The 57,671-nt window shown below is 42.6% G+C and carries 57 protein-coding genes, 3 tRNA genes and 3 pseudogenes (2 of these 63 only partly in view); 35 read left to right on the forward strand and 28 right to left on the reverse strand.

The genetic code is table 11. The features are described 5' to 3' along the window. Positions 1-537, forward strand: partial view of a glycosyltransferase gene (locus IC007_RS06225; protein WP_232049035.1) — the 3' portion only. 519 nt of this gene lie to the left of the window's left edge; the window shows 537 of its 1,056 coding nt (coding positions 520-1,056); the start codon falls outside the window, past its left edge; it ends in the stop codon at positions 535-537. Positions 538-687: 150 nt separating this feature from the next. Here the strand turns inward: IC007_RS06225 and IC007_RS06230 are convergent, their stop codons facing one another. The 6 genes from IC007_RS06230 to IC007_RS06255 form a co-directional block, all read right to left on the reverse strand. Beyond that, positions 688-2,631 (reverse strand): class II glutamine amidotransferase, encoded by a 1,944-nt coding sequence (locus IC007_RS06230; protein ID WP_054845719.1) that lies wholly within the window; start codon positions 2,629-2,631, stop codon positions 688-690. Then, positions 2,631-4,766, reverse strand: a complete 2,136-nt coding sequence (locus IC007_RS06235; protein ID WP_149528507.1) for an FMN-binding glutamate synthase family protein — start codon at positions 4,764-4,766, stop codon at positions 2,631-2,633. The genes IC007_RS06230 and IC007_RS06235 overlap by 1 nt, the downstream gene beginning before the upstream one ends. Before the next feature lie 339 nt (positions 4,767-5,105). Then, the gene (locus IC007_RS06240; RefSeq protein ID WP_149528508.1) at positions 5,106-5,786 is read right to left on the reverse strand and encodes a hypothetical protein; all 681 of its coding nucleotides are present in this window, start codon (positions 5,784-5,786) and stop codon (positions 5,106-5,108) included. A 44-nt stretch (positions 5,787-5,830) separates the two neighbouring features. Continuing rightward, positions 5,831-5,906 (reverse strand) — tRNA-Gly (locus IC007_RS06245). Positions 5,907-5,944: 38 nt separating this feature from the next. After that, positions 5,945-7,384, reverse strand: a complete 1,440-nt coding sequence (locus IC007_RS06250) for a carboxypeptidase-like regulatory domain-containing protein (protein ID WP_149528509.1) — start codon at positions 7,382-7,384, stop codon at positions 5,945-5,947. Positions 7,385-7,435: 51 nt separating this feature from the next. Further along, positions 7,436-11,050: a hypothetical protein gene (locus IC007_RS06255; protein WP_054845722.1), complete on the reverse strand. Its 3,615-nt coding sequence runs from the start codon at positions 11,048-11,050 to the stop codon at positions 7,436-7,438. A gap of 180 nt (positions 11,051-11,230) precedes the next feature. Here IC007_RS06255 and IC007_RS13330 point away from each other — a divergent pair, with 180 nt between their 5' ends. Together IC007_RS13330 and IC007_RS06265 are read left to right on the forward strand one after the other, a co-directional pair. Further along, on the forward strand, positions 11,231-12,697 hold the full coding sequence (locus IC007_RS13330; RefSeq protein WP_156303748.1) for a hypothetical protein: 1,467 nt from the start codon (positions 11,231-11,233) through the stop codon (positions 12,695-12,697). 403 nt (positions 12,698-13,100) lie between these two features. Further along, positions 13,101-13,280 (forward strand): putative integrase, encoded by a 180-nt coding sequence (locus IC007_RS06265; protein WP_370685233.1) that lies wholly within the window; start codon positions 13,101-13,103, stop codon positions 13,278-13,280. An 86-nt stretch (positions 13,281-13,366) separates the two neighbouring features. Here the strand turns inward: IC007_RS06265 and IC007_RS06270 are convergent, their stop codons facing one another. Continuing rightward, a complete protein-coding gene (locus IC007_RS06270) occupies positions 13,367-13,588 on the reverse strand; it encodes an ORF80 family leucine zipper DNA-binding protein (protein ID WP_054846865.1) in 222 nt (73 codons plus the stop codon). 387 nt (positions 13,589-13,975) lie between these two features. Here IC007_RS06270 and IC007_RS06275 point away from each other — a divergent pair, with 387 nt between their 5' ends. After that, the gene (locus tag IC007_RS06275; protein WP_054846866.1) at positions 13,976-14,203 is read left to right on the forward strand and encodes a hypothetical protein; all 228 of its coding nucleotides are present in this window, start codon (positions 13,976-13,978) and stop codon (positions 14,201-14,203) included. 299 nt (positions 14,204-14,502) lie between these two features. Here the strand turns inward: IC007_RS06275 and IC007_RS06280 are convergent. After that, a pseudogene (locus IC007_RS06280) lies at positions 14,503-14,853 on the reverse strand (DUF1286 domain-containing protein); the annotation flags it as partial. Positions 14,854-14,893: 40 nt separating this feature from the next. Between IC007_RS06280 and IC007_RS06285 the strand changes: the two are divergent. Together IC007_RS06285 and IC007_RS06290 are read left to right on the forward strand one after the other, a co-directional pair. Further along, on the forward strand, positions 14,894-15,490 hold the full coding sequence (locus IC007_RS06285) for a transposase (protein WP_232049036.1): 597 nt from the start codon (positions 14,894-14,896) through the stop codon (positions 15,488-15,490). 566 nt (positions 15,491-16,056) lie between these two features. Further along, on the forward strand, positions 16,057-17,151 hold the full coding sequence (locus IC007_RS06290) for an MFS transporter (protein ID WP_054846868.1): 1,095 nt from the start codon (positions 16,057-16,059) through the stop codon (positions 17,149-17,151). 31 nt (positions 17,152-17,182) lie between these two features. Here IC007_RS06290 and IC007_RS06295 read toward each other — a convergent pair whose 3' ends face one another. Further along, a complete protein-coding gene (locus IC007_RS06295; protein WP_149528510.1) occupies positions 17,183-18,601 on the reverse strand; it encodes an MFS transporter in 1,419 nt (472 codons plus the stop codon). A gap of 306 nt (positions 18,602-18,907) precedes the next feature. Here IC007_RS06295 and IC007_RS06300 point away from each other — a divergent pair, with 306 nt between their 5' ends. Both IC007_RS06300 and IC007_RS06305 read left to right on the forward strand, forming a co-directional pair. Beyond that, complete coding sequence (locus IC007_RS06300; protein ID WP_054846871.1) at positions 18,908-19,609, forward strand: HAD hydrolase family protein; 702 nt, start codon at positions 18,908-18,910, stop codon at positions 19,607-19,609. Positions 19,610-20,377: 768 nt separating this feature from the next. Further along, positions 20,378-23,149 carry a type IV secretion system DNA-binding domain-containing protein gene (locus IC007_RS06305; protein ID WP_232049037.1) on the forward strand — a complete coding sequence of 924 codons (2,772 nt, stop codon included), beginning with the start codon at positions 20,378-20,380 and terminating at the stop codon, positions 23,147-23,149. Here IC007_RS06305 and IC007_RS06310 read toward each other — a convergent pair. From IC007_RS06310 to IC007_RS06325, 4 genes are all read right to left on the reverse strand, one after another. Continuing rightward, positions 23,139-23,654: a hypothetical protein gene (locus IC007_RS06310; protein WP_054846816.1), complete on the reverse strand. Its 516-nt coding sequence runs from the start codon at positions 23,652-23,654 to the stop codon at positions 23,139-23,141. The two genes, IC007_RS06305 and IC007_RS06310, sit on opposite strands and share 11 nt — an antisense overlap. Before the next feature lie 2,212 nt (positions 23,655-25,866). After that, entirely contained in the window at positions 25,867-26,394 is a 528-nt protein-coding gene (locus IC007_RS06315) for a hypothetical protein (RefSeq protein WP_054846815.1), read from the reverse strand. 4 nt (positions 26,395-26,398) lie between these two features. After that, complete coding sequence (locus IC007_RS06320; protein WP_149528511.1) at positions 26,399-27,034, reverse strand: hypothetical protein; 636 nt, start codon at positions 27,032-27,034, stop codon at positions 26,399-26,401. A 115-nt stretch (positions 27,035-27,149) separates the two neighbouring features. Next, a complete protein-coding gene (locus IC007_RS06325; protein ID WP_149528512.1) occupies positions 27,150-27,425 on the reverse strand; it encodes a PadR family transcriptional regulator in 276 nt (91 codons plus the stop codon). A gap of 91 nt (positions 27,426-27,516) precedes the next feature. Here IC007_RS06325 and IC007_RS06330 point away from each other — a divergent pair, with 91 nt between their 5' ends. Further along, complete coding sequence (locus IC007_RS06330; protein WP_054846814.1) at positions 27,517-27,822, forward strand: helix-turn-helix domain-containing protein; 306 nt, start codon at positions 27,517-27,519, stop codon at positions 27,820-27,822. On the opposite strand, the gene IC007_RS13460 is transcribed toward IC007_RS06330, so the two are convergent. Continuing rightward, a complete protein-coding gene (locus IC007_RS13460; RefSeq protein ID WP_167747982.1) occupies positions 27,819-27,989 on the reverse strand; it encodes a hypothetical protein in 171 nt (56 codons plus the stop codon). The genes IC007_RS06330 and IC007_RS13460 overlap by 4 nt on opposite strands. A 148-nt stretch (positions 27,990-28,137) precedes the next feature. Between IC007_RS13460 and IC007_RS06335 the strand changes: the two genes are divergently transcribed. The 10 genes from IC007_RS06335 to IC007_RS06375 are packed head-to-tail and all read left to right on the forward strand — an operon-like array spanning position 28,138 to position 30,840. Beyond that, the gene (locus tag IC007_RS06335; protein ID WP_054846813.1) at positions 28,138-28,467 is read left to right on the forward strand and encodes a hypothetical protein; all 330 of its coding nucleotides are present in this window, start codon (positions 28,138-28,140) and stop codon (positions 28,465-28,467) included. Next, a complete protein-coding gene (locus tag IC007_RS06340) occupies positions 28,464-28,652 on the forward strand; it encodes a hypothetical protein (RefSeq protein ID WP_149528513.1) in 189 nt (62 codons plus the stop codon). The genes IC007_RS06335 and IC007_RS06340 overlap by 4 nt, the downstream gene beginning before the upstream one ends. Further along, positions 28,649-28,906, forward strand: a complete 258-nt coding sequence (locus IC007_RS06345) for a hypothetical protein (RefSeq protein WP_149528514.1) — start codon at positions 28,649-28,651, stop codon at positions 28,904-28,906. The genes IC007_RS06340 and IC007_RS06345 overlap by 4 nt, the downstream gene beginning before the upstream one ends. Then, a complete protein-coding gene (locus tag IC007_RS06350) occupies positions 28,894-29,376 on the forward strand; it encodes a hypothetical protein (RefSeq protein WP_173569939.1) in 483 nt (160 codons plus the stop codon). The genes IC007_RS06345 and IC007_RS06350 overlap by 13 nt, the downstream gene beginning before the upstream one ends. Then, positions 29,373-29,594 (forward strand): hypothetical protein, encoded by a 222-nt coding sequence (locus tag IC007_RS06355; RefSeq protein WP_054846811.1) that lies wholly within the window; start codon positions 29,373-29,375, stop codon positions 29,592-29,594. The genes IC007_RS06350 and IC007_RS06355 overlap by 4 nt, the downstream gene beginning before the upstream one ends. Beyond that, positions 29,594-29,932, forward strand: coding sequence for a hypothetical protein (locus IC007_RS06360; RefSeq protein ID WP_054846810.1), 339 nt, complete (start codon positions 29,594-29,596; stop codon positions 29,930-29,932). Before IC007_RS06355 ends, IC007_RS06360 begins: the two co-directional genes overlap by 1 nt. Further along, entirely contained in the window at positions 29,929-30,135 is a 207-nt protein-coding gene (ccr1, locus tag IC007_RS06365) for an aCcr1 family cell cycle regulator (RefSeq protein WP_054846809.1), read from the forward strand. The genes IC007_RS06360 and ccr1 overlap by 4 nt, the downstream gene beginning before the upstream one ends. Next, entirely contained in the window at positions 30,132-30,269 is a 138-nt protein-coding gene (locus tag IC007_RS13465; RefSeq protein ID WP_167747983.1) for a hypothetical protein, read from the forward strand. The genes ccr1 and IC007_RS13465 overlap by 4 nt, the downstream gene beginning before the upstream one ends. Then, positions 30,259-30,552 carry a cell division protein ZapB gene (locus IC007_RS06370; RefSeq protein WP_054846808.1) on the forward strand — a complete coding sequence of 98 codons (294 nt, stop codon included), beginning with the start codon at positions 30,259-30,261 and terminating at the stop codon, positions 30,550-30,552. The genes IC007_RS13465 and IC007_RS06370 overlap by 11 nt, the downstream gene beginning before the upstream one ends. A 6-nt stretch (positions 30,553-30,558) precedes the next feature. Continuing rightward, positions 30,559-30,840: a hypothetical protein gene (locus tag IC007_RS06375; RefSeq protein WP_054846807.1), complete on the forward strand. Its 282-nt coding sequence runs from the start codon at positions 30,559-30,561 to the stop codon at positions 30,838-30,840. Here IC007_RS06375 and IC007_RS06380 read toward each other — a convergent pair. Then, the gene (locus IC007_RS06380) at positions 30,820-32,085 is read right to left on the reverse strand and encodes a tyrosine-type recombinase/integrase (RefSeq protein ID WP_054846806.1); all 1,266 of its coding nucleotides are present in this window, start codon (positions 32,083-32,085) and stop codon (positions 30,820-30,822) included. The two genes, IC007_RS06375 and IC007_RS06380, sit on opposite strands and share 21 nt — an antisense overlap. Before the next feature lie 205 nt (positions 32,086-32,290). Here IC007_RS06380 and IC007_RS06385 point away from each other — a divergent pair, with 205 nt between their 5' ends. Together IC007_RS06385 and IC007_RS06390 are read left to right on the forward strand one after the other, a co-directional pair. Beyond that, positions 32,291-32,494 carry a hypothetical protein gene (locus IC007_RS06385; RefSeq protein WP_149528515.1) on the forward strand — a complete coding sequence of 68 codons (204 nt, stop codon included), beginning with the start codon at positions 32,291-32,293 and terminating at the stop codon, positions 32,492-32,494. A gap of 271 nt (positions 32,495-32,765) precedes the next feature. Then, positions 32,766-32,873 (forward strand): annotated as a pseudogene (locus IC007_RS06390) (putative integrase); the annotation flags it as partial. A gap of 90 nt (positions 32,874-32,963) precedes the next feature. On the opposite strand, the gene IC007_RS06395 reads toward IC007_RS06390, so the two are convergent. Together IC007_RS06395 and IC007_RS06400 are read right to left on the reverse strand one after the other, a co-directional pair. Further along, positions 32,964-33,037 (reverse strand) — tRNA-Ala (locus IC007_RS06395). Positions 33,038-33,090: 53 nt separating this feature from the next. Further along, on the reverse strand, positions 33,091-33,792 hold the full coding sequence (locus IC007_RS06400) for a hypothetical protein (RefSeq protein ID WP_167747984.1): 702 nt from the start codon (positions 33,790-33,792) through the stop codon (positions 33,091-33,093). A 57-nt stretch (positions 33,793-33,849) separates the two neighbouring features. On the opposite strand from IC007_RS06400, the gene IC007_RS06405 reads away from it, so the two are divergent. Further along, positions 33,850-34,584, forward strand: coding sequence for a maleate cis-trans isomerase family protein (locus IC007_RS06405; protein ID WP_054845163.1), 735 nt, complete (start codon positions 33,850-33,852; stop codon positions 34,582-34,584). Between the two features lie 173 nt (positions 34,585-34,757). Here the strand turns inward: IC007_RS06405 and IC007_RS06410 are convergent, their stop codons facing one another. The 4 genes from IC007_RS06410 to IC007_RS06420 are packed head-to-tail and all read right to left on the reverse strand — an operon-like array spanning position 34,758 to position 37,514. Next, positions 34,758-36,503, reverse strand: coding sequence for a hypothetical protein (locus IC007_RS06410; RefSeq protein ID WP_054845162.1), 1,746 nt, complete (start codon positions 36,501-36,503; stop codon positions 34,758-34,760). A gap of 4 nt (positions 36,504-36,507) precedes the next feature. Beyond that, positions 36,508-36,669, reverse strand: coding sequence for a hypothetical protein (locus tag IC007_RS13335; protein WP_156303723.1), 162 nt, complete (start codon positions 36,667-36,669; stop codon positions 36,508-36,510). Between the two features lie 35 nt (positions 36,670-36,704). After that, positions 36,705-37,043, reverse strand: coding sequence for a YidH family protein (locus tag IC007_RS06415; protein WP_054845160.1), 339 nt, complete (start codon positions 37,041-37,043; stop codon positions 36,705-36,707). Between the two features lie 33 nt (positions 37,044-37,076). Then, the gene (locus tag IC007_RS06420; protein ID WP_149528917.1) at positions 37,077-37,514 is read right to left on the reverse strand and encodes a GNAT family N-acetyltransferase; all 438 of its coding nucleotides are present in this window, start codon (positions 37,512-37,514) and stop codon (positions 37,077-37,079) included. 187 nt (positions 37,515-37,701) lie between these two features. Between IC007_RS06420 and IC007_RS06425 the strand changes: the two genes are divergently transcribed. Together IC007_RS06425 and pyk are read left to right on the forward strand one after the other, a co-directional pair. After that, positions 37,702-38,046, forward strand: coding sequence for a transcriptional regulator (locus IC007_RS06425; protein WP_054845159.1), 345 nt, complete (start codon positions 37,702-37,704; stop codon positions 38,044-38,046). A 214-nt stretch (positions 38,047-38,260) separates the two neighbouring features. After that, positions 38,261-39,601 carry a pyruvate kinase gene (gene pyk / locus IC007_RS06430; RefSeq protein WP_054845158.1) on the forward strand — a complete coding sequence of 447 codons (1,341 nt, stop codon included), beginning with the start codon at positions 38,261-38,263 and terminating at the stop codon, positions 39,599-39,601. On the opposite strand, the gene IC007_RS06435 is transcribed toward pyk, so the two are convergent. From IC007_RS06435 to IC007_RS06460, 6 genes are read right to left on the reverse strand one after another with little or no spacing between them, the layout of a single operon-like run. Then, a complete protein-coding gene (locus IC007_RS06435) occupies positions 39,584-40,657 on the reverse strand; it encodes an FAD-dependent oxidoreductase (protein ID WP_054845157.1) in 1,074 nt (357 codons plus the stop codon). The two genes, pyk and IC007_RS06435, sit on opposite strands and share 18 nt — an antisense overlap. After that, positions 40,654-41,280, reverse strand: coding sequence for a hypothetical protein (locus IC007_RS06440; RefSeq protein WP_232048870.1), 627 nt, complete (start codon positions 41,278-41,280; stop codon positions 40,654-40,656). Before IC007_RS06440 ends, IC007_RS06435 begins: the two co-directional genes overlap by 4 nt. Before the next feature lies 1 nt (position 41,281). Beyond that, positions 41,282-41,488, reverse strand: coding sequence for a MoaD/ThiS family protein (locus IC007_RS06445; protein ID WP_054845155.1), 207 nt, complete (start codon positions 41,486-41,488; stop codon positions 41,282-41,284). A gap of 24 nt (positions 41,489-41,512) precedes the next feature. Further along, positions 41,513-42,379: a hypothetical protein gene (locus IC007_RS06450; protein ID WP_054845154.1), complete on the reverse strand. Its 867-nt coding sequence runs from the start codon at positions 42,377-42,379 to the stop codon at positions 41,513-41,515. Positions 42,380-42,381: 2 nt separating this feature from the next. Continuing rightward, the gene (locus tag IC007_RS06455; RefSeq protein WP_149528516.1) at positions 42,382-44,088 is read right to left on the reverse strand and encodes a glycogen/starch synthase; all 1,707 of its coding nucleotides are present in this window, start codon (positions 44,086-44,088) and stop codon (positions 42,382-42,384) included. After that, positions 44,081-45,418, reverse strand: a complete 1,338-nt coding sequence (locus IC007_RS06460; protein WP_054845153.1) for a glycoside hydrolase family 57 protein — start codon at positions 45,416-45,418, stop codon at positions 44,081-44,083. Before IC007_RS06460 ends, IC007_RS06455 begins: the two co-directional genes overlap by 8 nt. A 35-nt stretch (positions 45,419-45,453) precedes the next feature. On the opposite strand from IC007_RS06460, the gene IC007_RS06465 reads away from it, so the two are divergent. From IC007_RS06465 to IC007_RS06495, 7 genes and pseudogenes are all read left to right on the forward strand, one after another. Next, entirely contained in the window at positions 45,454-46,713 is a 1,260-nt protein-coding gene (locus IC007_RS06465; protein WP_054845152.1) for a nucleotidyltransferase family protein, read from the forward strand. A 4-nt stretch (positions 46,714-46,717) separates the two neighbouring features. Then, positions 46,718-48,571 (forward strand): glycoside hydrolase family 15 protein, encoded by a 1,854-nt coding sequence (locus IC007_RS06470; protein ID WP_054845151.1) that lies wholly within the window; start codon positions 46,718-46,720, stop codon positions 48,569-48,571. Positions 48,572-48,580: 9 nt separating this feature from the next. After that, positions 48,581-50,419, forward strand: coding sequence for an amylo-alpha-1,6-glucosidase (locus tag IC007_RS06475; RefSeq protein ID WP_149528517.1), 1,839 nt, complete (start codon positions 48,581-48,583; stop codon positions 50,417-50,419). 339 nt (positions 50,420-50,758) lie between these two features. Continuing rightward, positions 50,759-52,165, forward strand: coding sequence for a sugar porter family MFS transporter (locus IC007_RS06480; RefSeq protein ID WP_054845150.1), 1,407 nt, complete (start codon positions 50,759-50,761; stop codon positions 52,163-52,165). A gap of 333 nt (positions 52,166-52,498) precedes the next feature. Continuing rightward, positions 52,499-52,571, forward strand: a tRNA-Asp gene (locus tag IC007_RS06485). Between the two features lie 195 nt (positions 52,572-52,766). Further along, positions 52,767-53,136: pseudogene (locus IC007_RS14190) on the forward strand (PaREP1 family protein). A gap of 89 nt (positions 53,137-53,225) precedes the next feature. Beyond that, positions 53,226-53,567 (forward strand): hypothetical protein, encoded by a 342-nt coding sequence (locus IC007_RS06495; RefSeq protein ID WP_054845149.1) that lies wholly within the window; start codon positions 53,226-53,228, stop codon positions 53,565-53,567. Here the strand turns inward: IC007_RS06495 and IC007_RS06500 are convergent. Next, positions 53,564-54,796 carry an amidohydrolase family protein gene (locus IC007_RS06500; protein WP_149528919.1) on the reverse strand — a complete coding sequence of 411 codons (1,233 nt, stop codon included), beginning with the start codon at positions 54,794-54,796 and terminating at the stop codon, positions 53,564-53,566. The two genes, IC007_RS06495 and IC007_RS06500, sit on opposite strands and share 4 nt — an antisense overlap. 56 nt (positions 54,797-54,852) lie before the next feature. On the opposite strand from IC007_RS06500, the gene IC007_RS06505 reads away from it, so the two are divergent. The 4 genes in view from IC007_RS06505 to IC007_RS06520 are tightly spaced (each overlapping or abutting the next) and all read left to right on the forward strand, a layout consistent with a single transcriptional unit that may run on beyond the window. Continuing rightward, entirely contained in the window at positions 54,853-55,899 is a 1,047-nt protein-coding gene (locus IC007_RS06505; RefSeq protein WP_149528518.1) for an ABC transporter substrate-binding protein, read from the forward strand. Beyond that, positions 55,877-56,863, forward strand: coding sequence for a FecCD family ABC transporter permease (locus IC007_RS06510; protein WP_149528519.1), 987 nt, complete (start codon positions 55,877-55,879; stop codon positions 56,861-56,863). Before IC007_RS06505 ends, IC007_RS06510 begins: the two co-directional genes overlap by 23 nt. Then, a complete protein-coding gene (locus tag IC007_RS06515; protein WP_054845145.1) occupies positions 56,853-57,536 on the forward strand; it encodes an ABC transporter ATP-binding protein in 684 nt (227 codons plus the stop codon). The genes IC007_RS06510 and IC007_RS06515 overlap by 11 nt, the downstream gene beginning before the upstream one ends. Beyond that, positions 57,533-57,671: the 5' portion of a DUF3834 domain-containing protein gene (locus tag IC007_RS06520; RefSeq protein WP_149528520.1), read on the forward strand. 557 nt of this gene lie beyond the right edge of the window; only the first 139 of its 696 coding nucleotides appear in the window; it begins with the start codon at positions 57,533-57,535; the stop codon falls past the right edge of the window. Before IC007_RS06515 ends, IC007_RS06520 begins: the two co-directional genes overlap by 4 nt.

Raw genomic sequence — 57,671 nt, forward strand, 5'->3', positions numbered from 1 at the left:
GATGTGGAGAAGTTCGGGGAAGTTTACGCCAAAAAGGACAGGGAGGACATGTTCGTGACTATAGGCAGAATAGAAAGAGGTAAGATGCTGGAGAATGCCGTACAGCTCTCAGCTAAAACGGGAGTGAAGGGTGTAATTGTGGGATCGTTGATAGAAAGGGACTACTTGAGGAGGTTAACCAAGCTGAGGGACGAGATAGGTGCCAAAGTCGAGATATACCACGACTTACCCCAAGACCAAATGATAGAATTGATGAGCACGGCAAAGGTGTATTTCCACCCTACTCTGGGGGAACACTTCGGCATACCTGTAGTGGAGGCTATGTCTGCAGGCTTAATCCCCTTGGTCCCAGTGAACAGCGGGGCATATGAAGTAGTACCCAAGGAGTTAGGATACAACTCGGTGGAGGAAGCGTCATCTAAACTCAAGGACTTGTTGAACCTTGACATGAGGGAAAAAATGCATGAGATAGCTGCAGGGTTTTCCTCCTCAGCTTTTAAGGCTAGACTATGGGAGCACGTGTCTAAATACTTGTGAAAAGGAAGAAGATATAAAGATAGAGAGGAAAAATCAAGAAAGAAAATCAGGAATAGAGAGGAAAAGAAAGAGATGGGTAGGAGGGATAAGCACATCTCCCCTCATCACCCTCTTCTCCTTTCCCTCTCTTTCAAGTCGGGATAACCTCACCTACTTGCTGGGGTAGACCACGGTGAACTTCTCCTTTAAGTATTCCCCGTATTCCTTGACTTCGTCAGCGCAACTCGAGATTTCCTTGAACTCTCCCTCGCTGAGTTCCCTATACTCGAACGTCGGTATGCCGACTTTCTCTTCAAAGAGACGCTTAGCGTACTCCTTGGCTTTGCCCTGCATCTTCTTCATTGCCTCAAGGTACTCCATCTTAGAGAGGTCTTTCATTTCCTCCTCTGTGATCATCTTTTCCATCAGGAGGGCCTTCAAGAGGCGGACGAACTCAAACCTAGGGGGTTGGAGCCCAAGCTTCGAAGGACTCACCTTTCCCCTGAGGTATATCTTCCCACCTACCATTCCTGTCCCTACGAAGTTCCCGACCCTGGCGTCCTTAGACTTCAGGTCTAACACTACTGTCACCCCACCTGCCATGTATTCTCCCAGGTAGTCGTCAACCATACCCCCTATGATGAGGTAAGGCTTCTTGTTCTGATATTCCCTCATCTGTATCCCTACCCTGTTCCCTGCGTTTCCCTTGACCACTATCACACCTCCTTGGAAAGTCTGCCCAATTACGTCCCTAGCGTCGCCGTCCACTACCACCTTCCCTCCGTGCATTGTATCGCAACAGTCGTCTTGTACATTACCGTGGACGTGGAAAGTGTTACCTTCGTTAAGGTTAGCCATGGAGTTCCCTACAACCCCGTAGAGATGGACCTCTAATCCCTTGATCCCCTTGAAGGGGAGGGTATTGCCTATGAACCTCTGTCCGTTGACTCCCTTGATAGTCAACTTCCCCTTCCATGACAGCTCTTCAAGCCTAGAGTTAAGCTCCTCCGAAGAGAGGTTTATGGCGTCGATATCGAAGAAGTCTGTCTCGAACGTTGGAGGAGGAGAGAACGACATCACCTCATCGTCCTCCCTACCTCTAGAGATGACGCCTCTCTTGAGCGACGCTAAGAAGTACGACCCCGGCTTTAAAGTCCATATCTTAGCGTTGGGGGAAACTTCCCTGATTTCGCTCTCTTCACTAGCCACATAAAAGGCGTCGTCGTCTTCCCCGATTATCGCAGGTCTAAACTTGGAACGGTCGGCTATCCCGACCAAGTATAGGTCATCCATGGAGTCGTACCCTATCACGGCCGTGAATGGCCCGTCTAGCCTGGCGTTACGGTACAAGTAGTCCTTTACAGAAGGTAAAGCTGAGGACCGTCTAGAGGGGTTCAGGACTATCTTCACTGCCTCCTCTAACGGGATTCCTTCCTCTAACAACTCCTGGAAGAGGAACGCTATGACCTCACTGTCGGTCCCCACGAAGCTTTCCCACCCCCTGTTCTGGAGGAACTCCACGTTAGCACCAAAGGAGCTAACGTCGCCGTTGTGTACTATAGCGATATTGAAAGTCGAGAATGGATGGGACCAGTAGGGATAGAAACCTGGGGAATTAGTGGGCTGTCTAGTATGAGCTAGCCACATGTCTCCCTCCATCAACTCCACGTTGTACTTCCTAGCCACGTCCGCTGGATACCCTACGTCCTTGAAGACTGAGACAGACGTGCCCACGCTGTATATCCTTCCCTTACCTCTGCTGTCGTCCCAGAGCACTTCATTTATGTTCCTTACCGCCTTCTTCAGCCTGTTCACGTCCCCGAGGGTCATTATACTGCAGTTACAGAAGCTACCTCTCTCGTAGGACGCGTTCATGGACGTAACTTGGAGCCCGTGTTCGTTAAGCATCCTCATTATCCTCGAGGGGTCACCTTCCAGGAAGGCCTTCAGTGAGTATACGTTTCCCTCGCCCAAGTTAAACGTCGCGAACCCTGCCCCCTTATCGCTACCCCTGTGCCTGACCTTCTCTATTGCCTTCACTACAGTGGAGCCGGGGATCTTCTTCTTGCCGTCTTTCCTTATTACTCCAAACACTCCGCACCCAGAAGGTATCATCAGAGACCACCCGCGGGTTTAACCCTGAGTATTTCCCTTACCCTCCTGTTCAAGTTCACAGACCTCAACAGCTCCCTGTTTCCGGTCAGGGAAGACTGGACGCTGTAAACTCCCGACGCACCGGCAAGGAGGGCTATCTCCTTCTTCATCCCTGCTATCAAGTTGAAAGCCCTCTCCTTCAAGTCCCCTTCACTTCCCTGACCTATAGCCCTCTCGAGGAGGGAGTATGAAACTATGGTGGAGTCTGCACCTAGGAGGACCATTTTGAACACGTCCGCTGAGTCTCTGATCTTCGTTGATTTAGCCAGTATGTCGTAATAGTACCTTACGCCGTTGTCCTTCAAGCGTGTGTCGAGTTCAGATACGACTACCTCCAGATCGTCTTTCCCTTCGTCTTCGTCTATGATAAAGCCGGGAACGTCAAGTCCGATCACACTGTCTATCACGTTCAAGGAGGAGGGTACAATTAGGTAGTGTCCTTCTTTCAGGGAAGCGCTCCAACTTGCAATACCCCTCCCGTCGGCTGAGAATGATACCTCTTCGTACCCACGGGCCGTGTCCTCGGAGAAGACAGCTGAGCTCAGGGCCATTGAAGCCCAGAGGAAGGCTTCCCTATACTTCTCCGGAGCGTTGTTTACGTCGTATATGACCGGAAGCGATAGGTATACCTTCCCGTGGTCCAAGTAAAAGGACGTATCGATGTCCTCCCTGTAAGGGTCTATTGGAGGTCTAGTGACCTGAGCACCGTCAGACCTCAACCAGTCGGTTATCCTTCCCGGCTTCTCAACGTCTGGAGGCGCAGTGCTTCCCATGCTAGTTATCACGGGCTCTCCCTTGTTCATAAGCTCGTGAAGGTATACCTCTATTCTCCTGTTCCAAAGCTCCCCCTGTTTCACTGTGGCTTCCTCAACCCTCCCGTCTATTCCCAAGATCTCAAGGGTCTCCTCGCTGAGCCCATTCCCGTATAGGAGATCCCTTCTCCCTCTCAATTCCCTCACGTTCCTCAACCCCAGGTTATCCAAGATGTTCCTCAGCTCAGACCCGAACCCGTTTATGAAGTTCGTGAGAGTCTTCACTCCGAACTCTATGTCCATCTCCCTGGTACCGTCTATCTTGTTTGTGAGTGCGGTCGGACATGAACCTATGTGACACTTGTGAACCATGACACACCCCATCGCGATCAGGGCCCCAGTTCCTACACTAACTATGTCAGCACCTAGAGCTATCAACTTCGCAGCGTCGGTAGCTGAGGTCACCCTCCCGGCTGCTATCACGGTGAAGTTTTCCCTCAACCCTTCTTTCCTTAATACATTGTCCGCCGAAGCGACTGCCATCTCTATGGGTATACCCACGTTGTCCCTGATCACCTGAGGAGTTGCGCCCGTCCCAGCCCCATGTCCGTCTATGATCACGCCATCGGCGTTCATCCTCGCTATTCCAGCAACTACGTAGGGTATGTAGTTAGTCGCAGCCACCTTAACGAAGACCGGCTTTCTGGTCATCTCCTTCAAAGCTTGTATCCTCTGTCCTAAGTCCTCGATGGAGTATATGTCGTGGTGAGGGGCGGGAGAGATAGCGTCCATTCCCTCGGGTATCCTCCTGGCTAAGGAGATGGGTCTAGTGACTTTCTTACCGGGTAAGTGTCCTCCAATACCTGGTTTCGCTCCCTGTCCTATCTTTATGACCACACCCAACCCCTTACTCAGGACACTAGAGTCCACTCCGAACCTAGCTGAGGCCCACTGTACGAAGATTCTCTTGTACTTAGACACTTCCTCGTGGAGGCCTCCCTCTCCCGTCCCTGCAAGGGTCTTGGTCATGTCCGCTACTTTGGCAATTGTTATGTTCGGATTTCCGCTTAACGCTCCGTAAGACATGTCTCCCAAATACAAGGGCATAGACATATCCACGTTAGAAAAAGAGAAAGATAGGGAGGAGGTAGGAGAGTCGGTCAGCTCAGGGTTTTTACCTAATTTGAATTCCACTTTGTCTATGATCCTGTTCCCTCCCCTTTCGAAGATGGAATGGGGCTTTCCTGTCAATGCAAGTTTTCTGATGTGTTCTATCCTTTCGTTGGTCCATAACTCACTGTCAGTCTGACGTGGGATCGGAAGGTATTTATTGATTATCATCAAATGAGGTCGCAAGAAAGGTATGTCAATATTCTTATATAACTGTTAATGATAAAATTTAACGATCTTTTAGGTACTAGATTAAGTAGTTACACGTATTAACTTATCATGATAAGTGTACGTATTATCGTAGGTGAATGCTAATTTACTAAACTTTTAATCAAAATCGAGATTAGGATAATAAATATCTCATAATTTAAAGAATCTAATATAAAGATTAAAGAAGAAATGTCTATCTTTTAAAATTTTTTTAAGGTAAAGACGACGTAAAAAGTATGGGAGCCAGAGAAACCTAGAGGTAGGAGAAAGGAAAAGGAAGAGCTTTGAAGCGCCGCTCTTATCTTACTTTAGATGGACTTGAGTCATTCTTCCACAACATTCTACAGTCACTTCGTCTCCTTTCTTCACTTCCACTGGTCCCACGAAGACGCCTGAGGAGACATATCCGTTCACAACTCCTACTCTTTCAGTGAGCCATTTCAGCATCTCTATGGGTCCGCCTAACAGAAACATTGGGGAGTCTTCTCCCACTTTTTCTCCGTTTAGATACATCGAAGCCTTCAGAGGCAGTTCAACCTCATGTCCGATGAATAGGTTTCCGGCCGCAGAGTCGTCTGCCAAGAGCTGATTTGCATTCAAGTTCCAAGTATTAAACCTGGTAGACGGCAACTCTACTCCTATGAAGATTCCCTTTACGCATTCCGGTATATTCACGGGATTACAACCCTGAGCTAGAATTACGACTTCAAGCTCTGCGAAGTTCTTAGGAAAGGAGAGTAAGACTTCTCTCTCTTTAGTTATCATCTTCTTTGTGAGTATACCATACATTGGTTGGTCACCTCCGAACCTCTCTAGGTGTTCTTTCCTCACTAATGATATCTTGTACCCGCCTAGACCTTCGTCAGATACTAGTAGAGAAGAGAACCTGAGAAATATGTTCATTGCCTCTTCCTTACTTACCTCAAAAGGTTCTATTGCCTCCTTTCGCTTATATGCGTTATAAAGAAGTTCAGCTTTCTCCATGAATAAGAATTGTAGAGGGAAGAAATAAAAGCGATTAGAAAAAGTGCGGCCACCGGGATTTGAACCCGGGACCTCCGGCTTGGAAGGCCGGCGTCCTAATCCATGCTAGACTATGACCGCACTTATACGTGTGTTATAGGGTTAAAAAAAGTTTACCTTTACCTTATCTTTCTTAAGACGAGGACTACTGCTATTATTGCAACTATTAAACCGATTATTCCTGCTGCTAATGCCACGTATACTAGAGTTGAAGCTGAGCTTACTGTTGATTTGAGCGATGTTACTGAGCTGTTTACACTAGATAGTTCACTCTTAAGAGAAGATATGTTAGAGTTTAATGAGCTTATTTCTTTCTCTAGCTGCGGAATGCTGGTTGAATTTATGTTAGTTACTGTCTTATTTAGAGATATTAACGTAGAATTAAGCGAGGATATCTCAGTAGACAACTGGTCTATCTTTGACTCTAGCCCTTGTACTGTAGCGTTCAGACTGGACATTTCTTTCTCTAGGTAAGAGGTAGTATTTTCTAGACTGTTCACTTCCTTCTGAAGCTGGGTTATTGTTGCATTGTAGTTGTAGATTGCAGACGCATAGATTACATATGGTAATGATGCTGACATTCCACTATATGAAGCAGAGGCAGATATCTCCATGTTAAGAGTTGTCTGGCTTGTCGACAGAGGAGGAGTGAACGTTATGTTAACTAGTCCGTTAGAGCCTACTGTAGCAGTGTATTGCTCGATGCTTCCGTTAGGATAAGTTACCATTTCAGTTATCTTAGCTCCAGAAGCAGGAACTCCATCATCTATTGCATTATACTCTATTGTAAGTGGTACACCTTGGTATACATTAATTATTCTATCGTTAGCCGGGGCTACACTTTGTCCGTTCTGGAATATTCCCTGAACAGTAAATGAGAACCCTACATTGGGTAATACTAAGGTAACTGGGAATGTAGTGTTAGAGTTTACTGTTACAGTAGTGTTTTGCGTTACGTAACCAGTAGCACTAGCTTTCACTATATATGTAACCGGAGTTCCAAAGTAAGGTACAGTTAGATCTACAGTTCCGGTCGACGAGGTAATTCCACTGTTAACCTGCTGGTCGTTAGTTGAGTTCAATACAACTACTGAAGCTCCAGATATAGGGAGGTTGCTTTCATTCTCTACAGTTACGGATATTGTAGCTTGTTGATAATGTGGTGGAACTATGGTTATGTTGAACTCTACTGATGCGTCTCCATATGTAGGATCATTTAGGATTATCAGATACTTTCCTGGCGGATTATCTCCAGTCATTATTGATCCAGTGAATCCTCCAGTGGAGTTGGTGAACTCAGGTATGGAATTGTATAATTTGGCAACCAGTGTTCCATTTACCTCAATGAAACGATCTATCGTTACAGTGAACTGAGAGCTCTTATATGGAGAGGTGAAGCTCAGTACGACTGACTGACCGTACTGATAGATTTGGTTGTTCTGAGCCGGGCTATATATAGTATATCCATCTCCTGTTATCATAGACATAGCTGTAAATGATGAGAAAACGAAAGATATCGCAACTATTGCCATTATTAAACCAATTTTATTCATCTTCATGATTATCACGTACAAATAATTTTAAGGTTAACTTTGAAAAAAAGTTTAACTTTACACATATGTTACATTAGCGAACTCTAGGGTTGTTGGGAACTCTGACATTATTGGTCCGCCGGGGTACGAGTATGCTTGTACGTATACTGTGTACACATGTCCTGGTTCAAGGCCGGTTATTCCTCCTAAGTTAAGTGATACTGGTAGAGACACACCTGGGGCGAAGAATGGATCGTAGGTGTATCCTGTTGCAACTCCTAATACGGCAGTAGTCGAGTTTGCTGCATATCCTTCATGAACCTCTCCCTGCATGTATACGAAGAATGGATACTTTATCACTGGAGTTACATTCAGGTTTAGTACCAAGCTTCCAGATGTTATTTGCACTGACTGGTTATACATGTATGTCTCAGACGCTGCTGTAGTGTATAGAGTTGGGTTATGTGGTACGTATATTCCGTATGGGGCTATCCTCAATGGCTCCTGGTTTACTGGAAGTAAGTACGCTGTTGCGCTGAATTGATCTCCTAGACTATCTTTCACATTTACGGTTATAGTGGAGTTGACAGTCTCATTTAGTACTGTACCGTTCTGTAGAACTACCTTAGGAGCTACGAAGTCTTGTACAGGAAGTCCTAAGCTCAGTGTTATTCCGTTAGACTCTACCATTAGAGTTGGATATGGTGCACTTGTTGTTCCAGGAGTGAATTCGAAGTTCACTGGTGATCCTATGTAGTATGGAGAGGATATATTTTCTCTAGCTAGTAGTGGTAATGCGTCTCCAGTTACTTTGCTGGTGTATATCATTCCATGGGTCATGTTATATACAGTGACATTTGTCTCATCGGTAGTTGTGTTGTATGTTATTACTGCAGTGTAGTTAAGTGTTGAGTGTATCGTAACGGATGTGGCATTGAGATAGGTTATGCTGGATGGACTTGTGGCTGCTTCACTTGGGTCTGCTATCTGTATCTCTGGTTGTGTGACTACGTATAGTGGAAGTCTTCCTACTACTACTTGAGTTGGGCTTATTGCCTTAATTGTGGTTATTATGAAGTCTACAGTTCCGTTTCTTATCGGGGCTATTGCCGTTGAGTTGAGGAGTAGTTTGGTAGTGTTATGTATTGTCTGTCCAGATATGTTATCCTTGTAGTATACTGTTACGTAGCTTCCGTTAAGTTCTTGAGCTGTCACGTGAAGTACTCTCTCAAGTCCAGGTATGCTTATCGAGGTAGTGAATATTCCACTGCAGGAGGAGTCCTCAGACAACTCTAGGTTGGGTATTATAGAGCTTACGTTGTTATGAGTTAGGGTTATGTTCTCTGTGGTTCCGTTGCTTAACATTACAGCTATTCCAGTTAGGTTACCTACGAATATTCCGTTCATTGCGCCAGGATAGTATAGATACATTCCTGGGAATGTGGACACGGTAGCTATCTTAAGTATAGATCCTAGAGGGCCTGCATAGAATCCGTCTAAGAGGCTGATGTTATAGTAGTTTTGAGGTATGTATGCAGTCTTTGGAGTGTGGAGTGCGGGTAGAGATGAGGTATTGAACGTTATAGTGTAGTTCAATTCATATCCCCTAGTGTTATTGAAGTACCAGTACACGGCGAAGTCAGAGTCTACGTATGTTATTTCCATCTTTGTTGCAGATAGATCCTGAGGTGGCACATACAGAGTTAATCCGTCTACGTACTGGATTCCTGCGAATGACGTTGTCTGCTCAACTACTTGAGGAGTTGTTCCTGAGGTAAGCATTATATTCAGCTTCAGAGTGTAGAATGGAGTGGTATTAGTATATGCCTCTACTGTGTAATACTTATCACTGGTTGTGTTTAGCACTGGAACTGCATGGAGGGCAGGTTCAGGAAGCGTATATATGTTAGATAACGACTGGACTAGGTTAGCACCGTTGAATAAGTACACATGGAATCCTGTGCTTGCACCGATTGGAGGTACGTTTGTATCCCACTGTCCGTTGACTGATGGAGCGTTAACTGAGTTTGCTGTGAAACCGGTGTATAATGGGTCGTCTGGAGCCTTAACAGTTATGTTCTCTACTCCAAGGCAGTATGGAGATAAGGAGCTTACTACTGGTGAGGATGGATATGTCACGAACTGTGGAGTTAGAACTTCTGCTCTGTATGGATAGACATTGCTGAACGGAACGTTAAGCTGATCATATCCTCCTACTGTCACTACTGTATAGTTGTCCCATATTCCAAATTCTACTAGGGCTATGTATCCTACTCCAGGAACTCCTATTGCTATTGGAAGTGGATAATTACCAGTTGAGTGATATCCTACACCATCTAAACCTAATGCACTGTATCCTGTTCCAGTTATTATTCCTCTTTCTTCAGACTCAGTGGAGAATGTCATCACGTACGCTGGTTTTGCGGATGGAGAGTATGTCAGCATTGCTGATGCGTTAATTGTTACATTTACCTTGTTAATCAGGTATGGGTAATCAGGAGTTATGTTGAATGCTATATAGTCTGCAGGTGCATTAGCACTAACATGTGAGAAGTATATAGTAATGTTGAACAGGTTTTCTGTTCCACTGGCGTAGCCAGAGGACTGCAATGTAGCATTATCGTTTACAGTTAATGTAGTAGTAATGTTATTTACTGTAGGTGGAGTTGCATTGAAGTCGTCCGTTGGGTAGGAAGCGAATGTGGGACTTGGAGTTCCAGCAGATATTGAAACATTTCCTAAAATTGGGTTATAGGAATATACTGAATCTACGTTTTCATACGCAATTGCCTTAAATAATCCGGTTAGAGCTAGAGTAGATCCGTAGAAGTTGTTTATAGCTGGTCCATATATTTCTTGACCGGCTGAGTTATATACCATTACGTCCTTTGTGTTATTTACTATTCCATTGACCTTGAAGTATACTGTAATTGGGTACTGTGGAGAGTATGTTAGGTTGAGGAATAATTTTTCGCTAGTTAAGCCAGCATCATAGGCGCTTGGATCACTTACTATTATGGACCCGTTCTGTCTTCCTGCAAATTCGTCGTAGTTGCTAGTTGGGAAGAATCCGTTCTCTTGTAATCCATTTTCCAATGATACTATCATGTTATTAGGAGATCCAACACCAAAGGTGTAGTTTGAACCGGAGTAGTCAACTACTAGCACATCTCCAATTTGTATTGTTGCAGGATCAAAAATCTCTGGAAGTGCTATCTCGTTTACAGAGCTGACTTTTGCACCTGTGTCATTTAGCACGTAGTTTCCTACGTTAGGTATAGCTCCTACAAACTCCTTTACTGACTCAGTTGTTCCGGTTGACGGTGTTGCGTTTATCACAAACAGCATCGAGCTTAGGCTGGGTGAGTAGTAAGTCAAGTTTTGGTATCCAACTATGCTTGATAATGTTACTTCGCTCTCTAGATTTCCGTTAGGATAGTAGAGGTAGAATGTTAACGCACTAGGATTGAACATAGAAGTATTCATTATGAAGAGGTTAACTAAACCTCCTGGCATTTTTCCATTGTAGTAGGGAATAACGTTAGATGCCGGTAAGGTGTATATCTCGGATGGGTTGTCGCTTCCGAACTTAATTGGGTATGATAGCGCTGCTGCTGTGGTTAGAGGGAGTATTCCCACTAACACAGATCCTAAGAAAATACCTAGTATGGCTAGTCCTACTATTTTGTTCATTTGAATTCCCTGCCTTCTCAATCAAGCTAGCACTATATATACTTTAGTATATTTCTGTATACAATGGAATCGATATAAAATTGAATGAGTCTTAAGGAGACTTTTCTACAGTTCTCCATAATACAAGGTAGGAAAAGAATTAGATTAAGTCTGAGAATAATCCATTTGAAGGTTAAGATCTTGAAAGAGGTAAAGAATCCTAAAGTAATACTTCAGGACAGGAAGGTCTTGGGCACACTGCTTTTTTCATTAGTCCTAGGATTGATCCTGGCGTCTTTTTCCATCGGTGCTACATCTTCTACTTCGTCCAACCTACAGTTAGCTCCCTTGTCAATAGGAGGAGTTGACGGTTCAAACGTTGTTCCAACGTCGGGAAGTTCCGCTCAATTTAACGTATTGGTGATAAATCAGGGAAATGACGTGGGAAGCGGTGAAATTGAGGTCAATGGAATGCAGAGTGCTTCAGTTTCAGTTCCTCCACTCTCGTTCAAGGAAGTCACACTTACGCTTCCTGTGGGAGAAGACGTCGTATCACTGGACGGTCAGAGCTTTTCAGTCGATGTAGTACACGTAAGTCAAGCGATTCAAGGTACGGTTTACGTGAATGGGAGTAATGGAATCGAGTTAGTGAGCGCTAAGCCGGGGGAGTATCTTTCCTTTAACGTTACTTTGACTTACAACGTCCCCTCAGGTTTAATGGGGAACCTAACTTTCGTCCAATCCTCAGGTAACTTAGTCACAAACGCATTTGTCAACGGCGTTGAAGAGACTACTTCCTTCCCAAGTTCCTCACAGAGTTATGAGGCAAGCGAAACTCAATTCGTCGCAATACCTGATTACCTATCTCAGGGAATATACTACTTCTATGGAGCTTTCCTCTTGAATTACAATGGCACTTTAACAGGTTATGTGCCATACTTTGTTGTAGTCAACGTTAGTTATGGACTCACAGGCACGCTCGAAACCCCCTCGTTCTCATCTGCCGGACCTAACGGGTCATATGTATGTGTGCAGAACGTGAGCAATGGATACTTACTGCTCTTAAAGGATGTAGCGAACCAGCAAGATATCGTGAAGGTCATAGAAGGAACTAGCTCTGGAAATGTAAGTTACACGTTCGAGAATCAAACTTACTACTATACATACAATCTTCAACCAGACGGAGCTTCCGGAATAGTGTACGGAAACTCGAAAGGCTTAGAGTTCTATATGACTTCGTCTTTCATGGAGGTATATGTCCCTGGTAGTCAGGTTCACGGAATGTGGGTCTATGTCCAAGGACCTAACTTCCCTAACGGTATAACCTTGACTGTAGTGTCTCCTAACGTTGTACCAACTTCCTCCACAGCTACATCATCTACAACGTCCACAACATCAGCTACTACGACCTCCAGCACCTCTTCCACAACCACAACGTCATCTACAACAACTTCCTCCACAGCTACATCATCTACAACGTCCACAACATCAGCTACTACGACCTCCAGCACCTCTTCCACAACCGCAACTTCGCCTGTAACAACCCTGAAATCTCAAACTCCAACCTCTACAACTTCTTCAAGTGGGTTGAATATCACTCTATTAGTAGTAATAGTTATTGTAATTATTGTTGTAGCTATAGCGGCAGTATTCTTGCTAAGAAGGTAACCCTCCTAAAGTAATAGGAGAATAATTTTTTCCTATATGTCTATTTTTCTTTAATTAAAATTTCTATCAAGCAGTAAATGAATCAAGATTACATTATCTGGACTACTGCAAAACGATAATATTATTATGCTAGTGTATAGAAATATCCCTTAATGCACGTTAGTTGTACTGCGTGATAATAAAGTTCTCTTATAGTATAATTTAATTAGAAAAACCTTCACAGTTCAATTTATCCCAATACTGAGGAATCCTTATCACGTACTTTCATAACCACGTCTGATATGATAATTATCAAGGCTTTTAAAACGACGTGCTGATAACAAGGTAATGGGTAATAAATAAGACTTTCACATTTGGTGATATAAGAATAAGGGAAGTCAAGGGGAAGTATTACGTTTACACTATAGAGAATGACTTAAGTGGTAAGAGGAGGGACAATTACATAGCACCTTTAGACCAGGTCGTAAAGGACTATTATGATATCAGGTGCCGCGGCCGGGATTTGAACCCGGGTCAGGGGCTCGACAGGCTAGATAGTGTTTCAGTAAAACGGGGTTTAGAAACGTTTTCTGTTGCACGTTGAAGTAGAAATAGAATCATCTTGTAAAAGAAAAGTAGAATAAAATAGTAGCAGAATTCGTAAGACGTTTCAAAGCGTTTACCCCCCGGTTAACGCAAAATTTCGTCTCTGTACTTTAAACAGTATTCCCGGAACTTTTTACCACCGTATTTTTGCCACTTACGGTAAATTAATCCCCTCTTGTACAGTCTGGTCAGATAAACGAGCAGTTCTTCTTTTGGGATACCAGTCTTTTCCTCTAAACGCTCTAAAGTAGCACAGCCGTGAGATAAAATTATCAATATTTTCTCAGTATTCTGGAGTTTTTGCACAATATTTTAACGTGTAAAATCCCCTTAATAAACCTTAAGTAGGATTAACATACTTGTTAATATCCTAACAGCGCTGTAAAAAACAACTTTCTAATCCCACCCACTCAGGATTAACATATTTGTTAATGTTATTTACATTCACGCGAGAGCTTGCCCAAACAAACAAAAAATCGAGGATCCAGGCAGGATTAAAGTTATTAGTTATAAAGTACAAAGAAGTATAAGGCGGGGTCAGTTCGCAACAAGCTCATCATGGGTCAGCCCGTCGTCCCTCATCATTTGACCCCGCCATGTACCATATTGTACTTTCAGATATTTAAACCTTGTGGTACATTGTGGTACATTAAAGTTTTTATATTAAAGTACAGTAAAGTATACTGAGGTAAAATGCCTAGACCCGGTTACAAGTCAGTTTACTTCCCTGACGACGAGTTATGGAAGAAGATAGTAGATGAAGCTGAAAAGAGGAAAGTGAGCGTTTATGAAGTGTTGAAAGAGGCTTTCGAGTGTTATATGAAGGAAAAGGAAGGAAATAAAATGAGTTCGGAAGAGATAGTTAAGGAACTTCAGGAGTTGAAGAGAAGAGTTGAAGAGTTAGAAAAGAAGGTTAAATAGAATTTTTATTCAGTAAACTAGGAAGTTTATTCAATTTTTCTCACGCTATTTTTCCCTTTGGGATCCCAGATATGCGCTTATACTATTTACTTAACAATTTTTCAAAATTCAATGAGAAGAAAGCTTAATAGTTAGGAAAGTAAGAATAAGTTAGGGATGAGGGGGTCAGGTCAGAGCAACGGCGGCCTATCATAGGTCAACTCGTGTCGTGCTCATCATCCCCTCATCCCCGATTTCTATTTGTGAAAAAACACATTTAAAAACTTTTCTGTTTTTATTTTAGTACGATTACTATCTCATTAGAAATAATATTTGTAATAGTGATAATAGTAATAGTAATGATAACTATGCAGTTCCATTGCTGCAAATAGCATTAATACTCCTAATAATATCGCTAAACCGTTGGCAAGCGGGTTATCATAAGAGAAGTGAGCTAAGGCAATCCTCCTCCACCTTCCTTTTAACTTATGGTAAATTCCTCTCTCTGTAAATACGTCTAAAAGCATATGAGAAGGGCCAACTAACAACCCGTCAAGAATAACAGAAAGAACGAAAAGAACAGAAGGAAAAACTAAATAAAGAAAAACACCTATAGGGAGAGAAAGCAAAAGACCCCACAGAATAGACCTATAAACAGTATGAGTCCTAGGTATTAACGTCCTGGCAAGTGTTGTAGTTGACGACGCATGGTTGCTCTACAAGGGTGTTAGGGCTAAGGCGGACTACTTCTTCCTTCAAAGGAGGATAGCGCAAGCCCAGTCCCTTGTTGACAAAACTAAAGATCTGGGTGAGGACGAGGCACGCGCTGAATTAACAAGAGAGAAGAGGAGGTTGTTCAAGAAACTAACAAGACGTCTCTTGCATCTGTACAGAAACCTAGCGTTCCACTTGGTAAGGACTCTCCATGAGCTAGGAGTTTCAGCCATATACTTGGGTTATCCCTTCAATATAGCACAAGATAAGGGTAATAAGTTCACAGTCAATCTGTGGTCTTACCGTGAACTGATGGATGCTATCGAGTTGAAGGCTCAAGAGTACGGGATGAGAGTGTTTGAAGTTGTTGAATATAATACTTCGAAATACTGTGCATACCATGGCGTGGAGGTAAAAAGGTATCCGAGGGGAGTCGTTAATTGTTCACTTGGTCACAGATTGCACAGCGACTTGAACGGTGCTTTAAACATTCTTAAGAAAGCGATAGACAAAGTAGTGTTGACGGCTAAAAAACCGTTGTCTTTCCTAGTATTTCATAACGGAGTAGCACCCGTAAAGGGGTGTAACCCTTGAGACCTCAGGGAACCCTCGCCCTTTAGGGCGGGGAGGAGGTCAGATACTTGATCATATATACTAATGTCAGCTCCACACGCTTCGCAATAACTTAAACCTTCTGTTAATTTTGCTCCACACATGGGACATGTTTGCATATAATACATTAAATCTACATATATTTATACTTTTAGTTCACATTATCTGTTTTAATCACTGAATCTGTATCTCAAAGATTAAATAATGAGTATTTATATCTTTTCAATTAGCATATTGAGGATGTTATTAACTTTATAATTTTTTATATAAATTCACTAGAAAATTTTAGTAATATAGACTGTCTTAAAATTTTTTAAAACTATCCTACTAAAAACTATGTACAGACGAGTTATTTACGCTGTTAAATTGGCATATTCATAAAAAGTATTTAGAAGAATGAGAGTATTAATGGAACAAATAACATTGTGAAAACTTAATACTTATTTCGATAATAAAACATGAAGTTTTTGTTCTAAAATCCTAATGTTCCGTTTCAAAGTATTTCCAACTTTAAACAAATTTAAAAATCTTCATTCTACTCATTTTTTATGAGATTTTCTTTAGGTTTAAGCTGGACTGCAACATTCCTTCAATTAGCTTTAAGGTTAAGTTGGGGAGTTGTTGCAGTAACTTTCGCTTATATTCTTCATATGACTTCGGTGGAAATAGGAACAGTACTCTTCCTTTTTTATGTAGGTTACGTGAGTAGTTCAATATTATGGGGTATTTTTATTGATAGAGTAGGACCAAAAAATTCAATATTTATTTCAGCGTTGCTTTCAGGAATTTTTATACCATTTTTCATATTTGTAAAAAGTATTTACGAGCTTTATTTATTATACTTTATTGAAGGTCTTTTAACAGCAGGACTTTTTCCATCATCAGTAAAAATTGTTTCCTCACTGGAAAGACCATTAACTCCTTATTTAGCGCTCCTGGAGAGTTCAGCTCCAATAGTTTTACTTCTCTTAGCTATTTTTTCTGGAATTATCTTGATTTATTGGAAATTTTTTTATATTAGTATATTTATAGGATTAATATTGACGTCTCTTTTATCATTCTTTCTTAATGTTAAAGTTAGTAAACCAAAGAGTGCTAGAAAAGTTATACTAAATAAAAGGGTAGGTAAGGTCTCAATTATAAGAGCTGGAGAATTATGGGGTACATGGGGGACGTCATCGTGGCTATTCCCCTTTTTAGTTCTTTACGATAGTGTACCTGAAAGACTTTCTGAAATTTTATTCGTATTATATGCAGTAGGTCAAGTATTTTCTATAATACTTTCTGGGAGACTTTCGAGGATTATCGAGGATATTAAATTAGTTAAAACCTCATTAATTCTCTTTATTATTTCAATAATTATTGTATCATTTATAAAGAATCCATATTTTCTCATGCCAATTAGTGTTATTCTAGGAATATCTTCCTTTATGTATAGACCTCCTACAGATTCAATAGTAGTAAAAATAATGGGTAAAGAAAATGCAGGAACTTCTATGGGATTCGCTAATGCAGTATCTCAGATAGGATCCATGATAGCGCCTTTATTTGTGGGTATAGTAATATCCATAGGGAGTCCTATGCTTGCAATAGATAGCTTAATAATTGGTCCTTTATTATCTCTTTTAATAATTTTCATATAAAAATAATTTTAAGTTTTTAGAATAAAAAAGATTATAACTTATCATTATCCTTACTATTTGTTATGTCTTTTAGTGCGTAACTTGGTATTCCTTCATTTCCAGTATATCTTCTCTGTATTTCTTCTAATGGCATTTGTTTAGTTTCTAACGAGAGGAAATAGTATATTGCTGCAGCAATTATTGCGACAATTATATCGTAAAGCAGAGAATTAGCTACTCCCAGAAATGCGTATAGTGACAGTGCAGGTAAAGCTAAACCGAATTCGAATAATTTCTCCCAACCTACTGACAATCCCCTTAATTTGGTAGGAAATACTTCTCCTGCTGGAACGTATTGTAAAGTACCTACGAATCCTACATTTATAAGGAAGAACAAAGAGAACATTGCTACTACTAAAGGAATCGATAGGATACCCATTAAATAGGCTACGTAAAGTACAGCTAAAGGAATTGCGGAAAGACCGAAACCTAACGTTCCCAAGATTTTTCTTCCTAATTTGTCTGCAGCAAACACTGTAATTAGAACTCCAAAGGTACCTAGAATATCAATACTTAACGTACCTAATAAAGACTCAAATGACGAAGCTCCTAAATCCGAAAGAACCTTACTGGAATACACTGAAACAAGGTTAACTGTCAAAGCATATGCAGCACCTATCCAAAAGATAAAGGCCACTTGTCTAGCATAGGTTCTGCTAAAGAATGCTTTCAAATTTTGTTTGAATGAAGGTTTTTCCTCTTGAATAGCGTCAAAATTAACCTCAGGCTCTAAGCCGCACTTCTCTAATCTCTTTACTGCCTCCTCAACTTTCTTCTTATTGCCTACTTCTGCGGCCCATCTTATACTTTCTGGCATTTTTCTCCTTAATAATAGAAGTATTATTGGAGGTGCTGCTGCAATGATAAAGTCAATTCTCCATGCAGTTAAAACGCCAACTACTGCTGTTAATCCTAGACCTATACCGACAGTAGCTATAGTACCCAACATGAAGAATACCTTCTCCATTGACAGTAGTCTTCCTCTAGTTCCTGCTGGAGCGTATTCTGAGACTAAAGGTACAGCAGCTGCATAGTCTATTCCTATAAAAGCTCCCAAGAAGAACCTGAATACGAAGAAAGATATACCATCAAAAGACGCTGCGCTCAATAAAGCGAATATAGCCATACCAAGAGTATCGTAAATGAACAATTCCTTTCTACCGAATTTATCTGAAAGCAAACCGCCTAGTACTGCTCCTCCTGCAACTCCTACCCAATATCCTGCTACAACTATTGCAGTCATTACTGCGCTTAAATGGAATAAAATTGAGACAGCTAATAAAGAAACTGAGGCACCGAATTCATTGAATGCGTCTGTGAAAGGTCCTAAAGCAGCCAAAACTGTTAGCCTTTTGTGGAAAGATCTGACTTTCGTATTATCTAATATTTCGTAATTTACCTTGTCGCTCATTAAAGTTCACGGGTTAAGAAATAAGATTTTATCCTTTATATTCGTTCATGAAACAGATTTTAAATGATAAACACTCATAATGTTTAAAATCTTGAACTTATACAAATGAATAAAACCTTTTTATATATAATTTGTATACGATTGTTAATATTTTATAAAATGTTCTATAGAATTAAAAAAGACTTTAACTTTATTTATAGATAATATCAGAATTTACACCTTTTAAGTATATTCTTTCACTATTTTTAGTCTGAAACTGATATTTTTCTAATAAGATTTAAAAATCATCAAGTCAAGTTGGTAACAATGATTATATTTTCCGATTACGATAGAACTCTGGCAATGAAGGAAGACGGATTTGAAATAAGGGAAGAAGTAGCTGACAGAGTAAACGCCTTTGTCAGAAACGGGGGAAAATTCTTTGTAGTAACAGGAAGAGAAAAGAAAAATACTGGAGGGATAAGGAGAAAAACAATTTATGAGCTTTCTGGCAAATTGTCTCCAACTGGCTGGATTTTGGAAAATGGGGGAATAATAGTCCTTGATAGAGAAATAAATCTGGTTGAAAGAGAATGGATAGATTACATGGATGAGATATCTGAGGAGCTATATAAGGAAAAAATAGAATTTTCTAAAGGAGAAACTATAATATTTGCAGATAATAGCTATGATAAGAAGGCATTATTAGAAAAGATAGTGAAAAAAGGGAAAATAGAGTGGAACACAAAAGACGCAATGATTCTCTCATCTAAAATAAATAAAGGAGTTGGAATCGATGAAGTATTTAGGATTTTAGGTAAGGACGTTAGTATAGGAATAGGAGATGCACAAAACGATATATCATTATTTAGAAAAGTCGATATTAAAGTGGCAGTAAATAACGCTCTTCCTTGCATAAAAGAAATTGCAGATATAGTTCTCAATAATTCTGCGGGTTACGGTGTAATTGAATTACTTGACTTAATAGAAGAAAATAAAGTAAAGATTGAAGATAAAATCGTAAAATAATAATACTATAAACATGAGAATAATATATGAATTTACTACAGAATAATATAAATGACCTATAATATAAATCAGTGGTATAAAAATTTAGGATAAGGAAAATAATAAATTGTTATTTGAACTAGTGTTTACACTAGTGCTTTCGGAAAGTTTATAGCTTTAGACTAAGGAGATGCCACTAAATCATAGTGTAAGAACTTTTCCAAAATAAGGCATAAGTACTATAGTCTTTAGTTGTTTTCAATTTCTAAATATGCTTTAATAATATTATATGTAAGCTGTAAATCGCCTGATATATCCGGCAGTATTTCTGCTCCGAGCCTTATACTATTTAAATAATTAGATAAAGATGGAAGCTTAATCATAGAAGAGGAAAAGATTAATAGGTGGCTAAATATATTAATTCTAAAATTGGATATCCTAGGTTAGCTGAATTTGGGGAAATGTAATGGGATTTAATATTTTTAAGAATAGGGACGTTAAACTTTATCTCATTCAACACTCCATACAACCGTATTTAGCTCTTTCTTTCATTTTACCGGCTTATGTTTTTCTATTTAGCAAGAACATTATTTTAGTGGGTGTTCTTCTGAGTATTGCGTACTTGTTAGAACATCTGACAGTAATTTCTGGTTTTTTAACGGATTACATGGTAAATACTCGGCTATATGATTTTATTCTTTCAGTTTTAAGTGGATTAATATTTCTTATCTCTTCATTAGTTTATTCAAACTCAGTGAGTTTTATTTTTTTATTGTACGCCGTCCTAGGTTGAACGAGATATTCCTTAAGTATTCTGATAAATTAAAGAGAAATCAATCAGTAATTGGTAAGCGTCAAAGAGAAGTTTTAGCTAGCAGATTAGAGCAGTATGCGAAAGACAACATCTACTACTTGCAGCCTTACGTTCTTTCAGATGATAAGAAGAGAATTAAACAGCTAGCGAAAGAGCTCCAACAATTTATTCTAACTAAAAGTAGAAAATTGAGGTTGGAAATAAGGAAAACTAAGGGCTGGGAAGATAATATCCCCAGGGTTCCAAGGTTTCATTCATTAAAACTCAAGAGATGGCTCTGGATTGACGAGGACAAAATAAGTAAAGTTGCGGTAATTCCTAATCCATCTGTTATCCCAGTGAACTTCGTAGTTGGAGGAGTGCTCCCAGAACTTCCCCCTAACAGAAATGGGTTTGAAATAGGAAAAACGGTACCTTCTAGCAAACCATATATGTTAGAGTTAGAGGACCTTTACCGGCACGGCTATATTATCGGAGGGACTGGAGCTGGGAAGACCACAACCATAATCTCTCTGATAACATCAATAAGGAAGGCATACAATAATGCAATAATAATGATATTCGACCCTCACGGCGATATGGCAGAAGAAGTAGCCTCCTATTTCGCCGATAACGAGAATTTAATATACTTCCACCCAGTTGAGGCTCCTCTCTCAATCAATCCCCTAGCTTTGCCCAATTTGCCTAATAAAGAACAAGCGTTGTTGTTAGGTTTCAGCAACGTTATGGAGATATTCGAGAAATTATTCGGCCTTAAGGACACTGCAGTGTATGTTAAGTACATCATTCAGGTTTCAATGCAATTGCTCTACTCAAAAACTCCAGAACCCACGTTTAGGGACCTTTACAGGATCATCTACAAGCTGAGAACAGGGGAAATAGATTTGCCGGTAGACGACCCTACGTGGGAAAGTAAGCTAGAAATGTTCCAGAACATGCAGGAGCAAAGTTTCTTATCCGCAATCTCTAGGTTGGAAATGCTAGGGACAAATCCATTATTACTTAAGATATTCAGTAAGACAAAGATAGACGATAATGAGTTATTCAAGCCTGGAAATATTATAGTAATAAACGCATCGAAAGCAGCTGTAGGAAATGACGCTTCATTTCTAATATTAGCTGGATGGATCTTTAAGACGTGGTATTATGCGTTGGCTAGAGCTGCATTGAATATGGAAAGGATCCCAATCATAGCATTTATGGACGAGTTCCAAAATATCGCTTCCCTTAGCGTGATAGACGATATCTTAAGTGAAGCTAGAAAATATGCAATGCATATCATAATGGCGCACCAGCATACTGGACAGTTAGATATGTCACTAATTAAATCAATAATGAGTAATACGGGAGTTAAGATGTTAATGAAGGAACAAGGTGATGACGCCAAAGCATTTGCAAAGATATTCCCAGATTTCGGCTCCGAACTAGAAAAGACGCTGCCAGGTTTAGGAGTAGGCGAAGCAGTAGTAATTATTACACCGAGGAAAGAAGGGGATAAGGTAGTTCCAGTAAGGGTTAAGATAAACTACGTCCCCACTAAAAAGGATCCGGAGAAGCTGAAGAAGGTAATAGAGAGAATGCAGAAATACGCGACTGGAGAAGTGCCGAAGAATGAAGACATAGAGAGTATAGTAAATCCAATTATGAAATACATAGAGAAACCTCAAGTACTGGAACAGCTTGTCCTCTACCACATCTTCAAGAACGGGAAGAAGATGTATTTAGTAGACTTACTAAAGGAATTAGGCCTGGATAGGGATAAGGTAAATGACGTTGTAAATAAGTTAGAGAAGTTGGGTTATATTGATGTTGAAAAGGAGGGCAATAAGAAAGTGTTATACTATGGTAAAGGGTTATTCGGAAATGTGAAGGCGGCCGCTCCTTCGCAAGAAGGACGCAAACTAGCTATGAAAGTGATGTTACGCTATATGAAGCAGGGATATTACGTAGCTCCAGCTAAGCAGTCACAAGAGTTAAGCTCTAGGCCAGATTTAGTAGCAATCCCTATCGATAAAAGTTCACTAAGGCCACTTTATGACAGGGCTATCGCTATTGAGATAGAGAGCTGCAATGAATTGAGTGTACACCCAGAGCAGGTAGTGCGTAACTGGCGCAAAGAAAGTGTGAAAGATTTCACCGAAGTACACAGCTGGACCTATGCTGAGTGTTTCGATAAACTGCAGCAGTTATATAACCAACTTTCTGACGAAGAGAAGAAGAAAGTAAAGATATTCGCATTAAAAGTTAGAGAGAAGACAGTACAGAAAGTAGAAGAAAAAACTGAAGAGACACAGAAGGAATCACAGTCAACTGGGGAGTTTACGTCAAAAGGACCAGAGCAGAGCGAAACTAAAGCTGTAACTAGTGCTACTAATAACAATAATATCAAAGGACCAGAGACGTTAACCGGGGGGTTAACAGCGAATGAGAATAAGCAGCAAACTATAACTCAGACTAATGCTGCAACAGATAATACTATAGCATCTAACGCCCAGAGCAATGACGGTAAACTGGGGAGTTTACAAGGAGATGGAGCGATAGTTCTATCGCTCCAGGGTAGGATAATTAGGATAAATAAAACTAAAAGTACGATAGAAATCGATGGAGAAGAATATAAAGTTCCGTCTTTTGAACTAAGGGCTATAATAAATAGAAAAGATAGTATAATAGCAGTTAGCAAGAAGGAAAAGAAAATTATAGTAGCTTACGATAACGGAGTTACCTCGGAAATAGGCATTATTTCTTAAACATCTCTACATGATTGGGCAGGATAAAATAAGTAGGCCTCTTTTTGTCTGGGTCTTTAACTTTGATAACTTTCTTTTCCCTGACTAATTTGGTTAATGCAAAACTGAATACTGCTACTGCAGCTTCCTTCTGTTCCTCGTAAAATTTTGCTAACTTCTCATCATAGCCGAAAACTAGATCTTGTAGTTTGGATCTCCTTATAGGCTTCCTGTAAGTAGTTACATACTCATCAATAAGCTTAGGAATTAATCTCTTTATCTTAATATGAATAGGTTCCTCTTCATCCTCAACAGTTAAGTATAATACGTTTTCATCTTTCTTCTCACGCTTAGATTTCCTTTCATTTTTCTTAATATTCTCTGATACACTTTGATCAGAATTGCCATTTACTGTAGAAGACTGAGAACTATTACTATTTATCATTTTCCTTTCATTTTCATTGCTAATTACTACTTTATTTTCATTTGTATTAGGAGGAGTTGAAGAGTATTGATCTGCAGACATTTTCCTTCATCAATATGCTTATTTAAAAAGCAAAATCATTGTTTCTCTATATATAGTAAGCTATATTATTAATTTGTAATGTTTCTGTATTCATAGTAAATAATATCTTTTAGAAACAATATGTATGACAAAACATTACTACTTCTCTATATAGAGTAATAACTATGAATAAGCTATAATAAGTATGCATACATAATAGGCGTAAAATAAGCGTGATATAAGTGTAAAATAGGCGTTGTATAAGCGAATAATAGGCGTTTAAGCGTACGCATTTCATCTCTATACCCCCAAATCCCCCCTTTTTCTCTAACTCTCTTTCTAAATTTCTATACCCCCTAATTTCGGGCCCAAGGCCCGCCTACTCTTTTGCTTTTAACTACAAACTCTTTTCTTACTCTTTCTAACTCTGCTTTGCTTTTTCTGCTTCCACTTTTTGCTTTACAAATCTTTTCTTACTCTATCTGCTAACTGCTTATCTGCTTTTACTCTTTCTTCTAACTATTATTCTCTGCTGCTTACTCTTTTCTAACTAACAATTATGCTTCTAAGCATCTTTTATTACCTCTAACCTCTTTCTCTCTTTACTATCTAACAATTCTCTCTCTTCACTGCTTCTTTCTAACAAACTACTACTCTCTAACTAACATTTTTGCTTTGCAAATCTTACTATACTCTCTTCTTCTCTCTAACTCACTTTTTGCTTTTATTATACCCTCAAACTATGTTTCTTTTGCAGCTCTTCTAACTGCTAACTGCTTATTATTCTACTTACTCTCTCTTTTCTGCAGCTTTGCTTACTATTATCTCTGCTTTGCTTCTTTCTTTAAGCAGCTCCAAGATCCTTTTTACCTTACTAACTATTTTTACTATAACTACACTTTCCCTCCTCTAACTTACAATTCTCTTTATAAATAGTTCTAAACTTAACTTACAAATTTACAACTGCGCATAAACTAATTCCCTCTCTGCCCTTAGCCCTTAACTTAATTCTCTTTTTCAAGAATTTACATAGAACATTATTTTATAAAAATCTATAAGGGCTAACGCCCTTAACCCAACCTAATCCCTAAATTACATTATATCTAGCTCCGGAGTTTTCTAAATACTAAACCTATTAACTCTGTTCTGCTTTTAGGGCCTACTCAGGGTCCTATAGCCTTAGCTGCTATTTACCAGGCCTAAAAACCTAAGCTGCTTACAAGATCCTATATCCTCTGCTTAACCTAACTACCAGATCCATTATCTAACCTAACTACTAATTCTGGACCTCTGACATTGCTGCAACTTATTCTGACTCCTTAAACCTAAAAACAACTGCTTAACCTCAAAACTAAAGGGGGGCCTGGTGAAGGAACAAAAAAGGGCCCAAGGTAGTGATGAAGTGCATAATTCTCTTTGTAAAGTAGTTCTCTATGAAGATAATAATATATTGTTATTTTGCATTTAGTGTGCAAAAAAGTAGAAAAATAGTTTATCTCTTTTAGTGTGAAATAAAAGATAGTTAGTTTATCTTAAAGTATTGAAAATAATGAAATAAAAGGACTGTTATATTATTTGTATTGTGATAATAAAAGGATAGAGAAATAAACAGAAAAGTTTTTAAATCTGTTTTTACAGAAGTAGAAATCGGGGCGGGAGTGATGAAGGTTCCAGGGCTGACCCATGATGAAAGGCTTGGAGCCTGAACCCGTCCCTCAATATTACCTTTCTCTTAAGGCTAAATAAGCTTTTCTTCACTGAATTTTGAAAATTGTATAAACTCCCCAGTTTACTGAGAGAAATTCAACACTAGTAATAACTACTACTAAGAGTTTTGAGAAGTGAAAAGAAAGCGTGGAAAGTTTTAGGCCCAGGGTGAAAAGAAGTAAACAAGGCCTTCTCATCCGCACTAAAATTTTTCTAAAAAATACAAAAAATTCAATTAGTCTCAAAAAAGTGTAAGTTAGTCTGTGTAAAAATGTGTAAAATTGAAAGAAGTGTAAAAGTGTTTGTTTTTGTTTTTTATTTTTTGCAAATTTGTAGTAGTAGTATATATTAGCAAGTCTTTACAAAGAGAAATTAGAATTTATTTCAATAAACGGGGAGTTTATTCAGAAAATTAGTTGCACTTTAGAAAGATTTTTTGAAATTAAACTGGGGAGTTTACGTTACTTTGAAAATTTATTACAAAACTGAGAAAATAGGTTGATAGTATAAGCTTATTGTTATTCTCTCACTCAAGAAGTGATTTGTCCAGCCTAATCTTTAAGATTTGGCCATTTCTTAGTCTATACGCAAAGATTATTTTATGTAACGTGAAATCCTTTAAGATCTCTTCTACCCTGGACAATGTGATATGTTTATTATTTACTTTTGCCTTATGATATATCTGTTCTGCTATAGTCTCATCTGGTGAATTTTCAATATAGCCTTTAGTTTCATAAAGTACTCTCAGAACCTCTACTTCATCTTCATCTAGCTTTCTTCCCAACAATCTTTCGGCCTTCTCCTTAACTTTCTCAAAACTACCCTGGAGCTGCAATATTTTCTTAGCAGTCTCTGACAACGAATAAACGTTAATGTTGTTTAGCTTCTTTACTGTTATCCAGCCCTTTATTATGTATCTCTTTACCCTGGGATAAATCTCCTTACTCTCTGTCTCAATAGCTGCAGCCAAGTCTTTTGCAAGCTTAGGACCAGCTAATAATTCCTTAAATATTGTTATAATGTTCTTAGATTTAAAGGGAAGAAGCGTAGTCATTGTCTCACCTCCTTAAACTCCCCAGTTTACTCGAGAAATCGTAGAGTGAGAGCTGCCTACCCTGGGGCTTAGATATTATCCTTAGCAGTTCTGTTAACATCTTTTGCAGCTTTTTGGGATCCTTTCTATCTTCGTTACGACCAAATAAGTACCCTGTAACGTCTAATCCGTTAAAATTATTAACTAAAGCTTCTTTCAGCTCCCTTTTACTGCTGACACCGAGATACCATTTATCTCCTTTTATAACAGTAAGGAATTCTGAAAGACTATAATCTCTATACTTCTCATCAGAAGCATATCCATAAAATACCCCGAAACCCTGGCTCTCTAACTCTTCTCCTATTTCGATATCGTTTAGAGAATGTACCGGAACTACGAATACTATGTTACGCAATAGATCCAGCTTAACTATCTTTGCAGCAACTTTCGGCTTAATATAATCAGGCCATAAGGCTATCCTAACATAATTATGTAATTTCACTAACTTCTTTAAATAAGGGATATAGCCGAGCTTGCTACTTAACAATAATTTCTTGTCATCATAGAATCCGGGGTATGGGAAGATAATTTCTCCTACATATTCACTATAATATCCTGTAATGAAATCTGCAAGAGGCCCTCTACCTATACCGATTATCATCAGCCTCACCTCATTAAACTCCCCAGTTTACCACTCTCTCTTGAGAGAAATTCCATCTGAAGAAGAATGAAGTAAAGAATTAGTATAATGAAAATAATGAAAAAGAAGAGGGATCTCATTGTTGAACCCTGATCTCCACTAAGGCTTCCAATAATTTTCTTCCTTTTTCTGTTATGTTTACTATTTTTCTTACGGATCCATGAAGACCTTCAGTGTACGTTACTTCTATTAATCCCAATTGCTGCATCTGTGGGAGAACAGTAAAATAGAGAGCGCTAGGGCTGATCCCAGTTAGTGTTTGTAATTCTGACAGTGATAACGGTTTTCCATATATGTTCTCTAATACCTTTGTTACGTGTTCGCATCTTAATGGATTAGAACGCTCTTTCATTTACTTTCTACTTTAGAAATTGCGATTTCTAACTTATAAGTCTTATGTCTTAACTAATAATTTATAAGGTACACAAAAAAATATCTTAATTATGGCTTACAAATTAGAAGACAAGAGAACTATGCCTCGAGACTTATCGAATCCTCTCAGATGTGAACATCTATACAGAATTCTTACTACATTAGAAGAACCAGTAACTATTTCAGAATTATGGGAAAAGGCCAAAATAAGCCCTGGAATATATTACAATACAATAGAAAAGAATTTATTGCAATTAGATCTAATAAAATATGAAGAAAAAGGGAGAAGTACAGTAGTTATTCTTACGGATAAAGGAAGAAAATTACTAGAAGTTCTGAAGGATATAGGTTTTTCTAAGATCTCAGAAATACGTTAATCCTTTTTCTGCTCTTCAGAAACATAGAATCTTAAATCCAATTCTTTTTCTATCTTTTCTAATTCATCTTCTAGTAAGTTATACGATCTCTCATCAAGCTTAGTGACTAACCTTTCTCTTAATTTCAATATGACATATTTTGCTCCAAGATAGTAGTCACGATCCATATTATATCTGTTATTTTAAAAAAAGAGAGAGTTAGATGAAACAGATCTATGCTGAATTCTATATATATTCTATTTTCTATGTTAGATGTTAGAAAACAAAAAGCTTAAATATTACTTTCTAACTTAGAAGTTAATAGGTAATAGAAAAATGAGCTTAACCGAAATGGTTTCAAAGGCAAACTCCCCAGTTGAAGGGAAGGAAAAAGATTTAGTTTTTTTAATTTCCATGTTAGATAAGGAAGATAAGATAGAGTTTGTAAGGACTTTTGAAAGTGATTTCTGGTCCCTAGTCGAGAACAAGATGTTAACAAAAACTGCAGTGTATAAGTTCCTTAGTGGCTATGCTCCATCTGATGAAAGAATACTAAGGATTGTGGAGGCTGACGGAGAAGCTAGGAAGTGGCTTATAGAAAGAGTGAAAGAGAAGGCAAAGAAGGCACTACAAATCATTAGCGAAATGGAGGCTGAGGAGGAATGACGACTGCTAAAGTATATTATAAACTGGAAGTGTTAGCACCCTGTGAAGAGCTTGCAAAAGAGATTAACGGAGCATTGGAAGGACAAATCTTCGATTATGAAACTATGCAACTGAAAAAATTGGAAATTGAAGAACTATGCCCAGAATGTATCGTAATTGTTAAAAAGGTAGGTGGGGAGGAATGAGGATCCCTGGCAGGAAAATTGAGGAGTTCTGTTACACTGATAAATATTATAATGAATATGCAGCGTTTTGCTATGATGCGAGAGTGGATGTCAATGATGTCGAGTTCAGTGATAAAGATTTAGAAGAAATTGTGGATCAGTATGAGGAAGAAATTATAGAAATTTTGAGAGATAAAGGCTACAGAATTTCGGAAAGTAAAAGCAAGAAGATTACCTTACAAAATTATAAAAAATTGGAGGATTGGTTGAAATGACTGAGCAAACTACTTCTACTTTGCAACAATACTTAGAGAAAGCTTATGCTCTAGCCTATAAGGCACAGAGATTAATATCAGTAGACAGAGCTGCTTACAGAATTTTTAAAGAAATTAAGGAATTGATAGGAAGCTTAGAAGAATACATTATTAATAATATTGAATACGACAGCGTTGAGGTAGGCAATAAACTGAAGTATTACGAAAAGCAGTTAGCTCTTATTGAGGAGAAGAAGGATAGTTTACTACTTAGGTTCTTCAGGCAGATGAGTGAACACCCCAGTTTACCGCAAAATCTAGATGAAGAGAAGTACATTATCAACTGGATGGCTTCTAAGGGTTATGAATTCTGCAGCTATGACAAACAAGAAGCATTGCAGAAGTTAGATGAAGTTAAGGAAGGGGGAGTAATAGAGGAAGAGGATCCGCTTACTGGACTAGATATTTGGTGTTTGAAGGTGAGAAAATGATAGATGAAAGGACCCTGGAGCTAATTTCAAACTGTTGGGTTAAGTTCAGGCATGTAATGCATGTTAGCCAATTATGTGAAGACTGCAAACATGTCATGTGTGTATTTTTACTAAAAATAGCAGAGGACGATAAGGAGTTTGCAGACGATTTAGATCTGAAAGAAGACGTAGAGTACTGCGAAAGACTGGAAAAAGTTACGGTTCCAGGTGTTATTTAATGAGAAGAGCCTTAAGGATAGTTCATTTTGACAAAGATCATAAAGCTAAATATCTAGAGCTTAGCTTTGACAGTGCTGCTATTAACGATAAGGGATACGCGGATGACGGATCGTTACTAATATCTATCTCTCAGGGAGAGCAGAGGATTGCATTTCAACTAAGCGTATCAGAAGCTGCATTGCTAAAAGAGAGATTAGATTACATTCTAGCACTCTTAGCTAAGCAATACATAGAAATTGATGAAAAAGCAGCAAAGGAAAGACAGCAAAAACAAGTCAAAAAGGATCAGAAAAAGGAAGAGTACTTAGATGAAGAGGTTGAGGAGGAAGAAGGATGAGGGTAATAACATTCAAAGTTGATGAAGAACTATTGCAAAAACTCGACTTATACTGCATTAATAATAATCTAGATAGGAGTGAAGCGATTAGGGATGCTATAAAACTTTACTTAAGCTGTGTGCATCATAAGGGCAGAGTTTACAGACTAAATTCTATCGGAGAGAATTATCAGAATAGGGAAATTAGGGTGCAGGAGCTATGAAGAAGAGCACACTACTAATGCTGCTTCAAAATATTTATGAAGATGTTGATTACTGCAGCTGTTTCGCTGCAAAGAAAAAACTAGAGTGGTTAATCAAGAAACTTCAGGAGGAGGATATTGAGAATGACAGTTAATCAGATAATAGAAGAAAACAGAGAGCTGCAGTTACAACTATCTAAAGCAATAAACACTATTACAAAGCTCGAAAACAGAATTGCAGCGCTGCAAAAGAAGATAGAAGCCTTGCAGAAAGAGAATGAAAAACTAAAAGATGAAAACAAAAAGCTTCAGAAGCAAAATAATATCTTAATGAGAGCTATAGAGATTGCACTGCAAATTCATAACGCTGAAGCACAATACAAACATCTCAGCTTAGTTCTGCAGAAAATCAAAGAAACTGGGGAGTTTAAGGGGTGATTTCTTGTGGAATTGCAACAATTATTAATTCCGAAAGTGACTGTTTCTAAAATGAGGAAGAAGAACGGCTACATATATTACGTCTATATCCCACAGTCCTATACGGAATATATACAATATAAAAAGTGGAATATAATTGCAGTACTAAACGGTAAGGAAATTCCTCTAGGTCCGAGGAGTCCATTTAAACACGGAAATAATCTAATCGTTACTCTTCCGCTAGCCTACAAGGATTTATGGGAGTCATATTTAGGTAAAGAAATAGACCTAATCTTTTTGAGGATCTAAAAGTTTAGGTACATATTTATCATATATCTGCTGCAGTTCTATGTCGGATATGACAAAGTAATGGTTCTGTAAGATCTTAAACTGCTCCGGGGGAGCTCTCCCTTGGAGCAAATTGATGATCATAGGGCTTACTCCCTTCTTCAACATGTAAGAAGCCCAGAAACTCCTTATATCATAAAGTCTGAACTCTTTGCCGAGTACTTTCTTCATTGCTTCTTTGATTGATACTTTCAAATCTGGGAGTTGGAACGGAAATAATTTCTGTTTCCACTTTTCAATATCATTGACTATCTGCTTTATCGAATTTTCATATTTCCTCACAAATTCTTCTCTATAAGGTAAGTATATGTTCTTCAGATATTCCGCAGTCTTTTCATGTATAAACGATATATAAGCCCTTTTAGTTTCGTTTTCCTTCATCAGTTTAATTACCCTGTGCTCCAGATCCAACTGGTCCAGCATTATGTTATAGGCTTCCCCTACCCTTAAGCCCGTTTCACATAATACCAAGAAATATGTCTTGGCGCCTAAGTGGTTTATTTCTTTAAATATCTTTTTTAACGTCTCCAGATCAAGGTTCTCTGGCTTATGCTTATACTTTCCTCTGGGGACTTTGAATGACGTGTAAAGTAATTGTGCAAGACTGATATTCTTCTCCCTCACTACCGTCTTAATGAGGAGCTTTAAGGAGTTGGCCATATGTCTAGCAATGTTAGGGGTTTCAGCTTCACTTAGTAGTTCTCTAATTCCGTCAGGTGATAATTCATAGCCCAGTTCCGACAGAGCCCGGTTCAAGTATCTCATTCGCTGCTTCCTAGTGCTCAGTGCTTTTTCGTTGAGTATAATCTCAAACTTCTTTACATCATCTTCACTAACGATGTAAGTGTTAGTAGTAGTTTTTAGATAATCTCCCAGATACTGATAAAGCAGTGTTAGGAAGAAGTTTCTGAAGCCCTCATCTTTTAGCGCTTTCACTATTACGCTCATTGCAGTGGTAGGATCGACATCTACAGTCTTCAAACCGTAAAGTGCATCGCTCAGTTCCTCTAAACTGAGCATCTCTGCAGTGATGCTTATTATTTCATCTGGGACCTTCTTTACTTTGCCTGCAACATATCTGTATAAAGTACTTCTGTCAATTCCTAGCTTTTGTGCGACATAACTTAACCCGTATTTTTCTATAGCTTTCTTCAATATTCGGATTTTTTGCTCACTATCGAGTTTATTTACGTCAATCTTTACCATAATCTCACATTCTATTATTAAATGGTGAGGGTGTTGCAAAAATATCCTTCGCTGTTGCAAATCCCTTATATCTATAGAGAACGTAACTCTCTTTCAATTTAAAGTAAAATTAACGCCGCAGCCGGGATTTGAACCCGGGTCAAGGGCTCGACAGGCCCGCAATCAGGGGGTACCCCCTACAGACGATTATGAGATCGTGGGGTGGGTGTGGTTAACGCCACTTGGAGAGCTGAAGAGCCATAACGTAGACGTAAATCTAGAAGAGTCCGCTAGCGATGGAAGTACCCCTAACATCCCCAAGTCTTTCATATATAATAATAAGAAGTACCCACAAGGCGTTTACTACCTAATCCGCAAAAAAGGACGTGAAGCGTTGATTAGCGAAAGCGCCTTGAAGTTGCTTTCTTAGCAAGGAGGTATTCCAACACCCCCGTTTCTAACGTTTTCTTTTCACTTCGTGTACTTTTATTTGAGCGTCCCCTTCGCCACAGGGAAAGCCGTTATTTTTGAGAGCGAATTGAAAGATAGTCGTGATAGACTTTGTTTACTGAACGTGTTACTAACTCAGTTTGTCTTAGCAGTGAGGAATCCTTTCCACATCATTTCAATACAACACGTTTTTATGGCAATAGCCCCGTGCTTTAAAGCTTACATGACGTGAAAGGGGCATAGTCTAGATTATGGGTTATAGAGTTTTCTCAGCTGGGCAATACAAGATACGTCAAAGAGGGAACAAGTATTATGTTTACAAGCTAGAGAATGATGATAGGGGTAACGTAAGGGAGCGTTACGTCGCTCCTTTAGACAAGGTATTTGAGACTTACTTGGAGGTAGTAGGGGGTACCCCCTACAAGGAAGTGTGGAGGTACCCCTCAAAGTGGACCGGCCGGGATTTGAACCCGGGACCTCTCGGGTGCAAACCGAGCACTCTTCCAGGCTGAGCTACCGGCCCTCAGTATTAGACTGTGAATTACCGTTAAAAAATCTTCCTTAGTCTTTCTTCCTTCACTTTCTGAGCTTCAAGTTGCTGAACATCATAGCGACTAGGAAGGACGAGCTCTTAACGCTCTCTATCGTCGGATAAAGTTCCCATTCCAGTTCCCCGTGAGCAAGAAGGTTCCTGATGTTTATCGCTAGCCTTATTGCTAGGTCGGCCTTCTCGTCCCTTATGAACTTGCTAGCCCACGAAATCAAGCTTCCCTGGGAGAAGGGGAAGGTCTCTCCGTTCACCTTCACCTTATACACGCTCCAGTTCTTCTTTCTCAGGTAGAGCTTTATTCTCCTGTAAGTCGGGTGCTTCACCTTCACCTTGTGTTCCTTGTACTTTATGGTTGTGCTCTCCCCAAGCCATGAAGTGTAGAGGCTCCTCAACCCCATTTCTAGGATTAGGTAAGTCTCCAACGTAGTCACGTGTCTGAGACACGGGAAGTCGAGGAGTTTGATGGAGGCTTTCTGGATCTCAACTACCTTCTCGGGCAAGTCCCAGATGAGCTCACCTTCACCGTAGACGAAGTAAGGTATGTTAGCCAGGAAGACCCCTACAACACTACTCTTCTTGTTCTTCACTTCTACCTTGCTGTCGCCTATCACTGCGAACCTCTTGTCACCTTCCTTCTCTACCTTGAAGTCAAAGTCCTCCAACACCTCCTCTAGGAGGTCCTCGTCGCTCTTCTTCCAGTATTGAAAGAAGTCCTTTACCGTTGCCATGAGCTTTTTCTTGTACACTGAGGAATGTTTTAAAGAAGTCTTCTCTTATCTTTTTCTATGCCAGGAGGAAGAGGAAGGATAGGCGTCGTTATACCCGCAGGGAACGCGGGGATGGAATACGACTTTTGGAAGATGGCTCCAGAAGGCGTCACAGTCCACTTCACGAGGATGAAACCTACAAAGGGTTGCGAACCTACGGACGAAAGGGAATTCGAGAGCGAGTTGAAGGAGGTCTTCTCTCTGCTGAACGACGTATCTGAGGTCATAGTCTACGGTAGGACTTACGGAACTCACAAACACGCCCACGTCATAAAGAGGGCCTCAAACAAACCTTTAGTATTACCAGAGGAGGAGGCTGTTTCCGTGTTGAGAGAGCTAAACGTGAAAAGGCTTTTCGTAGCTACTCCTTACATACAGAAGAGGACGTTAGAGGAGGCTTCATTCTTTAAGGAGAACGGGTTCGACATCACGGGATACGACGGGCTCAACAAGGTCAGGGGAGTTGACATTTCCAACACAGCTGTATTTACGATATACAGGCTAGTGAAGAGGAACATGGAAGCCGTGAAGAAGTCTGATGCTATTTACATTGCGTGTACAGCACTGGCGACTTACGAGGCTTCGAAGTACCTACACGAAGACCTTGGCATCCCTGTGGTGAGTGAAAACGCTGTCGCTATGTTGGGAGCATTGAATAAGATTGGGGTTAGTTTCTCTCCTCCAGGGTTCAGAGTTTGCACCCAACGATCACAGTTCACTAAGTCTGGAAGATCATCATCTGAGGAGAGTTAACTCGGCTGAGGAAAAACTTTTCTCATGACTTTTAGAAGTTCTGGATCTTCATGAGAATATGTATGTGGAATCACCTGTGTAAAAGCTCAGGAAACATGTAGGTAAGGTGAACATTCAGAGAACCTCCCATCCATTCTCTCTCCTACGGACGAATATAGCTTTTGTACATATCTTCACGTATTATTTCTCCATTGATTCAACCAACCGTGAAGACGAAGCTTCACCCTTTCCTTTAACAGCAAGTAAAACGGAATTAAGAAAAACACTATTGAGACAGGGAGACTGACGTAGAAGAAATAGAAATACCTCTGAAAGCTGACCTCTCCTTCACCCCTGCTTAGGTGGACTTCGACTAATCCGTTGTAACTCTTAGCATTCAAAAAGAAGGAACGACCAAGGAGCAATATCACGTTACCGGTATAGTTTCCGTCTTTAACTTGAACTTGTCCTTGATTTACGACCAGCTTTCCGCCTGCTCCTGTTCCGTTAGGGAAGAGGATCAAACCCTGATATACTTTACTCTCGTAAAGGTAAGCTGTTGGGTTACCCGGGAAGATCTTGATCAAAGTGAGGTTGCTGTCGTTGAGTGGAAGGAAAGTCACCACGTATTTCACCCCATTAGTTGCATTGTTCACCTCTTCTGCTACTTGATAGTTAAAGCATACCACGTTGACAACGTCAGGCCATGAGAAGAAAGCGATTCTATAAGGGAAAGTCTGAATGTTGGTTTCAACTATCGTATAGCACGGATCATGAGAGGAGAGGTAGCTGTAAACTTGATAAAACTGAGGAATCACCTGATACGTTGGAGAGAAGTTCAGCTCCTGATAAGTCGAGCTCAAAGGAGAATATGAAGGCAGAAACACACCTACTATCAATACCAGAAACAACACCCAAGTGAACCTGAAGAAGGGGAATGAAAGGAGGAGTAGGGAGAATGAGAGAAGGAACACCTTCTGAGGGAAAGTGGTTATTGTCAGGACTAACGAACCCACCAATGGTATATCAAGGGGGTAATGCATCAAGTAAACGAAGAGGAACATGACTAGAGCTGACACGAAGGTTAATGCTAGAGGTTCCCTTTTCCCTTCCTTGGAAAGTCTAGAAGCCCAGGTCACTAGAACCATGGAAAGGAAGATCGAGAATATCATGACGCTGTAAATGAAGATGTCGTAAGTTATCTTGTAGGCTATTGGCTTATATGCGGTAACGTCGACTAAGTAGATGAACAGTTCCTCGGGCAACTCCGAAGCGAAGGATATGACAACGGAGAGGAACATCAGTAGTACGGCTCTGGTTTTCCCCTCCATCAAGGATAAGACCATGAGGGGGAGTTCAAAGATGAACGAGAAGAGGAACCCCTCGAAGTAGACCAAGTTGGAAAGGACTGTGAAAAGCGAAAGGAAAGCTAAGTTCTTCGTGCTCTGATCCTTCATCAGTCTGTATGATCCCAGGAAGACCATAGGCATGAAGGACATGGAAAACAGGATTCCCGGCGAGTCCCCCAAGTAAAGCATGGAAGAGTAAGCCGGGTTCAGGGCATAGAAGAATGGAAGAACGTAAATCACGAAGTCCTTGTAGGCTATCTCCCTCTTCCTCCTAGGATTATATGGGTATAACTCCTTCACTGCGAAGTGGAACGAGATCACGCTCAGGACGAAAGGTGCAATGGTCTCTATCTTCTCCGCGTTGAGGGTACCAAAGAGTGACACGAGGTAAAAGAACACTGTGGATATGGAAATGTCCCCAAAGGTCCCGTAATCAGCCAGGGAGAAGAAAGGGGGGAACGAAGGTTTCAGAGGTGGAGGCTCGCTATCTAACATAGAGAAAGGTCCAGATACTATGAGGTTCCTGAACATCAGCAGGAAGAACCCGATCACAACCGCGACGTACAGTAACTCCTTCCTTCTCGTGCTCATGAGTTCACCTCTTCATCATGAAAAGGATCAAAGCCATGAAGACTATCAGTGGGTACATCACGTAGGAAGAGAAGACGTAAGCTTTACCTGTACTTCCGAGTGAGAGGAAGATAAGGACGCCGGAGACCAGGAGAAGGGCTAGGTCGATGGCCCATCTGAATTTCATGCTACCATCTATGAATGTAAAGTAAATATCTCTTATCACAGCAGAAGGAAAGACATGACAAGTGCTATCACTATTATCGATCCTGCGAATATGGTGTTCTGCAAGCTTCTAGACTTGTATTCTCCCCTCTGCAAGTCCTTCTCTACCGCTACGTAAGAGTAAATCCCGTAGGTTATCGTCAATGCCCCCATGAAGATGAGGACTTCACCGTAAACAACTGAGGAAGATATAGAGACGTCCTTGGTCTCTTTTATCAAGTCTAGGAAGATCGCGAACTTAGCTATCACGAAACCGAACCCTATTAACGCTATCCCGGTCCTGACCCAGGCCAGGAAGGTCCTCTCATTGGCTAGGTGGTCTGTTGCTGATACCATGAATGTAGATTTTCGGTACTGATAAAAATATAGCTAAGGTGCCCTGGACCCCACTACTTCCTCGTCGTCGAACTTCAGGGAGAAACCCAGCTTCCTCCCTATTGCTATCATGGGGTAATTATTGGGTAACGTATAAAATATCACTCTGGGTAAACCTTTCTCCTTCGCCAAAGAGATCAAGGAAGATACTATCCTGGTCCCTATCCCGAGCCTCCTGTGCTCTCTCCTCACTACCAAACTGAACTCGCCGTTATCGTAGAGGGATCCTTCTCCCACGACCTTTCCGTCCCTACACGCCAAAATTGTGATGTGGTCTTCCTGGGTCAGGATTCGCCTCACTTCCTCTTCGCTAACCTTGTGGTAAACGAAGAACCTCATGTAAAGGTCTTCGTCTGTAAGTGATGAATAGAGATCCATGAGATGTGTTAAATCGTCCATGGAAGCACGTCTAATCTCTAACATGTTTGTTATTATGTTTAAAAGCAAATATTCTTACGGTTCCAAAAGAGAGATTACGTCTAACTAGGAAAGAACTTACGAAACGTTTAGAACTTGGGAGGCTTTATAAGTACATAAAAAAGTTACTAAAAAGAAAAATTAATATAACAGACTTAAATGCGTGAAATCTAATTGCTAACATATTATAAAGTGTTGAGATATGGGAAAGATAATCATACCATGTGAGAGGGCCACGAAGGACGTAATACCGGCCATAAAGGTGATGTTGATAAAACGCTTAAGCGAGGGCGGTATGACGCAGTCTGAGATAGCGAAGGTCTTCGACATAACTACTGCAGATGTGAATTACTATCTTCATGGAAAGAGGGGAAACACGCCTATAACTAAAAAGTTGGAGGAGAACCCTGATTTCAACGGGGTTGTAAGCGAATATGCGTCTAGGATCCTCAATAAGAGAGATGAGAACTATAACCTTTGCATGCTCTGTAGTTATGCTAGGACTAAGATATTGAAAGAAACTCAGCTCTGTCCTTACGAGTGGTAGCTTAAACTGAGTTATTATTTTAATTATATATATAGACGAGAAGTATTTTAATTTAAAAATTTTGTTTTATACCTCCTCTGGGTATTAGAAGTAAATTCTTCTTTTTGTATCTTCAATTTCTTTCAATAAAACTTGGAATTGAAGGTCGGACTTTTTCCTTACCTTCACGAGTGGTTCATCACAACATTTTTCCTCCTTCTTTCTAATCGTAATTATGGTAGGAATTTTCGTATCCGACGTAAGAACTAAAATCGTAGTTACTTTAGGTCCGTCCTCCATAGATAAGGCCAGAGAGCTGTCTAGGTATGCCAACGTCTTTAGGTTCAACTTCGCTCACGGTGATGAAGATTCCCACGCAGAGTATTTTCAGAAGGTGAGGGAAACCAAGGTCCCAATCCTTGTGGACTTGCCCGGCCCGAAGTTGAGGATAGGAGACCTGAAATCGAGAGTAGTTCTGAAGAAAGGAGATAAGGTAACCTTCTCACAGATCGATGGTATACCAGTAGAAGATCCCTTGTTTTATGAAGCTGTTCAGGAAGGACATGACGTTCTCCTGGCTGACGGAACAATAAAGGTGAGGATACTTACTGTGGAGAAGGATAGAGTAGAGGGAGAGGTAATCGAGGGCGGTGTCCTAACATCGAGGAAAGGAATAAACATACCCGAAGCGAGATTGAAGGCCGGATTAACCGAGAACGACATCAAGCTCATGAAGGAAGCTATAGATCTGGGCTCAGATTTCATAGGGCTTTCTTTTGTGCTAGGTCCCGAAGACGTTAAGAGAGCTAAGGAGATTGTAGGGGAGAAGTCGTGGATAGTATCCAAGATAGAGAAGAAAGAGGCAGTGTCAAGGATAACTGAAATCGTCAGTTTCACCGACGCTGTAATGGTAGCCCGAGGTGATCTGGGGGTTGAAATAGGTCTTGAGAACTTACCTATAGTCCAAAGGAAGATAGTCAGGATCTCAAGGAATGCGGGAAAGCCCGTGATCCTAGCAACGCAGGTGTTGGAGTCCATGGTTAACAGCCCTGTCCCCACTAGGGCTGAAGTGATAGACGTGGCGAACTCGATAGTTGAGGGGGTAGACGCGATCATGCTTAGCGATGAGACTGCGGCGGGCAATTTCCCTTTGGAGAGCGTTAAATATCTGCACGATACAATAATGGCAGTTGAGCCTCATGTGAGGGCTAAGAGACCCAAGGGGGATAACGAGGACGACGCTATCGCCATCGCAGGGGTTAAGGCAGCCTACCTGTCTTCAGCTGAAGCCATAGCGGTGCACAGCAGGAGCGGAGCCTCAGTCGTGAGGGTTTCCAGAATGAGACCAAGACAGAGGATATTAGGTCTTTGCCCGGACGAGAAGATGGCCAGGAAGTTGGCGCTGTGTTGGGGGGTTTCTCCTTTCGTAGTCAAGAAGGTTGACAACTTGAACGAAATAGTGAAAATCGTGGAGGAGACAACTTTGAAACTGGGCCTCAAGGGAAAAGTGGTAATCCTGGGAGGCGACCCGACACAGGAGGAAGGTAAAACCAATTTCCTAATGATTAGGGGGTAGGAAACGTGAGAGGTATCCGTAATCCCTCTCTTCGCCTCTGGCTAGCTTCGACGCGAACATCCCCATGGCTGGGGCGTAACTCCACCCTAACCTACAAGCCCCGGTCGCCACAACTAAGTTGTCCCTTCTACCAAGTATGGGGAACCCGTCTGGAGAACAAGGCCTGAGACCCCACTTGACGTCTACTACCTTCTCGAACTTGACTAGATTTGACGCTGACCTAATTATCTCGTCCCTCCTGTCGTGGTCGGAGAAGTCAGCGTCGAAACCACCGGTGACCTTAACGTAGTCTAGAGGAGACACGGCTATTCCGCTCTCAACGTGAACGAATGCCGAGTTCAGGACTGGCTTTCCCTCAACTCTGAAACCGACCCCACGAAAAGCGGTGAGGGGAACGTCGACGAAGTCCCTTACGTGGGCACCTGAGGTCAGGACTATCACGTCAAAGTCGTTTAGCTCATTTAGGTCCTTCACTTCCCTCTTGATCACCTTCACGTGTGCTATTTCCTTCTTCATCCTCTCAACGAACTTCTCTGTGGACAGCCTAGACAGCTCGGGGAAGAATATCCCGCCAGCGAAGCCGTCCACCTCCACCTCCTCGAACTTGTTCCTGAACGGGGATCTTCTCTCCTCCTCGACCCCCTTCTCCATACCAGTTTTATCAGAATACACCTCCAGGAGGCCATCCTCGAAGTAGAGGAAGTCGTTCTTCTCTTCTGCCATTCTCTTGTACTCCTTGAGTGAGAACGAAGCCATTTCCCTCATGGTCTCCCAAGCTTCCTCTGGGGGAGTCTTCTCCATCTCCTTGAGCAGGGTGATCAACCATCTCCTGTCCACTTCTCTCATCACTGTTACCCCTTTGTTCCTGAACCTCAGCATCTTCTTCATCATGTTGAGTGAGTTTATCCTATCGAACCTGAAAGGCTCTATCAAGCCTGCGGCGTGGACGGAGCCGTGACCTAGTTCCTCCTTTTCGAAGATAGTGACGTCCTCTTCCCTCAGGTAATAGGAAGCGAACAGACCTACTATTCCTCCTCCTACGATAGCGACTTTCAAGAGAGTTCTTGCATTATCCTCTTAGCTTCAATTTTAACTTTACTATCTTCCTTCGTTAGCTCCGTGAGGTATTGCGTCATGTCCCTCAACTCGTCTCTCTTGAAGAACCCTGTGGAGAGAGCAACTTTCCAAGCTATGATCCTCACCGAAGCCTTCTCGCTCTTGAGCAGGGAGACGTACCTCTCCTTGTCCCTTTCAGTGAATATACCTTCCTTCATCAGTTCCTGGAACAGCCTCCATGCCTTCTTCCTGATCGTGGGATACCTGCTCTTCAATAACCTCCAGAAGGAGTCCCTCACGCTGTAAACGAAGACCCAGTCTATTAATCCCAGTTCCACCAACTCATGTACTCTCTTCCAAGCAGACCACTTTATGGTGTCAGACCTAGCCTTCATAGTTCTTTCAACTCCTTTCACGTTCAGGGAAACGTAGACGTCGATGTGGTTCCAAGCGTCTTCCCTCACTCCCTCCAAGGGGTTCCAGAGCAAAGACCTGAGGTACAGTCTGTTCCTGATTAGAGGTAGGACATTGCCTTCTTTCATTTCCTCTACTATCTTCCACCCCTCTTTTCTTTTCCTCCCGTCCGGGCTCCTGAGGAGGGACAACACTTCCCTAACGTTCACGTCATCCACCCGTCGCAACTAGGAAGACTGTCAACGTCTCGTTTGACCTCACCCTCTCGTCCTCTGGGACGGGGGTGTTACCTCTGAGTACTACTGAGCCTTGGGGAGTGTAGCCTATCTTCTTCAGCAAGTCCCTTATGGTAGACCCCTCATCTACTTCTACTTCCACCACTTTGGATTCCTTTATCAGGTTGACAGTTACTTTCATAATGAGAGAGTGAGGAGTTCTAACCTAAAAGTTTACAGTCCTACCTTTCCTCATGAGTTCCTTCATCCTCTCCACTGCTAACTGAAGTTCTTTCTCGTCCTCTGAGTAAGCTGAGACCGAGTTAGTATAGAAACAAGGCTTCTCTGAGTCCAACCTGAGCCTCCCGCAAATTCTGGTCTTCGTCAGGTTACCTTTCTCCAGTTCATCAATGGAGAAATTCCTATAGGTAGAGATGACTCCCTTCTCCAAGACCATGTTCCCGACGAACCTGCCCTTTATAACGTCAGCTATCGTGATGTAAGAGGACAGCTTCACGTTGTCAGCCCTCCTCATTATTGGTATCATGAGAGGGATAGCGGAGATGTTACCTTTCTCTAGCTCCACACTAATGTCTTCATCTACACATTCGCCTTCAACCCTAGGCTCGAATCCCATTCCTTTCAAGACTTCTTCCCACGTGACCTCACCAGACTCTATGGACGACTCTTCAAACAAGGCTACGGTATGTCCCTCGATGGAAACTCCAGTGTTGTAAAGCTCCTTATCGTAGTCAAGGTCGTCTATTTCGCCTGAAATTAGCTTGTGGAAAAGCGAATTGAGGCTCTGGTTCACCTCACCTTCGCTCCTTATAACTCTGAACGACCCGAAACCGTAAGCAGGAACGTACATCATGAGGTATCCGTTAAGGTACACCGTGTGGTTTCCTACCTTTCCTTCGTAAAGTGCAGAGAAGAGGGACTTGAGGGATTCCGTGTCAAGCCCGGGCTCAACTGTAACCTCGAAACCTTTCCCCTTCACTATCTTTCTATCTCCTTCCTTTAGAACAAAGAGAGGAGGATTCTCCTTGTAAGTCTGACCTCCCTGCAGGATTCCTTGAGAACAGATTTTCATGTTTAAAAAGAAGATGTAGCCCTATATTTAGCCATGTTAAGGGACTTCTTGTAGCAGTCCAGCACAGAGTTCGTCACGGACCCCCACGTGAACTTCTCCTCTACCCTCTTGGACGCGTTGTCCCTCACCCTGTTCCACATGTTGACTTCGCTGGTCTTGAACGTCCTGAGTTTCGACAGGAGTCCAGAGTCGTTCTTCTCTCCCGCCTCAGCCAAGAGGAGGGAGTCTATGATCGCGTTAGAAAGGTCTCCTATGCTCTCCGGGGACACTAACATTCCAGTCCCATTGTTCTGGTCTCCTCTGAGGTCGATCACGCTTTCCCTCAGACCTCCTACAGCGTAAGCTATGACTGGAGTGCCCACAGCCATGGACTCTATCGCGTTTATTCCGAAGGGCTCCCACCTGGAGGGTACGGCGAAGACAGAGGAAACGTAATGGAAAGTCTTATACAGCTCATAGTCGAACCTGCCAAGGACCAGCCTCACGTTGTCCCTCAACTCAGAAGCCCTATCTATGAGGTCTTGTAGAAGAGCGTAGTCCCCTATTGGGATACCTAACGCTATCATCCTTGCATCGTGTACCTCGTTAACTACTTCATACATTGCCCTCAAAAGTAGGTCTATTCCCTTCTGGAAAGACAGCCTGCCCGTGAAAAGGATGAGGGGACCCTCTCCCATGTCCTCAAACGTCCAGTCATCCCTTATACCGAGGGATCTCCTGGCGTTCCACAACATGTTCCCCGTGGTGTAGTCCTCCGGTATCGCCTTGAGGGTATGCAGTGACGAGAGTATCTTCTTCCTCCCCTCTCTCCTGTCCCTAGTTGAGAGGAACTTCTCCGCTAGGGAGGAGGCTTCCTTCACACTCCAGTCAGTCCCGTTGTACTCCACACAGCTCTTGTTCTCTATCCAGTTGCCCACGAAGTTGTAAACGTCGTATGTGAGGTAGCTATAGCTAACGGTCGAGACCACGTCAGCCTCGTAACAGCCGAATTTCTCTATGGAGCTATGTGACAACGCGTCCCAGACGTAAGAGTACTTCATGAGGGAGTGGCGCGACACCATCCACACGTAGTGGTAGCTGTCCTCGAGTCCGCTCCACTCAGCCGACGGGAAGTGCCAGGGAGCAGACACCTTGTTGAGTAGATGTATTGTGAATATCATCGGTATAACCACCCTCCTGTCCTCCAAGGTCTGCTTCACCTTTACTGCCGGAACTACGGAGTGCCAGTCGTTAGCATGTATCAGGTCGGGCAGTTTGTCGGGCATGAAGTGGAACGTCAGCCTCTCCATCCCTTTAGTGAAGAGGGAGGACTTCTCCATGGCGTTCTCGTAGATGTTCCACGAGTCAAGGATCTTCCCTGTGTCGTAGTCTAACCCCTTCACCATGATAACCTTGAACCCGTCTAACTTACCTTCTTCGAAACCTATCCTGTAGTGGTAATACTTACCGTCTGTCCCGCGCCTATCTCCCTCAGCTGTGATCCCCATGTCGTTGAGGGAAAGCATTGATCTGTAGTTCCCGTTCAAGTGCCTCCCATGGGAAGGCATCATCACCGTCACGTCATATCCTCTCGTCGCAAGTTCCTTCCCCAGATAGTAAACTACGTTCCCCATCCCTCCTACTCCTGCTACCTTGAAAAGCTCAAATGAGAGGAACCATACTCTTTTCACGTCGTCTGGAATCCATATCGACTCTATTCTCTTAAGCATCTTGAAGCCACCTCTTTAGGTTCTCTTCATGGGACTTAAACTTTGGCTCCCTCTTCACGATCTCCATGAATTCCTTCCTGTTCCACGCTACGGACGACCTCTTGTCCTTTGACGTGAAGAAGTAAGGTTCGTTCTTAACGTCGAGTGCGTGGAGCTCCTCGTCTAGGAAGACGTTGATCGCGAAGAACTCGTTTATGAACGCGTCTATCGGAGATCCGAAAGCGTTGAAGTATGAGTGTACCTCAGCAGGACCTCCCTCGCCAAGGAACATGTAGTAATAGTTGTCACTGGTGGTGAAGTACTTCCATACCTTCAGCCTCTCTTTCCCTATCTCCTTGGAAGGCATTTCAGATCTCCTCACCATGTCGTCATAAGCCCACTGCATTATGTTCCCCAACCAACTGCTCTCGTCCTTCTTTATGTCAGCCCAGGAAGTGGTACCCTGAAACTTGAACGAGTCGTAAGCGTCCCTCGACACCTCCCTCGGTAAGGTCATGGACACTCCTTCCCTAGAGAGGGATGAGGGCAACCACCTCAGGAAGTCGAGAATTCCCGTGGACTGGTCGTGGTGCTCCCCGAAGGTTTCGTAATCAACGAAGACCAAACCGTTCTGACCCGGAGTCCACTTGACCCACGATGCGAACTTGTCCGCCGTGAGAGGGTATTGGTCCCAAGCCTTATTTGAGAACCTGAAGGCTATGTCGTCGCTCAGTCTGTAGTTCCTGAACAGTATCGACATCCCGCTGTTCTCGTGTTTGTAAATGTAGTTAGGGTTTCTTCCCTTCAGTTCCCTCTCAACTCCCTCTGTTAGGATTGCGTTGAAGCCCATCTTACTAGCCTCTTGGACTACCCTGTTGTTCGTGAGAAGCTCGGTGTTCTCAAAAGTTACTGGTGTCTGTTTGAAGTAAGATTTAATCAATTCCCTATGTTCCTTCACCTGCTCCCTCCATTCGCTCAAGTCTTCCCACATAGACGTCACCGAGTGATAGTAAGTCTGGGAAAGGAACTCGACCTTATGTGTGTAAGAAAGTTGTTGAAAGAGCTCTATGACCTCTTTTCCCCACTTCTCAGCCTGCTCCATGAAAGTCCCGCTGATTGAAAAGAAGAACTTCACTTCCCTTCCTTCCTCTTCCCCTCTCTCTATCTCTTCAAGTATCACTGTAGTCGCAGGCAAGTAACATCGCTTTTTCACCTTCTCGAAAATCTCTCTATTCACCTTCATGTCTATGAACCTTTCCTCTAGGTAACCTCTGTAGATAGGGTTCCAAAACATGTCCTTCCTTATCCTAAAAGGTTGATGTACCTCAAAGCCTACAGTTAATTTGTTCATAACTGTTTATATGTGGTTATCTATTATTAATAATCATGAACTGGAACCTTTCTGATGTAAAAGTAGTAGTCCCGATAGGCGGTGAGGCGACCAGACTCAGACCACTCACCATAGAGACGTCTAAGGCAACCGTCAGGCTGCTCAACAGACCATTAATAGAGTTCCCAATAGCTGAGCTCGCGTCCCAGGGGTTGAAGGAGTTCATATTCGGGGTGAAAGGTTACATTAACTACAAGTCACTCTTCGACACATTTAAGGAAGGAGTGGGTTTCTCAGCCAGACACAGGATAAAACCCAGGGTTCACTTCAAGTATCAGCCACGTGTGGACAGCGTTGGAAACGCCGACTCAGTGAGGATAAACATGGAGTACTATAGAATAGAGGAGCCAGTCCTCGTAATACAAGGAGACAACATCTTCAGGATGGACGTGAGGAAAGCCCTCGAATACCACGACGAGAGGGAAGCCATGATGACTATAGTGTTGAAGAAGAGCGATGACGTGAGGGAGTTCGGGGTCGCAGACCTTGATAAGGACATGCTCATAAAGAGGTTCGTTGAGAAACCCAAGAGACCAGAAGACGCACCGTCGAACTTGATAAACACGGGGATTTACATCCTTTCACCGGAGATAAGGAAGGTGTTCAGGTCCAACGAAATGACGGAGATGTTGAAACAGGGTAAGATGGACTTCGGCAACGACGTGATACCCTTCCTCATAAAGAAGGGATACCCCGTTTACGGTTACGTCACCGACGACTTGTGGTTCGACGTCGGGACGCCCGACAGATACTTGGACGCAATGTTGACCCTCCTGAAGGAATTACCTGATAGAGAAATAGAAGGGATAAGGATAGATAAAGAGAAGAGGATTTTCGTACAAGGAACCAGCCCCGACTCTATCAGGAGGAGAAACGTGATCAGGAACAAGTACAGGAAGGGTAAGATCTCCATAGAGGGGAACGTACTCATAGGTAGGCATTGCCAGATTAACGAAGGGACTCACATCGAGAACTCCTCAATAGACAATTTCACCATCCTGGGAAGGGGAGTGAAGGTCATAGGCTCCTCAGTCATGGACAGAGTGTTCATAGGTGACGGGGCAGTAATAGAGAACTCCGTCATAGGGAGACACGTGGAGATAAGGTCAACTCAAGGCAAGCCGGTGAAAGTGGTGAACAGCGTTATCGGCGACGATGTCGTGATCATGGGAGGAGTTGAACTAACCGGTTCAAAGGTTTACCCGCATAAGATCATCAATGAAGGTAGCAAGATGAACGACACAGTGCTGACGTGAAACCATGAGAGTTGCGAGCCTGGGAAACGGGAACTTATTGGTCAACGTCGACGAGAAGGGAAGGATCGTAGACCTTTATTACCCTTATGTGGGGATGGAAAACCAGACCTCCGGGGAGCCGATAAGGTACGCAGCCTTCAGCGACGGTGTGACCAGCGTAGACGATGAGTGGAAAGTCGAGGTGGGGTATCTCGATTCCACTAACATGGTGGAGGTGAGACAGAGTTCAGACAGACTTAACGTTTCAATGCTGACCTATTACTTCCTAGACAACGAAGAGAACACCCTCTATTCCCTAATAAAAGTGTTCAACAACTCCCCCAAGAGGAGGGACATAAAGCTCTTCTTCATCAATAACTTCAACTTGTACGCTTCCTCCTTCGGCGACACTGGATTTTACGATCCGATAACCCAGTCTGTGATACACTATAAGGCGAAAAGGTACATTGGAGTAAAGTTGTTCTCTACCTCCTCGTTCACGGAGGAATACCAGATCTCAAAGGGAGACCTTATGTATGACGTCTACGACGGTAAGCTCGACGGAGGTACTATAGCTAATGGAGACGTGAACTCAGCTGTAGCTGTGAACCTCACAATAGATTCTAACACTTTCTCAAAGGCTTACTTCACGATCTCCTTCTCCAGGGAGCTTGAAGACCTCAGGAGGATGTTGAGAAAGGTTAACTTCGCTCAGGTGGAGACTTCGTTCACCCTCAGTTACATGTTCTGGAAGAACTGGCTCTCCAGGAGCTCGTTCAAATTTACAGAGGATAAGTTCAGGAAACTTTATAACGTCAGCTTGCTTGCGGTGAGGAACCACATGGACGGCAGGGGGAGCCTCATAGCTTCGTCTGACTACTCCTTCGTTAAGGTATATGCTGACTCCTACCAGTACTGTTGGCCGCGTGACTGTGCCTACGCGTCTTACGCTCTCGAGGTAGCCGGTTACAGAGAGCTGGTGAACAGACACCTCCACTTTATGGAGTGCTTGACCAGCAACGAAGGGTTCTTTTACCATAAGTATAACCCTGACGGAAGCTTGGCTAGCTCGTGGCATCCTTGGGTCATGGAGGGAAGACCCATCTATCCGATACAGGAGGACGAGACTGCATTACCTATCTGGCTCATGGGGGCCCACTTCGAAGCCGTAGGGGACGTAGACGAGATAGAGAAACCGTATAAGAGGTTCGTGAAGAGGTCAATGAGGTTCCTCATGGACTACATGGAGGAAGGGTTACCTAAACCGTCTTTCGACCTTTGGGAGGAGAGGTACGGAATCCACATGTTCACCGTGGCAACTGTGTACGGTGCGCTCCAGAAGGGAGCTCTCTTGGCCAAGGCTATGGGGGACGAGGTGTTAGCCGAGGACTCAATAGAGGTAGCTACGTCCTTAAAGGAAGTCGCAATGAAGAGGTTAGTGAGCAACGGGAGGTTCATAAGGAGGATAGACGAGCACGGGGAGAAGGACATGGTAGTCGACGCGAGCATGTACGCTCCGTACTTCTTCGGCATGGTCAAGCCAGACGACCCTATAATGGTGAAGACAATACAGGAGATCGAAGGTAAGCTCAAGGTGAACGGTGGTATAATTAGGTATGAGAACGACTTCTACCAAAGGAGAAAGAAAGATCCCAACCCGTGGGTAATTACCACGCTCTGGGTCGCTGAGTATTACGCTGACCTCGGGAAGGTCGAGAAAGCTATGGAGTACATAAACTGGGTCTCGTCTAAGGCAATCCCTTCGGGTCTCCTCCCCGAACAGGTGGACCCTGAGACGGGTGAGCCTACGTCAGTTACTCCCTTGGTTTGGTCTCACGCTGAGTACATAATAGCTATTAACAAGGCTATGAAGATTTAATAGAACAAAATGATCCTCCCAGACGACTGTGAAGACAAGGAATGGGTCATTCCGACCAGGACGGGAGGCTATTCCTCCTCCACTGTCTGTGGGGTCAACTCCAGGACGTACCACGGCTTCCTAGTTGTACCGCAGAACCCTCCTCACTTCAGGTTTCTAGTCCTGTCTAAGTTCGAGGACTTCTTGAGGCTAGGAAAGGAGGAAGTGCCCCTGAACACTAATCACTACATGGGAGGATTCTATCCGGACGGTTACAAGTTCATTACCAGATTTGAGAGGGGAAGGAACTACGTCAGGTGGTACTACGAGTATGGTACGGTTGACATTGAGAAGACCTTGGTCGTGAACCAGCTATACAACGCAGTGGACGTCATTTACAAGTCAACCAGGGGCACCTTCAAGGTATGTCCCCTCCTGACGTACAGGAGCCATCACCTGACGTGGAAGAACAGACAAGGTTTCTTCATGATGGAAACTCAGGACAACAAGATAAACGTCCTCTTTGAGAACAAGAAAATCCTGACCATGGAGGTAGAAGGGGACAACAGGATAGAGCCCACAGGGTATTGGTACTACAACTTCATGTATAAGCTAGACAAGGAAAACGGCTCGAACTATCAGGAGGACCTTTACAACCCTTTCTGTGTTTACTCTACCTCAAACCAGCTGGTCATCCACGCTTACAGCGGCGAGAAGCCGAATTCCCCACCATCTTTTAAGGTAATGCACAGAGACCCCGTGAGGTTGTTGGGGGAATCTTCTTTGGATTTCCTAGTAAAGGGAGACAAAGGATGGGCTTTGATAGCCGGCTATCACTGGTTCGATGAGTGGGGAAGGGACACTTTCGTATCCATGGAGGGAGCACTCCTAATGAACGGGGGGGCCAGGGAAGCTTCGGACATAATAAAGAGGTATTTCCTTGATGAGGAGAAAGGAATGTTGCCAAACAACTACATAGACTACAACGGAGAACCGATATACCGAGGAGTAGACGTCTCCCTGTGGGGGATCAACGCGGTCTACAGGTACTATACCTATACTCATGACAAGGATCTGGTGAAACAAGTGTTTGAAAACATGCAGGACGTGATCGAATGGTACACCAAGGGAAACGGAATAGTATACAACAAGGAAGGACTGATCTTCCATCGAGGTGCCCCGAGGACTTGGATGGACGCCCAGTATGACGGAGTTGTAGTGACCCCGAGAGAAGGCGCTGCGGTAGAAGTGAATGCTCTATGGTACAACGCGTTGATGGAGATGAACTTCCTCTCAAAGGTTTTAGGGGAAGGAGATGATAGATTCGTTGAGGGCGCTGAGAGGACTAAGAAGTCGTTCCTGTCCTCGTTTTTAGGGGAGAACTACCTTCATGACATGATAGACTGGGACGGTAGACCTGACAGATCGCTTAGACCCAACCAGATACTTGCAGTTTCATTACCTTTCCCTCTAGTCGAGGGGGAAAAAGCTAGAAAGGTAGTGAGGGCAGTGGAAGATTCTCTCTTCAGACCTTACGGGCTGAGTTCCCTCTCTAGAAGTTCACCGGATTACAAGCCAGTATACAAGGGAGATCGGGCCTCTAGGGACAACGCTTACCACAACGGTCCTATATGGCCTTGGTTGCTAGGGAGCTTCATAGATGCAAAAATAAGGATGGAGGACAACCAGATCATGTTGAAATTGCTCATTGACCAACTCAGACCACTCCTTTCCTTAGCGGAGAGAAACGGAGGTTATCTACCAGAGATCTTCGATGATGTACCACCTTACAAGCCTAGAGGATGCATAGCACAAGCGTGGAGCAACGCAGAGGTGTATAGGGGTATAACTAAGTTGATCAACCTTTAGTGCTCTAATTCTCTTCAAGCTTGACAACTCTAGGAGGAATTAATACTATATACTATAAATCTTGTTGCAAATATCTAGATTTTTCTCTTCAATTCTTGATATCTTAGTTTCTCTCTCCTCTCTGAGTTATAGGCAGAGACTTGGTTCACGTCCCTTTGTTTCTGCCCGTTAGATACCGAGAAAGGATAAAGAGTAAGTTGTTAACTTACTTTTTTCTATCAATAAAAGTAAATAATTTTCTTAATTTCTTTCATACATTAATAAAAAAGTATAAGTTTACACATAGGGTATTAGTAAACTAAAGTAAGTTTAAATATATAAAACAATATAAGATATATCATGGCTCAACCTAAGGAAAGGGATGTAATAATAGAGAAATTGGACTCTCATTCAACAACTTCGATTTACTGGTCCCTGACCATCCTTGCCACAATAGGCGGGTTCCTGTTCGGATATGACACGTCTAACATAGGTTCAGCTCTAGACCTAATGAAGAGCGTGTTTCCAGGTCTATCGTCACCTTTGGTAGAGGGGTACTTAGTTGCCGGAGCTTCTCTCGGTGCAGCTGTAGGTGCCATCATAGCAGGCCCCGTGACAGATAAGTTCGGAAGGAAGTCAATGTTGATAGCTGACGCTGCAATCTATGCAATAGGTGCCATAGTTTCAGCGTTCACGGTGAACGTGCCTATGATCCTTGTAGCTAGGACCTTCATAGGGTTAGCAATCGGAGCTGACTCCGGAATAGCTACAGCTTACATTGCTGAGTATGCTCCCAAATCGAGGAGAGGTTCTCTTTCCATTTTACAACAATGGATGATAACGATAGGGATACTGTCAGCTTACCTCGTCGGCCTTGCGACTCTTTACATCCTGCCTTCTTATGCGTTCTCCCTGGACTGGAGGATAATGCTCGGGGTCGCCGCTATCCCAGCGCTGATAGGCTTAGCTTTCAGGTTCAGAATGCCCGAGTCGCCGAGGTGGCTGATAGAGAATGGTAAGTTCTCGAAGCTCAAGAGCGACTTGTCTAAGTTGGGAATAGAGGTAAGTGAAGACGACTTGAAAGGGATAAAGCTCCCTAAGAAGGGGAAGATAACTCCTGGAATAAAGAGAGCCCTTCTGATAGCTGGGCTTTTCATGGTATTTCAACAGATAACCGGCATAAACATCCCGTTCTACTACGGACCTACTATCCTGTCCAAGTACTTCTCTGCTTCAGGCGAGGTTTCTACAATAGAGGTTGGAATAATGGCAACGACAGTACTTGCAATAATTAACGTAGCTGCTACTTACATAGGTTTCAAATACATCGATTCTTACGGAAGGAAATCCATTGCTAGACTCGGATACGCGGGAATGGCAGTCTTCATGATCCTCGGAATTGCCTCGTTCATCTTGACCTCTGGCATAATTAAGACAGTTGGACTAATGGTTGCGTTCTCAGGTTTCATAATCTTCTTCGCCTTCGGTGTAGGAGGTACGGGGTGGCTAATTCAGGGAGAGTACTTCCCAACTGAGGTCAGAGGGAGAATGGCAGCGACTGTAGCCTTCATAGATTGGATAGCAAACTTCGCTATAACCGAGATATTCCCTGTCATGGACTCGAGCGTGGGACTTGGAGTGAGCATGGGTATATTTGCACTGTTGTCGATAGTCGCCGTAGTCTTCGTCATGACGTCAGTACCTGAAACTAAGGGTTTGTCGGTGGAGGAGATAGCTGAGATGTTTGAGAAGAAAGCCAGTAGCTAGAGAGGAGAGAAATTATTGCCTTCTCTCTAACCTTTAACCTTTTCTTTCTTGGATTTTGTAATCTTAACCTTTTTGAATACCTAGTCAGGCCTTAAAGGTCAAGCTAAACCTTACAGCTAAATTTGAGTTCATAATCATGTAGAGTGAACCCACGGCAATGTTGCTCCATTAAAGTCTGATAAAATATAATTTCAGTTTCCCCAAATTCGTCTTATCCTCTCACGTCACCAAACACGTAGTTTTCATATCAGGGGAGTCATAGAACTAACATCAGCCATATCTTATACTCTTCGTTAGATTTATATATAGAAGAGGAAAATGATAATTTGAGTTGCCGTGGTAGTCTAGTGGCCTAGGATGGGGGCCTGTCGAGCCCCTGACCCGGGTTCAAATCCCGGCCGCGGCGCCTTTCTTTCCTTAAATGGAAGATAGTTTGGTTATTATGATCATTAGATTATATCTACACCTAATTAAATCATCATTTTAAAAAAAAACAAAAACACACATGGCTAACTCTCTTCTTCCCCCTGAACGAATTATTGATGAGTTTTTATGGTTACGTATCGAAAAGCTTAATGGTAATTTTTCCCCAATACGAATCATGGATATTAACATAGATATTAACATAAGTACGGAGGTTTACTATGACGAAGTTGAGGAGCTCTTAGACAAGGGTGATCTTGTTCAGACCCGTGAGAAGTACTACAAAGCGGCTGAGGATTTAATCAAGCTTTTAGCTATCCAGAATAATTTAAAAAATATTATAGGAACTGTTGAAAAGAGGGAAGATAGGAGAGCGAAGATTTGTTTAAAGCGTCCAAGTTACTGAGGTCTAATGACGCTAAGATACTCAAGTTTTGGGCAATTGCATGAGTTCTTCACGTTGATAGGTTCCATGAGATGGGCTTAAGTGAGAAGGAAGTGAACTAAAGGAGGACGTAAAAAGGCTGATTTCTATCGTAGATATCTGATGAAATTTTTTTAATATTTATAGTAATTCAAGAAGCCGTTCGAATCGTCATCCCTTAGAGAATTATAACCGGTCTACCTACTTTACCGCATGACGTCTGAACTGGAGAGGAAAATAGCTTACTGGAGGTGTCAAAACAAACCCGTGATTTTCATAGCGAAGACCTTGAAAATACCTTGCGACGACGTGAGGAAGGTATTGTTCTCGTGGAAAAAGAGGACTCAAGGATATCTTGATTCACTTGAAGCTAAAACCGTCCTCTTGAACCCTGACATCAGGGGTTTACTCCATTCAACTGACCTTACTTCTGATTACGCGGTGAAGTTGTTATCTAACGAGAACGTGGTAAATTACATGGTGCTCAACAGGAACGAGAAACACAACAGATACATGGACTGTTTGAGGTACCACATACTACTGGTGCAGGGCTAAGGCCTTCTTCTCACCTTCTCCCACCCGTTTACGTTAACCATATTCCCATCCCTAGCTACCACTCTCCCATCTCTGATCACATACCTAGGGGGTTCCATGAACCTGAGGACGTCCTCAACGTTGTCAACTCCCATGACCAGCAGGTTAGCTGGTTTCCCTTCTTCCAAACCGTACTGGAGCCTCCATGCCCTTGCTGCATTGTAAGTTATCAGGTTCAAGCTACGCTTTATCTCCTCGATGCTCATTTGATCCATGTGAACAGCCATGAAGAGGGGCTGGAGCATGTTCCCATTCCCTAGTGGATACCAAGGGTCTATCATGCAGTCCTGTCCTAATGCTACGTTGACTCCCATGGAAGTCATGAGCCTTATAGGCGCTACGCCTCTCCTCTTGGGATAACCGTCCATCCTTCCCTGCAACATCACGTTTATGAGGGGATTCGGAACTACGGTCACTCCGGCCTTAGCTACCATTGACAGGAGCTTCCTGGTGTAGTTCTGATCCCAGCTGTGCATTGCAGTGACATGACCAGCAGTTACCCTCCCCTCCCAACCGTTAGTCAAGGTGTTCTTCACTACGACTTCAAGGAACCTCGAGTTCGGGTCGTCGGTCTCGTCCACGTGGCCGTCCACGTCCTTGCCCATTTCCCTCGCTAAGGAGAACGCGAACTCCACCGAGCGTACTCCGTCCTCTCTGGTGAGCTCTGCATGAGGTATCATCCCGACGTTGTCTACGCCCTCTTCCATGGCCCTTCTTAGGTATTCGTCGTTTCCCCTGTCTGTGAATATTCCGTCCTGTGGGAAAGCCGTGAGCTGGAGGTCAACAACCCCTCTGAACTTGTCCCTTACCCTCTTCAGGCCCCTCACCAACTTGAACGACTTCTCAGTTACGTCCACGTGAGACCTGACCCATAATGTGCCGTAAGCTAGCATCAGCTTCAGCGCTACACTAGCCCTCTCCTCAACTTCCTGTTCGCTTAGTTTCCCCTTGATTTCCCTCCACCTCTCTATTCCTTCCCAGAGTGTACCGCTCATGTTCTCGTTGCCTGAAAACACGCTGTCCAAGTGGAAATGCATGTTAAAGAAGGGAGGAATCACAAGACCTCCTTCAGCGTCAATACTTTCATTGTCCCCCTCACAACTCTCCTTTAGACAAGTTATCCTTCCATCCTCTATTCCCACCTCTACCTTTCTACCGTCCAAGAGCCTGGCGTTTTTTACCTTCATGATGGAAAGCACGATTTCGCGAAAAAATCTTTTATAGATGGACAGGCTATCCAACCTCCATGGACTACAGAGTTGTTGCGGGGATAGCGTTGCTCGTGGTAGGGATAGGGTTCACTCTCGGTGCTTTCGAACTTTCCTCTTCCCATGTCGAGATAGGAAGCAAGTCTCAGGGGAGCTATTATCCCTTGACTGTGGTGGACGGGCTGGGTCAGACCATCACGGTGAGCTCGTATCCTTCTAGAATAGTGAGCGTTGCTCCCAGCGACACCCAAATCCTGGTCTCCCTTGGATTGGGTAAGAACATAGTCGGAGTAGACTTCTACTCCGCTGAGCTTTTAGAAGAACTGAACGAGAGCTCTCAGATCCAGAACGCCCACGTCATAACTGGGGTTTATCCACTGAATGTGACGGGAATAGTGGTCTTAAACCCTTCCATCGTGGTAGCTGACGCGGGACTTGAGGGATCGTATTATAACCAAATGAAGGACGCTAACCTGACTGTCTTCTACACGCACGGAGATCTGGACGTGAACTTCCATGAGATAGAGAACGACGTCATGATGACTGCCACGGTGTTCGACAGAGTGAATGAAGGAAATCAACTGGTATCGTGGATGAACCAAAAGATAGGGGAATTCTCTTCCTCGAGTGACATTGGAAGCGTTGCCTATGTACTTTGGATCTGCCCTGATTTCTCTTTCTATACAGTAGGAGGAAACACGTTCATATCCAACGTTATGGCTCACGCAGGAGGGACTAACGTGTTCTCCTCTCAGAGCGGTTATCCTCTAGATCATGTGTCCCAGTTGATAGAGAGCGACCCTGACGTGGTAGTTTTCACAGAAATGTACAACGTAAGCTACACCGAGAGCTTAATTCACGAAATGGAGCAGGAATATCCCGCCCTACATAATGTGACGGCGTTCAAGGAAGGTAGAATTTACATCTTGGATCAAGGACTTCCTGTCTCGATCATGAACGAACCTGCACCGCTCTCAGTGTACGGCATATCGATCGTTCACGAGATAATGGAAGACAAAGCCCCCCATGTGATAAACCAGTCTTGGGTCGAGGATGATCTGAATGTATCATTACCGATATTTTGAGGTGGTAGTCCTCCTCTCCTTGTTGGACGTAGTTTCGTTCTTCCTTTCACTTGTGTTCGGCGCAGTCTACATACCTCCTTCTCTCTTTTCCTCTCATCCGTACTCCTTCATTGTCTACTCCATAAGGTTCCCCACGGCGATCTCTACAGCGTCAATAGGGGCTGACTTGTCCCTCACCGGGCTTATACTCCAAATGATCCTGAGGAACCCGGTCATGGACCCTTACGTTACCGGCACGGCTTCAGGAGCGGGTTTCGGAGCCGTCTTGACTTACGCCCTCTTAGCTTTCAATTTTCCCCTATTTCTGGTCCAAGGGATTTCGCCTTTCCTTGCCTTCATCTTCTCCATGGTAGCTACAGCTATGACGCTGGTAATAGGAAGGAAAGGAGATACGTACTCCCTTGTAATTGGGGGAGTGGTAGTCTCGTATTTCTTCTCTGCGCTGATCATATTATCTGAGTCAGTCATTTCAAGGATCACACCAGAGGTTCCTCCCCTGCTCTTCTTTCTCTTCGGCGAAATAGACGACGTGAGCTGGACCGAGACCGCCATTCTCTTCAATGTTACCTTGGCGCTCGGGTACCTTTGCTACATCATCGGTAGAAAAATAGATGTCCTGTCTCTGAGCGACGAAATATCTTTTAGCAAGAGTATAAACCCCGGAAGATACAGACTCCTGATCATAGTCCTTGTGAGTGCTGTGGTCAGCGTCGACGTGTCAGTAGGAGGAATAATAGGTTTCCTGGGAATAATAAGCCCGCACATAATGAGGGGTGTTCTAGGAGGGAGATCCACGGTGAGCATGGTGGTTCCAGTCTCATTGCTGGGCAGTTCTGTTCTCTTGCTCTCTAACGTGATATCCAGAGGTGCCCTAGGGTTCACACTTCCCTTGACTGCGGTCACTTCCCTCATTGCTGTACCCGTGATAACCTCAATCTTGAGGCGACACCCGAATGTTGATTAAAGGACTGTCAACTCAAATCCACGGAAAAGTTATCCTGAGTGATGTTACAGTGAACTTCATGAAAGGGCTCAACGTGATTCTCGGACCCAACGGGTCTGGCAAGACGACGCTTTTACGTACCATCATAGGAATGATAGATCCAGTCATGGGAGAGATCACCCTCGACGAAGGAGAGATCGGCTATTCCCCGGCTGAGTTTTTCCCTGCTCCAATGAGGGTCATCGACGTCATGAGGTCGGGAACCAGTGTGAGAGATTCAATTTATCTATCTTACCTTCAGGAGTTAGGTATGGACGAGTACAGAGAGAGGGAGTTCTCCACTCTCAGCTCTGGAGAGAAGAGGATGGTCCTCGTTGCTAAAGCTCTAGCTGAGGGAAACTCAGTCCTGATGGATGAGCCTCTCTCGAACTTGGACGCTAGGAACTACGTTAGGCTAGTGAAAGCTATGAGGAAGTTCTCCAAGACCAAGACTATTATAGTTACCTCCCATGACGTTGAACTCGCGACTGTAGCAGACCATGTAGTCCTCATGAAGAATGGGATGGTCTTCAAGGAGGGTGACCCGTCATCTGCTTTGACTGAGGAAACTCTGTCGACGCTGTACGACGTGAAAATGAGGAGAGTCAAGGTAGGTGAAAGAATAATATTCGTCAAGGATATCTCTAATATATGAAAATATCAGCTCCTTTCGCAGGACCAATATCCTTTCCTTTACTCGTCGCTAGAGACAGGGGATTGCTCAGGGGGTACGAACTATCTAACTCTTGTCAAGACAACAAGCTCGGTGAGGTAGTGCTAGACTCAATCA

Origin of the sequence: Sulfuracidifex tepidarius (assembly GCF_008326425.1) — an archaeon.
In the GTDB taxonomy this organism is placed as follows: domain Archaea; phylum Thermoproteota; class Thermoprotei_A; order Sulfolobales; family Sulfolobaceae; genus Sulfuracidifex; species Sulfuracidifex tepidarius.

Coding starts and splice junctions, on each gene's coding strand:
- IC007_RS06470 (WP_054845151.1), top strand. CDS start 46,718: ATGAGAGTTGCGAGCCTGGGAAACGGGAACTTATTGGTCAACGTCGAC.
- IC007_RS06380 (WP_054846806.1), bottom strand. CDS start 32,085: ATGGTAAAGATTGACGTAAATAAACTCGATAGTGAGCAAAAAATCCGA.
- IC007_RS06400 (WP_167747984.1), bottom strand. CDS start 33,792: ATGGCAACGGTAAAGGACTTCTTTCAATACTGGAAGAAGAGCGACGAG.
- IC007_RS06480 (WP_054845150.1), top strand. CDS start 50,759: ATGGCTCAACCTAAGGAAAGGGATGTAATAATAGAGAAATTGGACTCT.
- IC007_RS06505 (WP_149528518.1), top strand. CDS start 54,853: ATGGACTACAGAGTTGTTGCGGGGATAGCGTTGCTCGTGGTAGGGATA.
- IC007_RS06475 (WP_149528517.1), top strand. CDS start 48,581: ATGATCCTCCCAGACGACTGTGAAGACAAGGAATGGGTCATTCCGACC.
- IC007_RS06460 (WP_054845153.1), bottom strand. CDS start 45,418: ATGAACAAATTAACTGTAGGCTTTGAGGTACATCAACCTTTTAGGATA.
- IC007_RS06240 (WP_149528508.1), bottom strand. CDS start 5,786: ATGGAGAAAGCTGAACTTCTTTATAACGCATATAAGCGAAAGGAGGCA.
- IC007_RS06310 (WP_054846816.1), bottom strand. CDS start 23,654: ATGTCTGCAGATCAATACTCTTCAACTCCTCCTAATACAAATGAAAAT.
- IC007_RS06230 (WP_054845719.1), bottom strand. CDS start 2,631: ATGATACCTTCTGGGTGCGGAGTGTTTGGAGTAATAAGGAAAGACGGC.
- IC007_RS13460 (WP_167747982.1), bottom strand. CDS start 27,989: ATGGATCGTGACTACTATCTTGGAGCAAAATATGTCATATTGAAATTA.
- IC007_RS06290 (WP_054846868.1), top strand. CDS start 16,057: ATGAGATTTTCTTTAGGTTTAAGCTGGACTGCAACATTCCTTCAATTA.
- IC007_RS06335 (WP_054846813.1), top strand. CDS start 28,138: ATGAGCTTAACCGAAATGGTTTCAAAGGCAAACTCCCCAGTTGAAGGG.
- IC007_RS06330 (WP_054846814.1), top strand. CDS start 27,517: ATGGCTTACAAATTAGAAGACAAGAGAACTATGCCTCGAGACTTATCG.
- IC007_RS06345 (WP_149528514.1), top strand. CDS start 28,649: ATGAGGATCCCTGGCAGGAAAATTGAGGAGTTCTGTTACACTGATAAA.
- IC007_RS06255 (WP_054845722.1), bottom strand. CDS start 11,050: ATGAACAAAATAGTAGGACTAGCCATACTAGGTATTTTCTTAGGATCT.
- IC007_RS06415 (WP_054845160.1), bottom strand. CDS start 37,043: ATGGTATCAGCAACAGACCACCTAGCCAATGAGAGGACCTTCCTGGCC.
- IC007_RS06295 (WP_149528510.1), bottom strand. CDS start 18,601: ATGAGCGACAAGGTAAATTACGAAATATTAGATAATACGAAAGTCAGA.
- IC007_RS06355 (WP_054846811.1), top strand. CDS start 29,373: ATGATAGATGAAAGGACCCTGGAGCTAATTTCAAACTGTTGGGTTAAG.
- IC007_RS06370 (WP_054846808.1), top strand. CDS start 30,259: ATGACAGTTAATCAGATAATAGAAGAAAACAGAGAGCTGCAGTTACAA.
- IC007_RS06250 (WP_149528509.1), bottom strand. CDS start 7,384: ATGAAGATGAATAAAATTGGTTTAATAATGGCAATAGTTGCGATATCT.
- IC007_RS06425 (WP_054845159.1), top strand. CDS start 37,702: ATGGGAAAGATAATCATACCATGTGAGAGGGCCACGAAGGACGTAATA.
- IC007_RS06340 (WP_149528513.1), top strand. CDS start 28,464: ATGACGACTGCTAAAGTATATTATAAACTGGAAGTGTTAGCACCCTGT.
- IC007_RS06515 (WP_054845145.1), top strand. CDS start 56,853: ATGTTGATTAAAGGACTGTCAACTCAAATCCACGGAAAAGTTATCCTG.
- pyk (WP_054845158.1), top strand. CDS start 38,261: ATGGTAGGAATTTTCGTATCCGACGTAAGAACTAAAATCGTAGTTACT.
- IC007_RS06465 (WP_054845152.1), top strand. CDS start 45,454: ATGAACTGGAACCTTTCTGATGTAAAAGTAGTAGTCCCGATAGGCGGT.
- IC007_RS06455 (WP_149528516.1), bottom strand. CDS start 44,088: ATGCTTAAGAGAATAGAGTCGATATGGATTCCAGACGACGTGAAAAGA.
- ccr1 (WP_054846809.1), top strand. CDS start 29,929: ATGAGGGTAATAACATTCAAAGTTGATGAAGAACTATTGCAAAAACTC.
- IC007_RS06450 (WP_054845154.1), bottom strand. CDS start 42,379: ATGAAAATCTGTTCTCAAGGAATCCTGCAGGGAGGTCAGACTTACAAG.
- IC007_RS06275 (WP_054846866.1), top strand. CDS start 13,976: ATGCCTAGACCCGGTTACAAGTCAGTTTACTTCCCTGACGACGAGTTA.
- IC007_RS06360 (WP_054846810.1), top strand. CDS start 29,594: ATGAGAAGAGCCTTAAGGATAGTTCATTTTGACAAAGATCATAAAGCT.
- IC007_RS13335 (WP_156303723.1), bottom strand. CDS start 36,669: ATGAAATTCAGATGGGCCATCGACCTAGCCCTTCTCCTGGTCTCCGGC.
- IC007_RS06410 (WP_054845162.1), bottom strand. CDS start 36,503: ATGAGCACGAGAAGGAAGGAGTTACTGTACGTCGCGGTTGTGATCGGG.
- IC007_RS06300 (WP_054846871.1), top strand. CDS start 18,908: ATGATTATATTTTCCGATTACGATAGAACTCTGGCAATGAAGGAAGAC.
- IC007_RS06510 (WP_149528519.1), top strand. CDS start 55,877: ATGTATCATTACCGATATTTTGAGGTGGTAGTCCTCCTCTCCTTGTTG.
- IC007_RS13465 (WP_167747983.1), top strand. CDS start 30,132: ATGAAGAAGAGCACACTACTAATGCTGCTTCAAAATATTTATGAAGAT.
- IC007_RS06445 (WP_054845155.1), bottom strand. CDS start 41,488: ATGAAAGTAACTGTCAACCTGATAAAGGAATCCAAAGTGGTGGAAGTA.
- IC007_RS06315 (WP_054846815.1), bottom strand. CDS start 26,394: ATGACTACGCTTCTTCCCTTTAAATCTAAGAACATTATAACAATATTT.
- IC007_RS06495 (WP_054845149.1), top strand. CDS start 53,226: ATGACGTCTGAACTGGAGAGGAAAATAGCTTACTGGAGGTGTCAAAAC.
- IC007_RS06320 (WP_149528511.1), bottom strand. CDS start 27,034: ATGATAATCGGTATAGGTAGAGGGCCTCTTGCAGATTTCATTACAGGA.
- IC007_RS06405 (WP_054845163.1), top strand. CDS start 33,850: ATGCCAGGAGGAAGAGGAAGGATAGGCGTCGTTATACCCGCAGGGAAC.
- IC007_RS06325 (WP_149528512.1), bottom strand. CDS start 27,425: ATGAAAGAGCGTTCTAATCCATTAAGATGCGAACACGTAACAAAGGTA.